We start from the raw sequence: 57,671 nt of genomic DNA, 5'->3' as shown, positions 1-57,671 counted from the left end.
AAAGGGTTATGCGATGAGTTCACTTCCTTGTGTGGCAGTACTGGGCCTGGGGGCGATGGGGCACGCGTTTGCTGCCAACCTGCTTAAAAAACATTTTACAACCTCTGGCTGGAACCGGACAAAGGCACGCGGTGAAGATCTGGAGGAGGCCGGGTTGCTACCTACCGCGTCACCGCAACAGGCGGTACAACAGGCTGATGTGGTGATCACCATGCTGGCAGATGCAAACAGCACGGAAAATGTAATGCATCAGATTCTGCCTGAACTTAAGCCGGGAGCAATCGTCGCGCAAATGGGTACCATTGGCGTCGATGCGACAGAAAGGCTTATTGCCAGTTTTGCAGCACAACGTTCAGATGTCATTTTTCTTGATGCCCCGGTTTCCGGGACCAAATCCCCGGCAGAAAATGCGCAGATCGTGGTGCTGGCAAGTGGTGAACGCCAGAATGCTCAAGCCGCTAAGCAGGTATTTTCAGCTATAGCAAGAGAAACCAAATGGTTGGGCGAAGCAGGTCGTGCATCACGGATGAAGCTGGTCGTTAACGCCTGGCTGATTTCAATGGTGCAGGGGCTGGCCGAGAGCCATCAGATCGCTCAGACGCTGGGTTTCAGCCCTGATGAGTTATGGAACACGCTTGAAGGCGGACCGCTGGCTGTGCCTTATGCGAAAAGCAAACTGGATATGATAAAGCAGGGGAGCTATGAGCCACAAATGCACCTCAGCTGGGCGCTTAAGGATGCCAGACTGGCGCTCGCTGCTGCATCTGAAAGTCGACTTCCGGGACTGGAAACGATCGCAGAAATCTGGCAGGAAGCGGTTAACGCAGGATATGGAGAGAAAGATCTTTCGGTAGTCAGCCAGTACCTGGCGGAGAAAAAGCGCTGATATTCGTTAAAGTTAACTAACATAATTGCCTGTATTTCAGCGTGATACGGCTAATAGCAGTAATCGCTTACTGACAATCTTCTAAATCGCAACAGTATTTGTTATATTATTTTGGTGTTTTTTATTTTCAACAATTTGATTTTAAAGGCTTTTAAAACCACTACTGTTACAGTGGTGCGCAATTGAAAGCAAGGACTAGAACATGCTTGATATTCGTTTTCCTACGGCCCTACAAATGGTGCTCTGTATAGCCCAGGCGGAGCGGGAAGGTAAACGCAGCACCAGCAAAATTCTGGCGATGGGGCTGGACGCTAATCCAAGCTTTGTTCGCAAAATGATGGTGCCGTTGACCCGTGACGGCATCATTGTTGCAACACTCGGGCGGGCAGGAACCATCAGACTGGGGCGCCCGGCTGAAGAGATAACGCTGTGTGATATTTACACCTCAGTGCTCGAAGATAAACCTTTGCTGGCAGGAAGACCAGAAGTGCCGGCCCGCTGTCTGGTCAGCGCGAATACCTGTTGGTTTTTTAAAGAGCTTGCGCGTGAAGCGGAGCAGGCCTCAATGAGCGTGCTGGCCAGACGTACGGTGGCGGATGCGTTAAAGGAGATCTATGAACGGGACCGCCGTCACCCGGAAGGGATTTGTAATACCAGTAAAGCCAGCGAGAAAGCTTGATAATATTATTTATCGAAGAAGGGACAGCATAATGTTGTCCTTTTTTTTTATTTCTCTGACCCATCTGAATATATACAGTCAGCCTGACCGATAAATTAACTCATCACAGTTAAATAAACCAATGAATGTTTTTTTATGATTGAATCACCTTCAAAAAATAATTCGATGTGCTTTTTATCAGGCTGCTAAATACGGCTGATTAATGTGCCATCAGTTATATGAATAATTGAAAAGTAAATATAGAGCAACATTCTAATAAAAATTAACTATCCAGCCTGTAATATAACCACCCGCTGAGGAGTCTACAAAGTATTTGCCAGAGTTTACTCATCTTATCGGGATTTTTTACTGTCGCGGCAGAGTGGCATCTTGCGGTGAGGCAGCAAAAACGCACTTAATGCAACAATTATACTTGCATTTAAAGCCAGGGTTCTTTAGGGTGGTTAAATGCATTTATGAAAGTTACTTTTACGTTAATTGCAGCAAGATATCAAGAGCAGTGTCAGGTTGGCATCAACAGAAGCAGAAAGGGGAAAAGCATGAGCCATGATGATTTTATTAGCGATCTTGTGCGGTGGATTGATACGCATATCGAAGGAAAAATGGATCTGGATACGGTAGCCCGGCGGGCGGGTTACTCTAAATGGCATCTGCAGAGGATGTTCAAGCACTACACCGGCCATCCATTGGGGGAATACATTCGCGCACGCCGCCTGAAAAAATCGGCTGAACGTCTCGCAAGGGGCGGTGAGCCGATTCTGGAGGTGGCGATTTCTTTTGGTTACGATTCTCAGCAATCGTTTAACCGAAGCTTTAAACGCCAGTTCGGTCAGTCGCCCGGAGCCTGGCGACGGCAGTCGCAGGTCAGTGCCTGCTCCTGATATCCCTCGTCGTCGTATTGCAGGGCTTTATGTCAAGCCCTGCAATACCCATCTGACTGGTGAAACAGCCTGATTTTCATGACGGGAAGGGGATATTTCGCAAATTATGCCCGCTCAGCTGCGTCAATACGTGTCAGGTGTCAAACTTGAGACGTCGCTTTTCATACTGAGAAGGCAGATCCACTTACAACCACTTCTACATCTCCCGTTTTCTGGACCCAGTCAGAGATTAAGTCAGACATAAACTGTGCTTTACCTACCGAATGGACGTAATGCACCGCCAGACACCAGGCAATTCCGCACCTTCTCATTCAGTTCTTACCTTAAGATTGCATCGCATTGTATACTCAGCGAATTGCAATCTTTTTCACTTTTCTGACAGGGAAGCGTAATGCGGAATTCATCACTGGATAAACAGGTTCTTTGCGAGTGGGTCAGCTATCTGCTGGTTGCCCTTGCGCTGTTTTCAATATTTCCACTCCGTTTATTGCCCTGTTTTCTGGCAGGTTTTATCGTTTACGAAACCATTCTGGCACTGACACCGTGGGTAGAAAAGTGGGTTAAGGGGCCAATGGCGCGCTGGATAATCATCTTCTTCCTCACCATGATGGTGGTACTGGCGCTGGCGCTCGGCATAACCAGGCTGATTGGATTTTTACTGAATGATTTTCAGAACCCTGCTGCTTTTCACTCGGCGGCCAGTAAACTTCTTGAAGACGCACAGCACACCCTGTCGCCTGTCATTACCCGCTATTTACCCGCCGATATCGACGAATTGCAGCATCAGGCGATGATCTGGTTGCGAGAACATCTGGTGGTAGTTCAAACCTTTGGCCGCAATGCCGCGCACACTTTTGCCACCATGTTGATAGGTATGCTTCTTGGTGCCATTATTTCGCTGCGCGTCAGCGGAAGCGACAAGCAAAGCGCGCCACTTAAGCATGCGCTGCTTGAACGGCTCAGCCGGCTGGCTGCCTCTTTTCACACGGTTGTCTTTGCACAAATTAAAGTCTCGCTGGTCAATACCATATTGACCTGTGGTTTCCTGTTTGGCTTGTTACCACTGTTTGGATTGCATTTCCCATTTGCCAAAACAGTGGTAGTGGTGACCTTTATAGCCGGATTGCTGCCGATCATTGGCAATCTCATTTCCAACACCGTCATTGTGCTGATTGGCCTGTCAATTTCACTCGAAGCAGCTTTAATCGCTCTGGTTTTTCTGATAGCTGTGCATAAGCTGGAATACTTCATTAACGCGCGGATTTTTGGTAGCCGTATCAATGCAAAAACATGGGAGATATTGCTGGCAATGCTGGTCTTTGAATCCGCTTTCGGCCTTGCCGGAGTGGTGGCTGCTCCGGTGTATTACGCCTATCTTAAAGTGGAACTGAGAGATGCAAGACTGATTTAGAGTAACTGGTATGGTTTCTTTAACTATAATCATGCCCGTCTGTAAGACGTTGGCATGTTTTTTTACAGAAAAAATATGAATATAAAAATGCCAAAATTGTTTCCCATAGGGAAAAAATGACTTCCTGCGTGTATCCTTCGAGTCACAAACAGCCTGTCTCACAGCCTGTTTTGCTACGTATGCTGGCTAAATCGATCGCATAGTTATCCCTTAAAAAGGATAATTTTTTACTCTAACTTCTCTGAGTGCTTTATTAATTATAAAAAATAAAAATCACACCGATTATCAGGTTATCAATAACACAATCTTTTCCACAAAAAATTATTCGATCACCAGCTTAAACTGAATATCAGGATTTCAGGTTGTTATTGACTATTATTAATTTTTTGTTTAAAAAAATATTCACTACTATTTTGTATGCTGTATATAAATAAATTTTTGGATGGCGATCTTCTTGATGAGTTGATTGATTTGAAAAGTGTCGAAGTCAACACACTTAAAAATCGCCTTAATAATTTTTATTTGAAAAATTAAGAATATAAGGAAAATAAAATGAAAATTGAAAGCGAAGTATTCTCCAGAAATGACATCCCTGCGGGAGTATACAAAATTGTAAACGCAAATGGTTTGGTATTACAGGAGCAAAACGGCTCAGCCATCTGGTCGATATGGTCAGCTCAGTCTACACAAAAATGGAACGTCAGATATTTCGGACCAAATTACGATGCATCTGAAGGATATTTGATTAGCCCGGTCAGTGATAGTAATAAAGTTTTATATTGGGATCGCGCCAATGGCAATAATATCAGGGTTGCAGCTAATTCAACACAAAACACATATACCAGACTTTGGGCAACATCCAGAAGCGGCACAAACAATTCTTTTATGCTTTCAAACAAACATCATCCCGGACCATTTATTCGGACACAAGGAAACAGCATAATCGTGAGTCAGGGTGGAGGGGATGCCCTGCAGTTTGATGCAAATCTTCAACCAGATACAAAAGCAAGCTGGTCATATGTGCTCACCTCTGATCCTCAATATCCATGGACCGATAAAACAGACAGAGGCGAATATGAAGCCGAAAGTGTGAAAAGAACCCGTTCTGAAGAGCTGATCCGCTCTCAGTATAACGATATCAATGATTATAATAACAGCCTCTCAGTCGGAAGCGTGATTATGATTAATGGCGATATTACGGCTTATGGTCATAATGATGAATGGATTAAGATGTATGACGGGCTGATGCCATTGTTAAACAGGCCTTACTATTTTGGTCTGGGAAATCACGATATTGAAAACAATCAGGGCAATACTTTTCTCGATGCTAACTTCAGCCGTTCGCTAAATTACATGCGAATTCAGTCTGAAAATAAGAATATCATCAGGCACGATATTGGCAAATTGGCCAGTCAGAATTTTTCCCTGGAATTACCCGGCAATCTTTTTGTTTTACAATTCAATAACGATCCTACAATGGAATACACTACGTGGGATAAAAAAGGAATCAGGCCAAATTTTGCCTGGATTGAAATGCAACTAAATTATGCAAGGCAAAAAGGATATGCAATTATTGTCAATGTCCATAAACCTGACAACTGGAGAAAAGGTGCAAACAGTTATTTATCTGGCTTGTTTTCTGTTTATGATGTAAAGGTTATTTTTGCCGGGCATTACCATACCTCATTAGGGCGTTATAACAGCTCATCATATTTTGGTGACATTCCTGTATTCCTTTCAGGAAGTGCATCACAAAGTACCTATCTGATTACCGAATATGACCTGGAAAAAATTGAAATATATGCTGTAAGAAACAATAACTGGAGGCAAAAAATACATTTATCTACTATCAGTCTGTTAAATAAACCATCCAGAAAAAATCCCGTGAAATTTTTTTCGAAATTATCCTCCAGAAAAGCCCTCTCCAGGATGAGAGAAAATTCTGATGTCGTAATCTGGGAAAGTGATAATGGAAATAATCAGAATTTTTTTCTGGAACAGGATGCCAGCAAGGGAGAAAACGTCTACCAAATCTGGGATTTCTCTTTAAATGAAATCATTGCATGGAATGAATCTGGTCACAGACAAGTTTTCATGCATAAAAATGAAAAGAAAGATGAGCATTTTTGGTGCTTCGAGTTTCAGCGAGATAACTCTCTGATTATTTCTAATTACAAAAACAGAAATTTAGTACTGGACGTTTCAAACAGTAATACCAACAACGGGACATTGGTACAGGTGTTTGAATGGAATAACACGAATGCACAATTATTCGAAATGTATACCGTTCTCGGATAATAATTAAGCTTGTGTAGTTTCGCCTCCCTTCAGACTGTTGCAGGGAGGCCGCCGATCACTGATGTTAAGATGGAGTCTGATTCAGGGGCTCGTACAATGAGTGCAGAAACAGGGCCGGTTGATAACGATGCCATATCCCAGTCACCACAAAATAGCTCACTGCATATTTCCTCAACTGAAACATCTCAAATTTAATCGGCTAAGTCGTCCTGTAACGCTTTCGTCAATCGCCAGGCCTTTGCTCCAGAACTGTTGATGGACTGATTGAGCAGGGTGAAGTTTCCAGGGGCCAGAAACCAGCCAGAAACAGATAATCAGCGATGGCCTCTGTCGCTATCTAATCAACGGAACCTAACTCTGCCGAAATTTGCCGGGCGGTAGCAACTACCGATGCAGTCAATTTCTTAATTCCTGTTTGCTGAAGTTTGGCCGTTGGCAGGGATATCGACACCGCATAAGGCACACGTTTTTGAATGTCGAAAACGGGAGCGGCGATGCAGGAGACACCGAGTTCATTTTCTTCCCGATCCATCGACGTCTTCAGCTGACGAATTGACTTCAGCTCTTCCATCATCTCCGGCAATGAGGTGATGGTGTTTTTTGTTAATTTCTGAATAGTATCCTGATGGCTGTCCCAGTACTCAGCGAGATAGTCTTCACTGCCCCAGGCCATGAAAATTTTACCCATCGCTGAACAATAGAGGTCCATATGCTGGCCAATATAAGCACGCGTGCGCATCATGCCTGTTGTGGGTTCGAGCTTATAAATCAGAATGACATGATCATCTTCACGGCTGGAGAAATTAACGGTTTCACCCACTTCCAGATTCAGTCTTTCCAGATGGGGGGCAGCGACATGAATAATATTCAGTGAGGAAAGTGTTTTTTGCCCGACGGATATAAATTTGGTTGTCAGGCGGTAGCTCCCTTGTGATGGGGCCTGAGTGACGTAGCCGCTGGTATGCAAACCCTGCAACAGGCGATGCACCGTACTTTTGTTCATGCCGGACAATTCAGCCAGATTGGCCAGCGGGCACCCGTTTGGATAATTACTCAGCAGTTCAATAAGCTGTAAGCCACGAAACAGACTCTGCGTACCAAGTGGTTTGTCGCCTTTCTCTTCTTTTACCTTTCCTGCTTTTTCTACCATCCCCACTTCCTCTTCGTTTTCACTCTCCGGCGTCAGCGCGGCCGACAAATCTTAACCCAGGCACTCCACGCAGGGAATAGTCAGCCAGATTGAATATGAATTCTGAGGGGAAAAAAACCGTCACGGGAAGTGAGTTATACATCACAAATTCGCAACATTTATTTCATGATATTGTTTTTATTGAAAATATTTCCTCGCCTCTTTTTTGCTTTTCGCCTCTTTGAGGAATAATATTTTTTGGAATCATGTTTCGTATGTTGAAATTTCGCGGTGTTGCAAATCAGACGCCGCTGTTGATGTTCACCAGGAACAAACCGGAGGCGCTAATGCAGCAAAGCCCCACAAAACCGATTCTTACTCTGAGCCATATCACCAAACGTTTTGGTGGCAACCCCGCAGTTAACGATGTCAGTCTGGACGTTTTTCCTGGTGAAGTTGTCGCCTTACTGGGAGAGAACGGGGCAGGTAAATCAACGCTGATAAAAGTTATGGCGGGTGTTCATAGCCGGGATGAGGGAGACATCCGTTTCCACGATACCAGCATTGCCTCCGCAGCCAGTCTGAAAACCGCGACACACCAGCCAGTCGCATTTATTCATCAGGACCTTGGCCTTATTGAGTGGATGTCGGTGGCAGAAAATATGGCACTGGTCATGGGATTTACCCGACGTTGCGGGCTTATCGACTGGCGGGCCGTACGTAAACGCGCGCGGATCGCGCTGGAGGAGGTGGGGATCATGCTGGATCCCGATGCCCGGGTTTTTGAATTATCCCGTACAGAAAAATCACTCCTTGCGATCGCCCGCGCGGTGGCTGTTAACGCAGAGGTTCTGGTGTTGGATGAACCAACGGCCTCGTTACCTGCTAATGACGTACGCCACCTTTTTGAAGTCATCAACCGCCTCAAAAGTCGTCAGGTCGGCATGATATATGTCACCCACCGGCTGGATGAGGTGATTGAAATTGCCGACAGAATTTGCGTGATGCGTGATGGTAAGCGGGTAGCCACGGGGAATACGGCGGACTATCAGCTGCGCGATCTGGTTGAAATGATTGTTGGCGAAGCGCTGGAAGGAAATCAACGCCAGCCGCTGCCGGAAGCAGCCAGGCCGGTGCTGGCGTTACAGCAACTCTGCATAGAAGACGTCGGCCCGGTGACGTTCAGCCTGCAACCGGGCGAAATGCTGGCCCTGGCGGGATTGCGGGGTGCCGGACAGGAGGAGATTGGACGCCTGCTGTTTGGTCTGGGGCGCGCGACTTCAGGCAGTGTGCAGTTCCGCGACCGCCCCTTCAGTCCGCACACGCCGCAGCAGGCGATGGCTGCGGGTGTCTCGTTGGTGGCGGGAGACAGAACGGGCGAAAGCCTGGTGATGTCAATGAGTGTGCGTGAAAACCTGTTTCTGAACCCCTGCGCCAGCGGTCATCGTCTCCTTTCCCGCTACGGGCGTCGTGCCGAAATGGGAGCAAGTTGGTGGAAAGTTCAGTTGTTCGACGTCCGTCCCAAAGACGTCAATCTGGATATCGCTGCGTTGTCCGGTGGCAATCAGCAAAAGGTAGTGATGGCTCGCTGGATGCATCTCAATGCCCCGCTGCTGATACTCGAAGACCCGACAGCGGGCGTTGACGTGGGGGCAAGAGAAGAGATTTATCATTTGCTCAATAAGGCGCTGGCCGAAGGTGTCGCAGTGCTGGTGATTTCAAATGATCTTGAGGAGATCGCCCACATTTGCAACCGGGCGCTGGTCTTTAACCGTGGCCAGGTCGTAGGTGAATTAAAGAATGAGCAAGTGACGTTTGCCGGTTTGCTGGAACTGGCTTCTGCCAGCAGTGTTGCCCCATTAACCCTCGTCTGAGAAGGAAGGCAGGAGAAAAGTCATGTCAAAAACATCCATAAAATCCACTGCGCTGGAGCAAAGAGTCAGCCTGGCACAACATGGTCTGCTACCCTGGGCCATGCAGATGATGACCCGCTACGGCCTGTTGTTGCTCTGCGTGTTACTGACCCTGTTATTTTCAGTCTTATCTCCGTCATTTGCTTCAATGCTGACTTTGCAGGCGATTCTGTCCAGCAAGGCAAAAATCGCGTTGCTGGCACTGGCCGCAACGCTTCCGATGATTGTCGGGAAAATCGATCTGAATGTGGGATTTGGCATTGTCCTCTGGCATATCCTCGCGATCACCCTACAGGTTGAATACGGGTTTTCATGGCAGATGGCGGTGCTGACGGTGCTGGTCGTCTCTGCACTTTATGGTTTGCTCAACGGTATTCTTGTTGCGCTGGCAGATATAGACAGCTTTGTCGCGACACTGGGGTCCGGTACCGTCCTGTATGCCGTGGCTTTGTGGCATTCAGGTGGCAGACAGATTGTTGGTGACCTGCCTGATGCGTTCAGTGCTCTGCATCATACCGAACTGTTTGGTATTCCGGTGGGGGCGTTCTATGTGTTGATCGTCGCGCTGGTGCTGTGGTTGATCACTGAGCACACACCGCTTGGCCGTTGTATGTATGCAGTGGGGGGCAATCCAACCGCAGCACGTTTGAACGGCATCGCGGTGAACAAATACATCATCGGAACGTTTATTGCTTCCAGCGTCCTGACGGGTTTCAGCGGGGTACTGATCGCAGCAGAACAGGGCGTCGGCCAGGCCAGTGTTGGTATGGATTATCTGTTACCCGCGCTGGTAGGCGCCTTTCTTGGCAGCACCACAATTCGCCCGGGACGCGTTAACGTCTGGGGGACCGTGGTGGGCATTGCCATCCTTGCTATCGGCATTGCCGGTATCCAACAGTTCGGAGGCGACTTTTGGGTGGAACCGTTATTTAACGGCGCGACCCTGCTGCTGTCGATCACGCTTGCCGGATACGCACAACGTCGAAGAATGTTGAACCAGAAAGCGGTGGTACGCAGCCAGAGCACACCGGCTTCTGACCCAGAACAAAAGACCATCATGCCAGGAAATCCATCATGAAAAATAAGGTATTAAGCCTCACATTTGCAGCCATCTGTGTAGCATCTGTTTCTGCGCGGGCAGACAGCTACCTTGATTCGGCAACTGCTGCGGTGGCAAAAGCCACCGCTCGCGCCAGTAGCTGGGATGGCCCGAAAACCGGCCCTGAACTGCAACCCGGCAAAAAAATCATCTTTATTGCCTCAGATATGAAAAATGGCGGTGTGCAGGGGGTGCAACAGGGCCTCAGTGAAGCCGCAAAAGTGGCTGGCTGGCAACTCGAAACCCTTGATGGCGGCGGTTCGGTTAAAGATCAACTTTCGGCGCTGAATCAGGCGATTGCGCAGCATCCGGATGGCATCGTTATTGGTGGCTGGAATCCGAATGTGGCAAAAATTCCGTTGAAAAAAGCCCGGCAGCAGAAAATCGTGCTGATGGCATGGCATGCGGAGCCGCAGCCGGGACCCGTTGAAAAATATGGCATCACCAACAACATCACCTCTGATTCGAATGATGTGGCTCGTCTGGCTGCGCAGTACGCCGTGGTGCGCTCCGGAGGGAAGGCGGAGGTGCTGATTTTCACCGACTCGCTTTATCAGATAGCACTCGATAAAGCCAACACCATGAAGCAGGAGATTGAGAAATGCAGTGGTTGTAAGGTCGTCGAATTCATTGATACGCCGCTGGCTGATACCTCAAACCGTATGCCTTCAATGACATTCAGTTTATTGCAAAAACACGGCGATCATTTCCAGTACGCTCTGGCGATAAACGATCTCTATTTTGATTTTATGGCCCCGGCGTTAAAAACGGCCGGTAAAGGTGGCAGCCATGCGCCTTTCAATATCTCCGCTGGTGACGGTTCAATTTCAGCCTTTCAGCGCATCCGGAACGGTGACAGCCAGATTGCCACCGTGGCGGAACCGCTAAAACTGCATGGGTGGCAGCTGCTTGATGAGTTTAACCGTGCTTTTGCCGGACAACCGTCTTCCGGATATGTCACTCCCGCACATTTAATCACCAAAGAAAATATCGCCAGTGATGGTGGTCCCCAAAATAATTACGACCCGGCTAACGACTATCAAGGTCACTACAAAGCTATCTGGGGCGTGAAATAAAGGAGGGCAGTCGTGATGGAAGTTGAAAAACTTTGTTCTCCCGCTATCTGGGCTGAAGGGCCGGTCTGGTTACCCGAACAGGATGCGGTGGTGTTCAGTGATGTAAAAGGCAACCGTATGTTCCGCTGGCAGCGTAACGGTGAGTTAAGCCTCTGGCGGGCCAATTCGAACTACGCTAATGGCAATGCCCGCGATGGTGAAGGCCGTGTAATCAGTTGTGAGCATGGCCGACGCGGCATCAGTCGCTCTGAACATGATGGCAGCGTGACACTGTTGGTGGACAGGGTGGAAGGCAAGCGCTTTAACTCCCCAAATGATGTGGTTGTGCACTCTGACGGCACCATTTGGTTTACCGATCCACCCTACGGAATCATCAATGATGAAGAGGGGTATGCTGCGCATAGCCAGGTGATAGGTTGTTATCTTTACTGCTTTGATCCCGATAGCGGGCAGCTTGCCATCGCCGCCAGCGACCTGCAACGCCCCAATGGATTAGCGTTCTCGCCGGATGAAAGCCTGCTGTATGTGGCCGATATGTCAGTGGTGGATTTTCCCGTTTCAGGACGCAGGGAGTTACGCGTCTATAACGTTGATGGTCATCAGCTGTCAGCAGGGCGTTTTTTGGTCGAGGTCTCGCCGGGTTTTCCTGACGGATTTTGTGTGGATGGTCGTGGCAATATCTATTGCAGCTGTGCTGATGGGGTGATCATTTTTGACAGCGGCGGCCGGAAGCACGGCAAAATTGCACTGCCAGAGCGGGTATCCAATTGCACTTTAGGCGGCCCTGATGGCAGCGAGCTGTATATCACCGCCACCACCTCGCTGTACCGGGTGCATCTTCACTAATCCGGCACGGTAATAACGCGCATTGAAAACCGGGGCAGGATGGCCTTCCCCGGCTTTGCCATGCCTCAATTCTGACCAATCTGCGTACGATCACAAAAGTCAACTAAAAAAATAACTACCTGATTTTAAACGAAATAATAAAGTCGCATTTCTTTGACTCGCTACTGCTTTCCTCATAGTATTTATTTGAAATCACATTCCAACATATGAAATTCAGGTGGGGTAATGAGAAGGATGCAGCCGTCATGAGAATCAGTCATCAGCAGTTATACCAGGAATTCCTTCGCGTCCTGTTAAGTCGAAATGTGTCAGAGGATAAGGCCACCGCCTGTGCCGCGATGTTTACCGAAACCAGTCTGAACGGCGTGTATTCACATGGCGTCAACCGTTTCGGCCGTTTCATCCAACAGCTGGATGCCGGACACATCCTCCCTGATGCTTCAGCGGAAAAAGTGCTGTCACTGGGTGCTATTGAACAGTGGGATGCCGGGCGTGCCATCGGCAATATCACCGCGCACAGCATGATGAACCGGGCTATGGAGCTGGCCAGCGCTCATGGCATTGGCCTGGTGGCATTACGCAATGCTAACCACTGGATGCGGGGCGGCAGTTATGGCTGGCAGGCCGCTGAAAAGGGCTATGTTGGCATTTGCTGGACAAACTCAATTGCAGTGATGCCGGCATGGGGAGCAAAAAACTGCACTATCGGCACCAACCCGCTGATTGTGGCCGTGCCGGGTGAGCCAATCACCATGGTTGATATGTCAATGTCGATGTTTTCTTACGGGATGCTGGAAGTGAACCGGCTCGCAGGAAAAACCTTACCGGTTGATGGTGGTTTTGATGATGACGGTTCATACACGCGCGATCCCGGAACTATCGAAAAAAACCGCCGCATTTTGCCCATGGGTTACTGGAAAGGGTCCGCGCTGTCGATCGTGCTTGACATGCTCGCAACCCTGCTCTCAAACGGCGCGTCGGTAACTGAGGTCACTGAAGACAACGGTGATGAGTTTGGTATCTCACAGGTATTTATGGCCATTGACGTTGATCGCCTGATTGACGGCGAAACGCGTGACCAAAAGTTACAGCGGATCCGCGCTTCTGTAACGGGTGCCGAGCGTGCCGAGAATCAGCAGGCAGTCCGTCTGCCGGGGGAGCGTTTTCCGAAGCTGCGTGCTGAGAACGAACGGCTGGGTATTCCGGTAGATGAAAGGGTGTGGACGCACATTCAGGCACTGTAACAGAGGATAACGTTATGATCTGCGGGCACATTGATAATACAGAAGCCATCCACTATCCGTCGGCTGTTGCACGGGCCATTGCCTGGCTGGCCAGTCAGGATCTGAAGGGCATGGAAGCAGGGCGGTATAAAGACAGCGAAACCGGCTGGCTGGTACAGGTTCTGGATCTTCAGACTGCGCCGGTGCAGGAAAACTATCCCGAAGCACATCGCCACCATATCGATGTGCAATACCTGGTCGCCGGTTCTGAGTTGATTGGGGTGGCGAGCCAGCCGGTAAATGCGGCTGTTCACCAGCCTTATGACGAAAATCGCGACATCATTTTTTATCAGCAGGTCCCTGATGAAACCTGGATCCGTATGGTGCCAGGCAGCTTTGCCGTGTTCTTCCCCCAGGATATTCATCGGCCTAACTGCGCGCCGGATTTGCCGGCGGCGATTCGTAAAGTTGTGGTGAAGATCCCGACTGCTGACCTGGTGAACTAAAAGGTAAATAACATGAGTCTGACTTCAACTGCGCCCGCTCATGCAGACGTACCTGCATTACGGTGGCTGTATATCATTCCGCCTGTTCTGATTACCTGCATCATCTCATACATGGACCGCGTCAATATTGCCTTTGCTATGCCGGGCGGCATGGACGCCGAACTGGGTATCAGTGCGTCTATGGCTGGACTTGCCGGCGGCATCTTCTTTATCGGCTACCTGTTTCTACAGGTTCCGGGGGGGAAACTGGCGGTACACGGAAACGGCAAGCGTTTTATCGGCTGGTCACTGGTGGCGTGGGCGGTGATTTCGATCCTGACCGGCCTTGCCACCAGTCAGTATCACTTACTGGTGCTGCGCTTTGCACTGGGTGTTGCAGAAGGTGGGATGCTGCCCGTGGTGCTGACCATGATAGGCAACTGGTTCCCGGATAAAGAGCGGGGACGTGCCAATGCCATTGTGATCATGTTTGTCCCCATTGCCGGCATCATTACGGCACCGTTATCGGGTTGGATAATTACCAACTGGGACTGGCGCATGCTGTTCTTCGTTGAGGGCGTGTTATCGGTTTTTGTCATGCTTCTCTGGGTTTTTACCATCAGCAATCGTCCTGAGGAAGCCAGCTGGATTTCTGCGGCTGAGAAGCAGTATCTGATCAAAACCCTTCATGACGAACAGTTGATGATCAAGGGTAAGAATATGCGCAAAGCCTCGTTGAGCCGGGTGATGCGTGAGCCCGTCATGTGGCGACTGATCCTCGTCAATTTCTTCTATCAGACCGGGATATATGGCTACACCCTGTGGCTGCCGACCATTCTGAAAGGGCTGACCAACGGCAATGCAGAGAAGGTGGGAATACTGGCCATTTTGCCTTACGTCGGTGCCATTTTGGGCATGTTCCTGTTCTCAATACTTTCCGACGCCAGCGGCCGTCGCAGAATCTTCGTTGCGCTGCCACTCGCTGGATTCGCCATCTGTATGGCGATGTCAGTGGTCCTGAAGGCACATATCTGGTGGTCCTATGCCGCCCTTGTGGGGTGTGGCGTGTTTATCCAGTCTGCTGCGGGTGTGTTCTGGAGTATTCCCCCGCGCCTCTTTCATGCCGAAGTCGCGGGTGGCGCACGCGGTCTGATAAATGCACTGGGTAACCTGGGGGGATTCTGCGGGCCGTATATGGTGGGGATATTGATCGCGGAATACAGCAAAGATGTGGGGATTTACAGTCTGGCCATCTCGCTGGCCATGGCTTCTGTGCTGGCGTTGACGCTGCCCAGGCACTGTGATTCGCCTGAACGGGAGGCGGCATGAAAAGCTGGTTAGGGCTGGATTGCGGCGGAACCTTTATCAAAGCCGGACTCTATGACGCGCAGGGGCGCGAACTGGCGGTAGCACGGCAGAACCTGCCGGTGCTGGTGCCTGAACCTGGTCGTGCCGAGCGCGATATGTCGCTGTTGTGGCAGCAGGCTGCGGTTGTGATACGCGATGTGCTGCAACAAAGCAAACTGAATGCCTCTGAGGTTGCAGGGGTAGGGATTTCTGCTCAGGGTAAGGGCCTGTTCTTACTGGACAAACAACATCAGCCGTTGGGTAATGGCATCCTTTCATCCGATCGCCGGGCGCTGACGATTGTGCAGCAATGGCAAAGAGAAGGGATACCGCAGCAGTTGTACCCTGAAACGCGCCAGACCCTGTGGACCGGACATCCGGTATCGTTGCTGCGTTGGATCAAAGAGCATGAACCCGAGCGCTATGCCGCCATCGGCAGTGTGCTGATGGCGCATGATTATCTGCGGTTCTGCCTGACGGGCAAACTGGCTTGCGAAGAAACAAACATTTCTGAATCCAACCTGTACAGCATGCAGAGCGGCGGCTGGTCCGCTGCACTGGCGGATACGCTGGATATCGGGGAAATCGTCTCCTCACTGCCTCCCATCATCGGCCCAACCGAAATCGCCGGTTATGTTACTGAACAGGCGACGCAACTGTGTGGATTACCCGCGGGCATCCCTGTTGTAGGTGGCCTGTTTGATGTGGTTTCCACGGCAATCTGTGCGGGACTTCATGACGATACCCGGCTTAACGCCGTGATGGGCACCTGGTCGGTGACCAGTGGCATAACCGACTGCATCAGTAACGAGACGGACTACCCCTATGTCTATGGCCGCTACGCTATCGACAATCAGTTCATCATTCATGATGCCAGCCCAACGTCGGCAGCTAATCTGGAGTGGTTTTGCCAGCAGTGGGGGATTAATGACTATCAGCAGTTGAATAACTGGGTTGCTGAGTTGCCCGCAGCCAGTAGTTCACTGTTTTTCATGCCTTTTTTGTACGGCTGCAATGCCGGTGCAGAAGTGCATGGAACTTTTCTGGGGATGCAGGCTGGCCACACGCGCGGTCACCTGGTTCAGGCCATCTACGAAGGGGTGGTGTTCTCGCATCTTACTCATCTCAATCGCATTCGACAGCGTTTTCCACACGCCACGGCACTGCGACTCAGTGGTGGTCCCACACGTTCCGCGCCCTGGATGCAAATGTTTGCTGATGCGAGCGGTCTGCCCGTAGAAGTACCGCAGATTGCTGAAAGCGGATGCCTTGGCGCGGCTCTGGTCGCGCTCACCGGCACGGGGGTATATGCCTCATTACAACGGGCGCAGCAGGCGCTTAATCCACAGATTGTCACCTGGCAGCCTGATTTGAACCGGCATGAACGCTATCAGAAAAAATACCAAAGCTATCAGAAGTTGGTCGATGCACTGAAAGCGGTACAAGGAGTTTATTTATGAGTCTTCCTTTACTCCAGCTGGCGCTGGACCACACCGACCTGGATGCTGCGCTGCGCACGGCAGAGTTGCTTCATCACGATGTCGACATCATCGAAGCGGGTACGATTTTATGCTTCAGCGCGGGTATTGAAGCGATATCCCGCCTCCGCAGCCAGCATCCGAACAAAACCCTGGTGGCCGACTTCAAAGTTGCTGACGCCGGCGCGACGCTGGCGGAAATGGCGTTCAAAGCAGGGGCCAACTGGATGACGGTTATCTGTGCTGCGCCGCTGGCTACTTTTGCCACCGCGCTGGAGGTGGCGGGGCGCTATCAGGGCGACATTCAGATTGAGTTGTTTGGTCACTGGACAACAGAGGATGCGCGCCAGTGGCGCAACCTTGGTCTGACGCAGGCGATTTATCACCGAGGCCGTGATGCGCAGGCTGGCGGCCAGCAATGGAGCCAGCACGATCTTGACGCTATGCAGACGTTGTCGGATATGGGGTTTGCACTCTCTGTCACCGGCGGCATCACCCCCGAAGAATTACCGCTGTTTCGCAATATCGATGTAAAGGCATTCATTGCCGGGCGGGCGCTGAGTGACAGCACCAGTGGCTTAGCCACTGCAAATCAGTTTCATCAGGCAATTGCCAATATCTGGGGAAAGCAATGAGACGACAGCATCCACTGGGGATCTACGAAAAAGCACTACCTGCACATCTTACCTGGCCTGAGCGACTGGCACTGGCTAAAGCATGTGGCTTCAACTTTGTCGAGATGTCGATTGATGAGACTGATGAAAGACTGGCAAGGCTGGACTGGAGTAAGGAGCAGCGCCTTTCACTGGTCAACGCCATGATTGAAACCGGCGTCAGCATCCCGTCTTTATGCCTGTCCGGGCATCGGCGTTTTCCCTTTGGCAGCCGGGATGCAGCAACGCGCCAGCGGGCAGATGAACTGATGGAACGCGCCATTCAGCTTGCCAGAGATGTCGGGATCCGCACCATCCAGCTGGCGGGATATGACGTCTACTACGAACCCCATGATGAAGGCACCGAGGCTCGCTTTGCAGAGGGTTTGTCACGCGCGGTAGAGCGCGCCGCTGCTGCTCAGGTCATGCTGGCGGTGGAAATTATGGACACTGAATTTATCAACGCCATCAGCAAATGGAAAAAGTGGGAAAAACAGCAGGCATCACCCTGGTTTTCTGTTTATCCCGACGTCGGCAACCTCAGCGCGTGGGGTAATGATGTCACGGCTGAACTCACTCTGGGAATTGATCGCATCGCTGCGATTCACCTTAAAGACACCCAGCCGGTGACCGCCAGTTCACCAGGCCAGTTTCGTGATGTTCCTTTTGGAGAGGGCTGTGTCGATTTTGTCAGCGTTTTCCGCACCTTAAAGCAGCTTAACTACCGCGGCTCATTTCTTATTGAGATGTGGACAGAGAAAGCAGAGGAACCGGTGGCAGAAATCGTGCAGGCACGGCGCTGGATTGAACAAAAAATGCAGGAAGGGGGATTACAATGAGTTTACAGATGCTGAAACAACAGGTGCTTGAAGCGAATTTAGCCTTACCTCGCCATCAACTCGTCACCTTTACCTGGGGTAACGTCAGTGCTATCGACCGCGACAGCAATCAGGTCGCCATCAAGCCATCCGGCGTTGAGTACGACAACATGACGGTGGAGGATATCGTGGTGCTTGATTTGGAGAGTGGCCGCGTTATTGAGGGTAAGAAAAAGCCATCATCTGATACGGCAACCCATCTGGCGCTTTACCGTGCTTTTAATGATATTGGCGGCATTGTTCATACCCATTCCCGTCATGCCACCATCTGGTCCCAGGCGGGGCAGGATCTGCCAGCGCTGGGAACCACGCATGCAGACTATTTCTACGGCACCATCCCCTGTACGCGTTTAATGACTGAACAGGAAATTGTGAATGATTACGAACACAATACCGGGCAGGTTATTATTGAGACATTCCAGTCACGAGGTATCAGCCCCACGGATATTCCCGGCGTGTTAATTAATGCCCACGGACCTTTTGCCTGGGGGAAAGATGCATCTGCTGCCGTACACAATGCCGTGGTGCTGGAAGAGGTGGCCTACATGGGGATTTTCTCTCGTCAGTTGAAGCCGGCAATTGACAGCATGCAAAAACAATTACTGGATAAACACTTTCTGAGGAAACACGGTAAAAATGCTTATTACGGACAATGAGTGTCATTTTCAAACCGGGCATAAAACATTAGCACTTTGTTTTGTGGAACATCGGAAGTAACAGGTATTTAATTATTACCACTCTTCGATATTACTCTGCGGATTAGAAGAATAATCCGCAGAGTAACTGCCGTTGTATTTTCCTCCGCAATCGCATAGCCAGACCCATCAAGTTTAGGGGGAGGGTATCTGATTGTCTTCTTGAACAATTCATGAAACCTGGTAACTTATCAGAGAAGCAACAGCAGGAACTGTGTCGTATGCAGAGCAGAGGGTAACATTCTATCAGTGTTCTGGAAGAACTGTTTTCAGTGTCGCGACCGACAGTTTACCGGACGCTCATACGAGGCAGAGAAAAGCAGTAAACATTCTGTTCATACAAGGACGAGTTATGGCTCAGGATATTTTTATAAAAATTGATGGTATCGAAGGTGAATCTCAGGATTCAACCTTTAAAGGAGAGATTGAGGTACTTAACTGGGACTGGTCTGTTAGCCAGACATCAAATATGCATTCTGGTAGAGGTGGAGGTGCGGGGAAATGTACTGTTGAGGACCTCAATTTTGAGCACTATATCGATAAATCCAGTCCCAGTCTTCTTCAGTATTGCCTGACCGGGAAACATATTCCTGAAGTCATTTTGACGGTCAGAAAAGCTGGCGGTTCACCGCTGGAGTATCTGCGCATTACCCTTCAGAAAATTATTATCACCGCCGTACATCCTGTTTATTATAACACAATGCGCGCACCACGCGAGGCGGTAAGACTGGCGTTCTCCAGAGTAGTAATTGACTATGTCTTACAGAATGCACAGGGAAGTACAGCAGGTACGGTTTCCATGGGATATGACATTAAATCCAATACAACTATTTAAGTACCAGTGATATAAAGGAATATAACTATGTTATTTATCGATAAAAATGGTTTAGTCGATGCTGAACGTATTATTGTTAAGAGATTCAGTTCAATAGAGCGTGGTAAGCTGGATAAAGTAAACGGGATTGTTGTACATCAGACAGACAGTACAACAGCCAACAGTATTTTTAACAGTTATCAGAATAGTGGGGCTAATGGTGCTCACTTCCTGATAGCTAAAGATGGCAAGATTTATCAGACTGCTTCATTACAAAAAATAACTAACTATGTGGGGTTTTTGCAATCGCGTTGTTTAATGAAAAAAATATGTAGCCCACAGGAGTTAAAAAAAGTAACAGGTATGGATAAGATTAAAAATATCAGGGAAAGATCAAAAACAGTACACCGCTATAAAGCCAGTAAGAGTTTTCCAGACAGATATCCTTATAATGCCGATTCCATTGGAATAGAGATTGTTGGTAAGGCAAGAAGAATAAACAATGAGGATATATATGAACCTGTTAATGACAGACAAAATGAGTCATTAAAATGGTTGGTGAAAGAATTATCAGAAACACTTAGAGTCTCTCTTAATGAAGTTTATCGTCATCCTGATGTTGGAAGGAAAAATCTAACGGAAGCGAGTACTGCAACATGGTAAATATAAAAAAATATTTATTGCCGCTATTACTCGTTTTTTTAACAGCTGCATGTAGCCAGAAGGGCAAAGTGAAAACACTGACTGATATTGACAAGGGCCAGACAGTTTCATGGTCATTGAAAGATGAAAATATAAAAAAGGAATGTAAAAAATTCCAACCCACGCGTAAACAGATACTGGATTTTTTCAACAAAGCCCAGCCTGTTGAGGGGTTCGTGGTTAACGAAGACCGTTATACTCCCTGCTTTTCTACAGGTAAGTTAATCTGGAATGATGGCACTAGTGCAGAATGGAGTTTGTATTCCAGTGGAACAGCCAGTCTTTTGCTGGATAATGGTGAAACAATACACCTGTATCAGCGGGATTATCGCTGGTTTGACCCAACGGAGTGTACTTATGGTCTGGGTGATGAAGGTGAATGTTAAAACGACCAGCTAAGAGTAAAGCCAGTCAGTAACTGGCTGGTTCACTGATCATATTAAAGCGAAGAAAGGTCTACCAGACCGCTTCCTTATTTAAAGTGACCTGGCATGTTGGATTAATGCAGTCCAGATGCTATCTGAAAAAAGTGTGTAAACCGACAGTTAGTCTGGCATCGAGTTGGCAGCATTTGGCGCTGAAGATTGTCACTATGATTCCGTGAAAGAGTACAAAAATGGACATAGTCAGGACAGGGGATTAGCTTCCTTACAGAAAGAGATCTTGCGTCTGATGAATTCGTCGCGGCTGACCCTGGATACAGAAATGACCTACAAATTCATTTTTGTGGGTTTCAGCTCTGTTATAGATTCCCTGAAGGGCCGGGCCGCTGATCCCAATAGCTGATCCCAATAACAGAGGGAGGAACATGTTGATTTGCTGGGAATCGATGCTGGAATATGAAGTTATTTATCATCATAGTTAATTTAACATAATATACATTATGCGCACCATGGTGGCGCTACGTGAAAACGATGACTTATTCGCGGTTCATTCCGCTGTTCTCTGATGGCATCTGAAAGCGCTTTCTGAAGTGATGAAACGTAGATGATTGAAATCAGTTCTCTGTTTTACGGGTTTTAAGGCCGCGTACCTGAAAAGGTAAACGGCCCATCGCTGACCAGAACATCACTACTGATGCCGTATCAGCCTCCAAATTCCAGCTCATTCTTTTTAGCCAGCTTAAAAGCTAGCTCAGAAGTGTGCTTTCAGGATCACAGGGTAACTTGCTTTATCCATATGGACATGCTCCAGTGCATCTTGCACCTCAACCCGCAACAACGACCCTCTTCGCTCTGATGAAAGTGTTTTTGTTTATCTGATTGTTTATCTCTGGCTTGTCGTCAGGAACATCCGGTAAGTGGATAGTATCAATTTGTGATGCATTTTTGGGGCTATTTAAAGAAGCACTGCCTGAGATCACGGCATCTTTTACTGCTGATATTTTTTTATTTTCAAGTATTGTCTGAGTCACGGAATCAGCCATTCTGTCTTGCTGATCTTTAGTGTTCTTTAACAGCAGGTTATTTTCTTTAATCAATTCAGCAGTGACCATCATATCCTTAAGATGCTCTAATTTTTCAGCGTAATCCTCGACACTCTTTTTATTTTCTGCAAGAATTTTTATGTTTTTTTCTATTTTTTCAATTATGCCGAAAGATGATTGATAATCACTTACCATTAAATCATATTTTTCCAGGCTGCGCTGACTCTCTTTTGGTAATTCATTTTTATACCTTCTGGTCACATCAATAATCACCCTGGCTATGTTTTTTTTATTTTCAAGAATAAGACCATATCCTCTTGAAATTTTATTTTCTAAATCCGAAATTTTTTTTTACTCGTTTCTTCACTATTTACGAATTTTTCTCTGACCATATTTTCGACTAACTTTTTATCACCGCATCTTTCACTTAGTTCTGAGGTATATTTATTTTTTTTACCTGAAATTGTGAGTAAATTTATTTTTTCTTTTTCCAGTTTATATTCCAGGCCTCTTATTTTATCGTATATTTTTCCATTTGTTGCGAAATTGATTTTATATTTTTCTTGCAACTCAATGCCGGTTTTCGCTTTAACAATCCAGTTATTATTTAAACGACTTAACTCATTTGCCAGTTTCCCAACATTTTCAAAATGATTCTCCTTTATATGAGCCTGCTTTTCTAATAATAACTCCTGAGTTCTGATACCATTACCCAACTCTGCCTTTGCTTTACCTACATAAGCGATAGCCTGTTCAACATTTAAATGTAACTCAGGGTGTTTTGCGTTTTTTTTATTCAGTGCCTTAACAATACTCTCCGGGACGTTTTTTACATTTTTAATTTCATTTATTAAATTTGATGCTGTTTTAGCAGAAATATTACCACCTGTAATGGCAGCGAAAATTACTGCGCAACGATCTTTGATGCTGATACCCATAGATACCTCAAAATTAGAAATATATTGAGAGTATATCAGCGTGTTTTTTTCAATCTTTCAAAAAACAACTTTATGTCTCTTAATTAAACGAGGAAAATAGTGATAAATGATTATAAACGATGCGTTAATAAGATTTTTCAGGATGGATGATATTTCCGTTTTGCTTAAAACATAGCCTATGATATGCCCGGCATTAACCGCCGGACATGATCACTATTTCAAATATTAACCCTGAATGATATTCAGAAGTCCGCTTTCAGAACCACACGGTAATTAGCTTTACCCGCACGGACATGCTCCAGAGCATCATTGATGCGGGACATCGGGAAATATTCCACCCGGGGTGCAATATCTGCGCGAGATGCCAGTTTCAGCAGTGTGCGCAGTTGCCCCGGCGAGCCGGTTGATGACCCCGTGACGGCTTTGTCACCCATAATCAGGTCAAAGGCGGACACCTGGAATGGCTTCATGACTGCACCGACGGTGTGAAACTTGCCCTTCGGCGCCAGTGCGTCGAAATAAGGTTTCCAGTCAAGATCAACGGCGACGGTGCTCAGGATCAAATCAAAGCGCCCTGCCAGCTTTTTCAATGCTTCCGGGTCGCGGCTGTTGACGACTTCATCAGCGCCCATATCAAGAATGGATTGCTTTTTATCAGGCGTGGAGCTGAATGCCACGACCTCAGCACCCATTGCGCGCAATACTTTTATCGCAATATGACCAAGGCCGCCGATGCCAATAACGCCAACACGGCTGGTCGCGGTAATGTTACTCATCAGCAGGGGTTTAAATACCGTAATGCCGCCACACAGCAGCGGACCGGCCGTCGCAGCATCCAGTTTTTCCGGGAGTGGGATCACCCATTGCCAGTCGGCACGCAGTTTCTGCGCGAAACCGCCATGGTTAAGAATGGTGGGAATAGCGCCGTTTTCACAGTTGACCTGTTCACCGTTGATGCAGGGATCACAGTGTTGGCAGCTTTTTGCCATCCAGCCGATACCCACGCGTTGGCCTACTGACAGCCCTTTGTTTTGCGCCGCTGAACCCAGTGAAGCAACGCGACCAATCACCTCATGTCCGGCAATGGTGGGATACTGAGAAATTCCCCACTCGTTATCAATCATCGACAGGTCAGAATGGCAGACGCCGCAATACTCAACTTCAACCTCAACTTCTTCTGCTGCCAGCTCTGCGGCTTCATATTCATACAGTTCCAGAGCCTGACCTGGTTGCATAGCGGCGTAGCTTTTAATTTTCATCCTTTACCTCATTCTGTTTAACAGTCCTGAAAGAGTGTAGCAAACTCCCCTCTTCCCCCTGTTAACCTGACGAGGCATCGATCGGTTGAAATGTTGCAAAGTGTAATTAAGCGAGTGTCCTGGTCGGAATAATATTCTCAGCCACCAGATGCTCAGTCACATGACCAATAGCCTCCACCACCTGCGCGGAGTTATTCTGAATATCCATGATCACACTTCCAGCTTCCCGAACCAGCGACACGCCCTGATCTGCACGTGAAAGATTGGCAGAGATATTTTTCTGTGCCAGCGCAGCCAGTTGCTGGTTATGCTCAACCACTTCAGAGATCTCCTGCGAGGCCGTATTGATATTCGCCGCCAGACTTCTTACTTCATTAGCCACAACCGCAAAGCTGCGGCCATGCGTACCGGCGCGTGCCGCTTCTACCGCAGCGTTTAACGCCAGCAAATTCGTCTGATTAGCGATCCTTTTAATCGTTTCAACTATCTGACCAATCTGCGCCGATTGTGAACTGAGGTCATTAATTCCGGCAGAGACATTACGCAGCTCAACGGCGATTTCATTCATCTTGCTGACGCTGTTCCCTATCACGCCCACACCCACCCGGGTATTCTGGCTGGTCTCAAGCGCGGCTTTATAGGCATGTTCTGCCGCCTCGCGCTCCTGCCGGTTCTTAACCACCTGGGTGGTCACATCGGTGGCAAATTTCACCACTTCATACAGCTGGCCGTTCTCATCAAAGACCGGATTGTAGGTTGCCCGCAGCCAGATGGTGTTGCCCCTGCTGTCAACACGCTCAAACTGACCGGAAACAAAGTCTCCGTGCCGCAGCTTTTGCCAGAACTGATGATACTCAGTGCTGTTGTAAACTTCCGGCGAACAAAACATACGATGATGTTTTCCCAGCACTTCTTCAATCCGGTAGCCGGTGGTTTTCAGAAAATTATCATTAACACGTAATACTTCGCCATTGAGATTAAATGCTATCACCGCCATGGAACGGTCAATGGCATTGGTCATCCCTTTCTGTTGCTGTGCGGCAAGCGTGCGCGCGGTGATATCAGAAGCCAGTCCAACGATCTTAATGACTTTGCCATTGTGATTGCGTATCGGGACATAATTCGCTTCAAACCAGATTTTTTTACCTTCTTTGGTCAGACGTAAAAATTTATCACTGAAACTTTCACCACGGGCCAGACGCTGCCAGAATCGGGTATATTCGGGCGAGGCAAGCACCTGCTCCGGACAGAAGATACGATGATGCTGCCCGACAATCTCATCCAGCTGATAACCCATTTTTTGCAAAAAAAGGGCATTGGCATTGAGCACGACGCCCTCAGGCGTCAGTTCCATTATTGCCATGGCACTGTGAATAGAACTCTGTGTGGTACGACAGAGTGTGTTGGATCTGAAAAATCTCTTGAAGAAACCTGACCGATTGAAAATGCGCATATCGTAACCTTACTGTTATGTTTTTATGTTCGCACGATGCAGATTATCGGCAGGCATGGAGAAAAAATTATGATTATTTTTTCACTAAAACCACGGGATACCGCCCTTTGCAGCCAGTAATCTGCTGCGTAATGAGGGTGAAAAAAACTTTTATTTCATAAGATTAAGTTATTTCAGGCAATCCGGCGTTAATCCGTTCAGAGTAATCAGAGCTGAAGCAGGCGGGCGGGTAGCTGTCAGCCGCCTTCTGTTGATATTACAGGAGATTTTTTGTCATCCGATTGCGAAAGCAATCACCAGTTTAGCCCCTTATTTCGTCATTTGATTTAAGTCCACTGGACTACAGTATAAATAAATTCGCTTCAGATCGTTTTAAGCACCCCTGACATCTGACAAAAGGTCCTTTTTGCGTGGCTAAATTATTTTTACGCAGCGGAAGTCTGGATGCGGTTCTGCCCCTTGGAGAAAACGGGCAGCCTATTTACCTGTCGGCCCTGCAATTGCGCGAGACACTGCGCCTGAGGAAACAGCAACATATTGCTGACTGCCTTGCTATCCCTCAACCTGATGACGCCGGAAACCGCCTGGACTGGTATGCGCCCATTGGCGGTAAAGTTACTTCCTGGGCTGCGGCCAGCGACAGTGCCCGCAACCATGCCCTCAATCAGCTGGTCGCCTGCCAGCAGGTGGTGGCAGAGATGTGTCAGCGGGCACAGCAGTCGGAAAAAAGTAATCAGAAGTTATTTGGAGCCCTGCTGGCAAAAGCCTTGCAGTTTCCGGACCAGAACTTTGTTTATCTGGTGGACGGCAAGCCGGTTTTAACCTTCTGGGGCTTCGTCAGCCTGGATAAAAAATCCCGCCAGGACTCGCTGGATTGTCTGCGTAAAGTGGAAGAAGACCATCCACCGTTGAGCCTCTCTAAACTGGCCGTTGCGGTCCCGCCTCCGCCTGCTGTGGCGCCGCCGCTCCCCGAACCTGTTACGGTGACCGTGGTGGAGGAGACGCAACCCCAGCCTGAAGCTGAGCAGGCGATGCCGGCACCAGAAACCGCTCCGGTTGTACAAAAAGTCGTGATGCCAGCAACATCCCGTCCGCTGCTTCGCTATGGCTGGATGTTACCGGCCGCCGCACTATTGATTGCCTTTGGCGTCCAGCTGAAGGGGTATTTCTCTGCCCCGGCTGAGGTCAGCTCACCGTCTCAGGCGCACGCTGATAAAACATCGGCGCAGCCTCAAACGCTGGCAGCCCCGACAGCACCGGCCGTCGTCGCCAGTCAGCCAGCCCAACCGGCAGTGCCTGACACCACGAAGCACATCGCGTTACCGGTCACCCCTGCCAGTGTGGCAGCCACTGCACAGCAGAGCCCTGACAATACAGCGCCACAGCCGGTACAACCGGCCGCCAGTGCGGGTGAGGAAACCGCTGCTGCTGCACCGGCAAAAGATGATCTGATATTACCCGGTGACGCAGTGAAACTGGGATCCACCCGTTTCCTGAACGGTAACTGGCGGGTGGTGGTTGGCGGTAAAAATCCACTGACCGGTAAGCCACCCAGCCTGCGCTATCAGCTGAAGAACGGCAAAGGTATCGCCAGGATGACTCAGGGTGACGGCATAATCTGCAAAGTTGACGTTTATGCCGGGCTGATGAAGTCAGGCAATCTGGTCATTAACAGTCGCACCAAAGCGAAATGCAGCGATGGATCGCGTTATCAGATGCCCGATCTGACCTGTAAACAAGGGGCCAACGGCGCAGCCGAATGTAGCGGCCAGTATGACGCTGGTACGGTATTACCGATGACGATGAAGCGCGAGAGTAAATGATGATGCTGGCGACAATCGCTGATATTAAACCGAATATGACGCTTGTTCAGAACAGTGGTATTCAGTTTCTGGACTTTGCCCTGACGCCGCAGCTGGATGCCGACCTGCCGGGGAAGTTTGTCCGTAAAACCGCCAATGGCCCGCTGCTGCGTCTGAATTTTAACGCCCTGAGTGGTAAATACATGCTGCCGGTTGCCACCGGTGGCACTCCTGAAGTGGTTAAGCCTGAATCCAGCTTTTCTCTGGAACAGTCGCTGACCCTGCTGAACGGTATCTGGTTACCGCTGCCCTTCTTTCGTTTTAATCCGCCGCGTACTTTTATCGGCGGACCGGATAACTGGGCCAGGGTGCAGGTCGTTGCGCTGGATAAACCTGATGCCAACGGTCACAGTCACCGCGTCTGCCTGGCATTCGAAACCCGCGTCTGGCCGGAAGGTGAAGATGAGTCACTGGCGCTGAACAGCAGCGATGCCCAATCCGGCGTCAGCTTTGCGCTGGCTCACCACAGTGACGAGCTGGGTGAATTTCTCGACCATACGTGGGTTGATGGCTGGCTGCGTGAAGTCTTCAGTCAGCAGGCGTCGGAGATTGAACAGCGTCCTCAGGTCAATATTCGTACCGCTCTTCGCGAATTTGAATATCAGGCTCACTATCTGAACATTCTGCATATGCTGGGGCATCAGCTGTCGCTGCCCGAGCTGAAAATCAGCGCCGCTAACCCTTCCTCCCCGGCCATTCCGGTTGATTTGATTCTTGATGTCGGTAATTCGCACACCTGCGGCATTATGGTTGAAGACCATGTCGATGATCATCATGGTCTCAGGCACACCTATGAGCTGCACCTGCGTAACCTGAGTGCTCCCCACCTCGTCTATAACGAACTGTTTGAAAGCCGGGTTGAGTTTGCCCAGGCAAGCTTTGGCAAACAAAACTTTTCAGTGGAAAGTGGTCGTGACGATGCCTTTATCTGGCCTTCCATCACCCGTGTAGGTCGCGAAGCCAGCCAGCTGGCGCTGCAACGTCTGGGAACCGAAGGCGCTACCGGGATCTCCAGTCCGCGCCGCTATCTGTGGGATGAAGAGAGCTTCACCCCCGGCTGGCGCTTCAGCCGGACGCCCGGTAATGCAGCTGATGAACCCATTGCCACCGCCATGCCGCTGACCAACCTGGTCGATGATGAAGGCCAGCCGCTGTATAACCAGCCGCTGGAAGAGAGGCTGCCGGTTTTTTCTGCCCACTACAGTCGCAGCGCGGTGATGAGCTTTATGCTCTCGGAACTGCTGGCCCAGGCGCTGATGCAGATGAACAGCCCCGCTCAACGGCAAAAGATGCTGCACAGCAGCGCCCCGCGCCAGCTGCGTAACATTATTCTGATCTTGCCGTCGGCGATGCCAAAACCTGAACGGGAGATTTTCCGGCGACGGATGCAGGAAGCCATTGCACTGGTGTGGAAAGCGATGGGCTGGCACCCGGCTGATGATGATTTCACCAGCGACCAGGACAAAGCCAAAAGCCTGATGCCCGTCCCAGACGTGCAGATGGAGTGGGATGAAGCGACCTGTGGCCAGATGGTCTATTTGTACAATGAAACGCAGGTTAATTTTGGCGGACGCGCAGAAGCCTTCTTCAGCAGTATGGCGCGTCCCGATCGCCCGCGCGCCGCAGATGAACCGGCGGGGAAAACGCTGCGTATTGCCTCAATCGATATTGGCGGCGGCACCACCGATCTGGCCATTACCCAGTACCGGCTGGACGATGGTCAGGGCAACAACGTAAAAATCATGCCCCGGCTGCTGTTTCGTGAAGGCTTCAAACTGGCCGGTGACGACATTCTGCTCGATGTTATCCAGCTGTATGTGTTGCCGGCGTTGCAGGCTGCCCTTAAGCAGGCGGGCGCGGGCAATGCGGAAGCGGTAATGACCCGGCTGTTCGGCGCTGAGGGTCGCCTCGGCGGTCAGTCCACCCTGCGTCAGCAGGCGACACTGCAACTCTTTATTCCACTGGGGCAGGCTATTCTTGAAGCCTATGAGCGCTTTGACCCGCTGGATCTGAATGCCGAAGTTGAAGCGCTGTTTGCTGAACTACTGCCGCAGGCACCGACGCCGAAGCTGCTTGATTATCTCAACCGCGAGATCCAGCGGGAGCTGCCGAATGACGCTGAATCCTTTGATATTCTGCGCGTGCCGTTGATCGTCAGCCTGAGCAAGCTGCACAGCGCTTTTCTCTCACCACAGATGAACATTACGCAAAGTCTGCGCTCCATGTCCGAGGTGGTCGCCGTCTATGACTGTGACGTGCTGTTACTGACCGGTCGCCCTTCACGCTTTCCCGGTATCCAGGCGTTGTTCCGCCATTTACAACCGTTGCCGGTCAGTCGGATTTTATCGCTGGACGGTTATCACACCAATGACTGGTATCCTTTTAATAAGCAGGGCCGTATTGAAAATCCGAAATCCACTGCGGCCGTCGGCGCTATGCTCTGTCTTCTGTCGCTGGATCTGCGACTGGCCAACTTCTGGTTTAAAGCCGGTGATTTCCAACCCTATTCCACTATCCGCTATCTGGGGATGCTCGACGGTAACGGCTCGCTCAGCAGTGAGAACGTCTGGTACAGCGATATCGATCTTGACGACAACCAGTTCAGCCTGGATTCCCGCCAGCGGTTCCAGGTTCGGGGAGCGCTGACGCTGGGATTCAGACAACTGGATAACGACCGCTGGCCTGCCTCACCACTCTACAGCCTGTCGATTGCCGATCCGCAGCTGGCACGCCGCGTGGCAGGCGATAAGGTGCTGAAAATCAGGCTGGCAATAGTCAGCACCGCCGCCAGCGGTGCGGAACGATTTGAAATTGCCGAGGCCAGCCTTGATGATGGTACGCTGGTTCCTTTACAACACCTGCGGCTCAGGCTGAATACGTTAGCCAGCGGTGGATCAGGATTAACCCATTACTGGATTGACAGTGGGAGCGTATACAAGAAATGAAAGCGTTGACGCCTAAGCAGTTATCAGGCCAGTTCGGCAAAAAACTGGATACGCTGGCAAAAAGTATTGGCGGGGCGATCGACTGGCTGGAGAGCGCACGCCACAGCGCCCCCCGTCTGGAGATGGAGGCCGACCGTCTGCGTATACGTCTGATGCGTCAGCGTAACCACGCGGGCAATCTGGCGAGTGCGGCGGCAAAAGAGTGTGCGATAGGATTTTTTGGACTGTCACAGGCGGGAAAGTCGTACCTGATCTCCGCGCTGGCCGCCAGTGATAAAGGCCGGATGGAGATTGCCCTTGGCAACGCCACGCTGGATTTCCGCCAGCTCAACCCTCAGCAACACACCGGTAGCATGGTGCTGCGTATCAGCGGTCAACAGACGCGCGTTGATAATGAATGGCCGGTCAGGCTGACCTTGCTGAAAGAGAGTGAACTGGTGGCGATTATCGCCGCGGTTTACGCCCGCCGTGACCCTAAGCAGACGTTGCAGAGCGACGAGCCGCAGATTACCGAACGACTGAAAACCCTCGCCATGTACCGTCAGTCTCAGCCAACCGGCGGCCTCAACGAGGATGATGTGGTGGCGCTGTGGGACAGTATGACCACCGCGCAAATTTGCGACAATACAGCACTTGAAAGCCATTTCTGGCCGCAGGCGATTGAGATGGCATCGCTGCTGGGTGTGGACGACCGCGCCCGACTGTTTTCATTGCTGTGGGGAGACGATCGCCAGCTGAGCAGTCTCTATCGGCAACTGGCACATGTGCTGCATCATATTTCTGCTGCTTCGGCGGTGCTGGCCCCGCTGTCGGTGGTGGATGACAGCGCACTCAGCGTGCTGAACAGTAACAGCCTGCGCTACTTTAATGCGGCGGCCGACCGGGTTATTCAGGTTCTCCCGCAACATAATAATCGCAGCCTGAAACCGGTGAATCTGGCGCTGGCAGAACTGACGCTGCTCAGCCGCGAAGTGCTGCTACCTCTTTACAGCTCGCCGAAAGAGAGCCTGTTTGAGCAGGTGGATTTGCTGGATTTTCCCGGTTTTGAACAACCTGCCGTGGTGCCGGATGACGCTCAACACCAGCTGGCGCTGAGCTTCCTGAGCGCCAAACGCCCTTTCCTGCTGGCGCGCGCCGCCGACCATCATGATGTGGATTTATTGATGGTGTGCAGCGCGTCCGGCCAGCGCGCCGACACCCCGCTGGTTGGCCGCATGCTCGACCACTGGGTGAAAAAAAATCAGGGAGCAAACAGTCAGCCGCGCAGTGAACGTAAACCCGGACTGATTTGGGCGTTAACCCCTTTCGATCAGCGTATCACCCACGGCCAGAATCATGACGCTGCGGTTCAGCGCTACGTTGGCAATCCCGGCGATGCCTGGGGTTCGATGCTGGCAACGGACGACAAGGGCGTGAAGCGGATGGCGGGCTGGCTGACTAATGAAGTCCGCCGCGAAGTCAGGCTGGAACGTCTGCAACAGCAGGGAAGCGAAATTCGTCGTGAACTGGCCGATAATTTGCTGGGCCGCTGGTATCAGGCCTCCGGCAAAGAAGAACCCCAATTTCGCATGCGTACGGCGACGGCGCTGCTTAAAGCCTTACAGACCCGAACCGGCGTTCACGGCGAACTGCTGGAGCGTCTGCTACCGGGCAGAGAGACGCTGAGGCAGCTTTTTCTGCAACGCCAGCAGCCGGTTTCACGCCCGCAGAGCGGCGAACATCCTCTGACCGCAGACGATCCTTTTGGCATTGGTATCAGCATCGACCTGCTCAGCAATGACCCGATCCCCGGACTGATTATTACTGGCGATGACAGCCCGGAAGAGTCGCCTCCGGCGGAGTTCCCCCGCCAGGTTTACCAGCTGTGGATCAATATGTTACGTCAGCTGCCCGACCAGTCTTCTCTGCTGACCCTGCTTGGCGTCAACAAACCCACGCTGGAGCTGCTGACCGAAGAACTGATCACCGCAAGCATTCGTCTCAATATTGAAGCCGCGCTGGTCACCATGCTGACCGATCAGGAGGCCCCCGGAACGCCAGCAGAGATGATCGCCGACCGCCAGGTGACCCGCGCGCTGAGCGTACTGGGTGATTTTATCGCCTGGCTCGGCTTCCAGCATCTGCGGGAGGATCAGCGTCCTGAGAGTAAAATCAACCGGGGGCAGCCGGTGTTTGCCCGACCGGAAACCCAGAGCGCCAGCCTGGGGCCGGGCCAGCGCCTGACCCGACTCTCTCTGAAGCCCAATAACCATGCAGCCTGTTATATTTTTGACTGGCTGGTCGCGCTGAATGAGATGATTTTACTTAATGCCGGGTATTCTGCTGCCGGTGAAATCGACAGCGACCATCGTGAACAGCTGGCCGCATTGCTGAAACAGATCGGACGCTGATGCCAGGGCCGTAACGCCCTTCAGCGTTACGGCTCTCACCCGCTGTTTAACTCTCGTCAGACGATTTTTTGGCTGAAGAACCCGTCAGCGGATCCCACAGGGAAAGCCGATGCCCCGACCCAATACCAAAACTGCTGGCCGCGCTGACTTTTTTTGCCGGTAACTGATTCTTTTCGGTATAGATATCCACTGCCCGCTGGAGAAGCGAGGATGCCCCGGTATTACAGTTGCCGACCTTGTCCGTTTTGTGCGGCGGCAGTCGCTGGAATTTAGGGGTGGCATCCTGTAACTGCTGGCGCTTCTCCTCGTCGGCTTTCGGCTTCAGGTGTTCAGAGGGAATGGCTGATCCGTCGCGGCCCATCAGTTCATCCTGATAAAGCTGATGCAGCGTAAACTGCTGCCTGGCTTCCAGCAGGTCAAGGCTGTCCACATCTGTTATCTTCTTCAGCGTGACTTTTCGCCCGATGTCTTTGGGAAAGTTTTCGAATGCGCGAAGATCCCGCTCTGGTGCCGGCGGCTTTGCCACCCGGTAATCACCGGCTTTCTTCGGCCACATTTCCATCATCGTCATTGGCAGATGGCGATATACCGAAGAAATTTCATTGTGCAGTTCCTGTGGATCGACACCCTCCCCCCTGGCGGTACGATACGCATTATAAAAGTCTTCACGCGTGGCGAATGACTTCCCGGCAAGTTGCGAAATCACTTTACGAACAGGTGCGGCTAACCTGAACGGCGCTTTTGAATCAGCGCTGTCGATAAGCTTGGCAAGCAGTTTGTCATTGATATTCACCGGGCCACGCTTGGGATCGCCCCCTACGCCATACAAAACTGCGCCGCTTTTACGTCCCTGGTTGGGATGTCCGGCAACCACATAGCCATGCGTGGGAATGAGGTAACCGCGCGTATTGCGGTTAACGTAGTAGACAGGCACTTTGGATAACGCCTCTGCGCCTGTCGATTTCAGTTCATGAAGCACCGTATCGAAGGCTTCGCGCTCACTTCCTTCAGGCAGCGAGGGGAATTTACCGGGATGCCGGGCGTCCAGCACCTTGCCATCGCTGTCACACTGCACATCAATCAGCGCCGTTTCACCTTTTATCTGACGCGATACCCTCATCCACCCATCACCCAGATCGAGCATCGTGGCGTCCGGCTTTCCTTTTGCATCGGCCATAAAGGAAACGAATGCCTGCACACGGGATTCCACATCGCGTTTTCCCAACAGCGATTGAATTTTGTGGCTGACCTTACCGGCAACGCCGGTGCTTTTGGTCCAGTTTGTCCTCTTTTTTTCTGCATAAAGGCCCGCTGTTTTTTCTGCATCGCTGGTCATTCTGCTGCTCCTCGCCGGTTCGGAGCGGAAAGATCCAAAGGCGCTGGAAGAGACATCTGAAGACATCTGGCTCAGCCCCCCGAAATGACGGTGCGCATTGCCGTCGTCACTGCGCACTGACATTTCGCCAGGCTCGCCTGATGCCTGCGTCGATGGTGGCAGAAGGCCGTGTTGACGCAGCTGCGCGGTCAACTCGCCGGCGGCATTTGCCAGGGCGCGCAGGTCATGCTGAACAGGCGTATCGCGACAACTCTCCGTCCATGCCGCCAGGGCTTCCGGCAACTTTTCCAGATGCAAAAGCGTATCGACATGGGACTGGAGCAAAGGCGTCACGTCGGCGGAGTGGTTGCGAAGCGTTTCGCTCAGCTCAGCAGTGCGGTCTCTGGCGGTGCAGAGAAAAGCGCTGAATTTCGCACCGGACGGCATTCCGGCTGAATTCCCGGCCAGGCCAGTAGGATCCGTATGGATCAACGCCAGAAGGTCCGGTACGCCCTGCACCTTCTGGTGTGATTGATCAACCATCTGGCTGACTGATTGCTGCATCCGTGCCGTGGTCAGATCGGTGCAGGCCTGAGACAGGGGTTTATATGAAGCATGTGACCTCGGGGTATGCGCCAGCTGGCTGGTACAGCGGTCAATCATCTCTTTCAGCGTCTGTTGCTGCTCGTTGCCCAGCCAGTGTCCGTTCTGCTCACCGAGCGCCGCCTCTGACAGCTGACCTGCCAGTTCGGCAATGGCGGGAAATGACTGGGGCGATTTCTCCAGCTCCCGCTGAAAGGTATGCAGCAGGCTGGTGCAATCCTGCGCCGACGCCGTGGTGGAGCGACCAAACGCCGTACTCAGTTTGCCAGATGCGACAAAAGCCCTTGTGCGTGCCTGCCGCGAAGATTGCGCATCACTTTTATCAATTACGCCGGAACTGCCGGACCCACCGGACACCATCGGCATACAGGAGTGAGAGGCGCGCGCGATCTGAGCTGGATTCATTAGTTTTTCCTATAGTTTGCCTGAAAGAGAGGGCTGAGTGGTCAGGTGCCTGGCGAGGTTCCCTTTGGCAGGTGAAATGCCGAAGGATTCAGACAGATTGAATGTTAAGGTAATCTGTTACCACAAAACCCTGCTTTGATTGTGACTATCTGCGGGCCTGTCATTTATGGAGGAATACTGATGGCTTTGATAAAAGAGAAAACAGGAAAATCGCTTATCCCGTCACTGACCCTCGTGGTGATGTTGCTTATCCCCGTACCTGATGGTATGCCACCCCAGGCCTGGCACTATTTTGCCGTGTTTGTGGCGATGATTGTCGGCATGATTCTGGAGCCCATTCCGGCTACGGCAATCAGTTTCATAGCGGTCACCCTTTGCGTTATCGGCGGCAGATTTCTGCTGTTTGATGCCGACGAACTGGCAAATCCGGATTTTGATGCCAGCAGCCAGGCACTGAAATGGGGGCTGGCCGGTTTTTCCAGCCCGACGGTATGGCTGGTGTTTGGCGCGTTTATCTTCGCGCTGGGCTATGAGGTGAGCGGGCTGGGGCGTCGTATCGCGCTCTTTCTGGTCAAATTTATGGGTAAGCGCACGCTGACCCTCGGCTATGCCATTGTGATTATCGATATCCTGCTGGCCCCCTTTACGCCCTCCAACACCGCCCGCACCGGCGGTACTGTCTTTCCGGTGATTAAAAATCTGCCGCCGCTGTTTAACTCTTATCCCAACGATCCCTCTTCCCGCCGCATTGGCGGTTACCTGATGTGGATGATGGTAATTGGCACCAGCATCAGCTCCTCGATGTTTGTCACCGGCGCGGCACCCAATGTGCTCGGCCTGGAGTTTGCCAGCAAAGTGGCCGGTGTCCATATCAGCTGGCTGCACTGGTTTCTGGCTTTTCTGCCTGTGGGGATCATTTTACTGCTCGTCTCGCCCGCACTGGTCTGGCTGTTGTATAAACCGGGGATCACACAGAGTACGGAAGTCGCGGCCTGGGCTGCTGAGGAACTGAAAAGCCTTGGACGGCTCACCCACAAAGAGATAACCCTGATTGGTCTGGTGCTGCTCAGCCTGGCGCTGTGGGTGCTGGGCGGCAAGCTTATCAGTGCCACCGCCGTTGCCCTGCTGGCCGTGGCATTAATGCTGGCCCTGCGCGTGGTGCCCTGGAAAGAGGTAACCCGCTACAGCAGCGCCTGGAATACGCTGGTCAACCTGGCCACGCTGGTGGTGATGGCAAATGGCCTGACCCGTTCCGGATTTATTGACTGGTTTTCTGCCACCATGAGCCGACATCTGGAAGGTTTTTCCCCCCAGGGAACCGTCATCGTGCTGGTACTGGTGTTCTACTTTTCCCATTACCTGTTTGCCAGCCTCTCTGCCCATACTGCCACCCTGTTGCCGGTTATTCTGGCGCTGGGCAAAAGTATCCCCGGCGTGCCAGTGGAACATCTCAGCCTGTTGCTGGTGTTATCGATTGGCATTATGGGTTGCCTGACGCCTTACGCAACCGGCCCCGGGGTGATTATTTATGGCTGTGGCTATGTAAAATCAAAGGATTACTGGCGACTGGGGGCCATCTTTGGAGTGATTTTCATCAGCATCCTGTTGCTGGTTGGCTGGCCTGTGCTGGCTGTCTGGTCTTGAGATACGCTGAGCGGCCTGTTTACCGCCGCTCCGCTGTCATTTCCCCACAATGAATCACTTTTTGTGCCTTATTAATAACCAGCTATTTCAGTGTGGACGAGATCTTTGGTTATTTACCCAGCAACACATTGATTACTATCATAAAAATATAAGATTTTCTGAACAAAATTAATCATTGAGATGCAGAGTGAAAAGCCATATATTGGGCGCGCTTTTTTACATGGGCAGTTCTACTAATTCATTTATTCAACTGCGGCGTTAGTGACAACCCGCGGTTGTAGGAGAGATATGATGACGGATAAAGTCCGTATTGATACTTTAGGTGCGATTTCCTCAAATGGTAACAACGAATCCTATTTAGCCAGACAGGCTGAATTCGAGTCGAATGTCAGAAGCTATCCACGTAAATTGCCGTTAGCAATTGCCAAAGCTCAGGGCGTCTGGATCACCGACGTTGAGAATAATCAATATCTTGATTGCCTGGCCGGTGCGGGAACGCTGGCGCTTGGACATAACCATCCTGATGTACTGCAAAGCATCCAGAGTGTCATTACCAGCGGCTTGCCGTTACATACTCTTGACCTGACCACGCCTTTGAAAGATCGCTTCTCTGAGTACCTGCTCTCTTTATTACCCGGCCAGGGCAAGGAGTATTGCCTGCAATTCACCGGGCCTTCCGGAGCCGATGCGGTGGAAGCCGCGCTGAAGCTGGCTAAAAAATATACCGGCCGCTCTGGCGTCATCAGCTTCTCCGGCGGCTACCACGGTATGACCCACGGTGCGCTGGCGGTAACCGGTAATCTGGGGCCTAAAGAAGCCGTCGACGGCATGATGCCTGAAGTGCAGTTTATGCCTTATCCGCATCAGTACCGTTGCCCGCTGGGTATCGGTGGCGACGCGGGGGTGAAAGCCCTGGCTTACTATTTCGAAAATCTGATCAACGATGTGGAGAGCGGCGTACGTAAGCCTGCGGCGGTGATCCTTGAAGCGCTACAGGGTGAAGGCGGAGCCAACCCGGCCCCGGCGGAATGGCTGCAACGGATTCGTAAAGTCACCCGTGAGCACGGTATCGTGCTGATCCTTGATGAGGTACAGGCGGGCTTCTGCCGGACTGGTAAACAGTTCGCCTTTGAACACGCCGGTATCGAACCAGACATTATTGTGATGTCCAAAGCCGTGGGTGGCAGCCTGCCACTGGCCGTACTGGGGATCAAAAAAGAGATCGACGTCTGGTCTCCGGGTCATCACACCGGCACCTTCCGCGGCAATCAGCTGGCGATGGCTACCGGCCTGACCACTCTGAAGTACCTGAAGGACAATAACATTGCCGATAAAGTGGCTGCTCAGGGCGAATGGCTGAAAGGCAGACTTAATGAGATGCAGAAACGCTTCCCGGTGCTGGGCCACGTACGTGGTCTGGGGCTGATGATCGGCATTGAAATTGTCAAACCTCATGAAGCCGCCGATCACCTGGGAAGCTATCCTGGCGATCCGGAACTTTCTGCGCTGTTGCAGAAAAAATGCTTTGAAGCCGGGCTGATCCTTGAGCGTGGCGGCCGCAACGGTAACGTACTGCGCCTGCTGCCCTCTCTGCTGATCACCGATGAAGAGCTGGGGATCTTTATGGATAAACTGGAACAGGCCCTGATTGCCGCCGGCATTAAGCCCGTCTGAGTGGAGTAAGTTGATGTCCCGGTCTAACCCGATTCTGGCGGCTTCTGCACAAAGCACTGAAGCCTACCAGCAAGCCATTGCCCAGACCAGCGAAGCGGTGGTGCAGTGGTTGCAACAACCTGAGATGTATCAGGGCAAATCCGTTGCTGAACTGCGTGAGCGTATCCGGCTTGATTTCACCCCGCAGGGCCTGGGCAACCAGGCCGCCATCGGGCGCGCCGTCGAATATTTTTTAAAAGACAGCCTGTCAGTACACCATCCGCAGTGCGTGGCGCACCTGCACTGCCCAAGCCTGGTGATCAGCCAGGCGGCGGAAGTACTGATTAATGCCACCAACCAGAGCATGGACTCCTGGGATCAAAGCCCGTCTGCGACCATTATTGAAATGAAGCTGATTGAATGGCTGCGTACCCAGGTGGGTTATCAGGCGGGTGACGCCGGAGTGTTCACCAGCGGTGGCACTCAGAGTAACCTGATGGGCCTGATGCTGGCGCGTGATGCCTTCTTTGCCCGTCAGGGGCACTCCGTTCAGCAGGATGGATTGCCAGGCGACCTGAAAAAAATCCGCGTGATGTGCTCTGAAAATGCCCACTTCTCAGTGCAAAAAAATATGGCGCTGATGGGCCTCGGCTATCAGTCAGTGACGCTGGTGAAAACGGACAGCTGTGCCCGCATGGATGTCAACGATCTGGCGGAGAAAGTGGCTCAGGCGCAGGCGCGTGGCGAACAGATCCTCGCCATCGTTGCGACCGCCGGGACCACCGACGCGGGCGCTATCGATCCGCTGCGCGACATTGCGGCACTGGCTGCAAAACACCATATCTGGCTGCACGTTGACGCCGCCTGGGGCGGCGCACTGTTGCTGTCAGAGCAGTACCGCCACTATCTGGACGGTATTGAGCTGGTGGACTCCATTACGCTGGACTTCCATAAGCAGTTCTTTCAGACCATCAGCTGCGGTGCTTTTCTGTTAAAAGAAGCCCGTCACTATGAGCTGATGCGCTATCAGGCTGCCTATCTGAATTCAGAATTTGATGAAGCGCATGGCGTGCCTAATCTGGTGTCCAAATCGCTGCAAACCACCCGCCGTTTCGACGCACTGAAACTGTGGATGGGACTGGAGGCGCTGGGCCAGAAACAGTATGCAGAGATTATCGATCACGGTGTCAGCCTGGCACAACAGGTTGCCGGGTATGTCTCTGACCACTCTGCCCTGCAACTGGTGATGCAGCCGCAGCTGGCCAGCGTATTGTTCCGCTATGCTCCGGCGCAGCTGACCGACAGCGGTGAGGCTGCCGTTGCCATGCTGAATCAGAGAATCGGTGATGCGCTGTTGGATTCCGGCAAGGCGAACGTCGGCGTGACCGAGCACAACGGCGTTACCTGCCTTAAGCTGACCCTGCTGAACCCCACGGTCACCCTGGACGACATTAAAGTGTTGCTTTCACTGGTTGAAAGTACCGCCGCACAGCTTCCGCAAGCGTGATATCTCTGCCCCATTGTTAACAGAAATGCCGGTTCTCAACCGGCATTTCTGCTTCAGCCTCTCAGACAGTGCTCCTTTCCGCTGCCGTATCATTTTCATCCTCGCTGACCACAAACCAGGGGGTGAATAACGTCCTGCGCAGCCAGCCTTTGGCCGTTACCACCTGCCTTTCACGTCCGATCGGATCATAATAATGCGTGTCAGCAAATAAATCGCGACGGGCACTGTCGTCACTGATGTACTTCCAGTCATTGAGGAAATAAGGCTGATAGGTTCGGACAACCTGGCCCTTATTGTCATACTCGGTACGCCCGGAGACCGCCCAGCGAAACGACGTATGGCTGATGACCGGCACCCCATCCGGCCCGACGGCCAGTGAGCCACTGGCTGTTCGCTGCCACGCTTCGCCATTCGACTGCCGGGCAGCTGTCTGAAGCACACGACCAAAACCGTCGCTGAACACCACCTGCTGACGGATCTGCTGCTGCGGATCGCTGTCATAACGATCGGTAGAGAGCGTCACCACATGAGGGGGTTGCTTCTCAGCACCTTGTTGCATCCAACTGTCCAGCACATACGCCTGGTATTGTGCCACCGGCAGTGGCGATTTCAGCGCAAGCGCTTCTTCAGCCGTAGCCGGCATCGCCATCGTCGCATTACTGTAGCCTGTCAGGTGCCCTCCTTCCGTGCCGCTGAAACGCAGACTGGTGACCCGACCATGCGCATCCAGGGTAATCAAATGCACGTTGTCATTAACATCCGTTACCCTGACCGGAGTCAGAAATCGCCAGTCATACTCAGCTGTGGTGGTCAGCCCGGCAGCATCCTGCATGCGGATTATCACACAGTTATGCACATCGCGCGTCACGGTTACCGCACCCGTCAGCAGGGTATCCCTCTGGCTTACAGGCAGGTAAAAGTGTTCGGCGGCGGCATAGGTTGTATAGCTTCGTCGGGCCGTCTGAAGCCTTGCGGTTGCTTCCCCCCTGCGCGGGAAAAGATACGCCGCAGCGCTATAGCCCGCCTTTGCCAGGGTATCGTCAGTCAGCGTGGCTGACAGGGCGCTGACCATTTTTTCGTCCAGTACCGCCGTTTCGATAAAGGCCACCCGGGGCGGAAAAGCGGGAGTGTCGGTCGTCGCTTCGCCCCTGCCATCCAGATACCAGATTTGCTGCTGGCCGGTGAAGGTATATGGCTGCCCTTCAGCAACAAGGCTGTCATTGCTCAGCAGGTATTCAAGGGTCAGGCCGCGGCCAGCAACGCCGGCAGTATGGACGAACGTATCGCTACGTGTGGCGTCAGCCACACCTGGCAACCAGATTCCCTCTTCCGGCAAGGTCAGATTGTGCCAGCGGTTCTGCTCAAGCGAGAGATAAAGCACCTGTTGCTGCGGGTCATAGCTGCTGGCGAACAGGGTATCAGGCAGTGTGTCCGGATAAGGATTGCTCTGCGGCTTACTGCGACGCGGATAGTTGATGTTTATCCTGCGCAAAGGCTGGCCGTATTCATCACTGGTTAAAAGCACCTGCTGACTACACTGTGGATCGCTGCTGATCCGTTCGTATGTCCAACTGCGGCTTTCCACCACGGAAGTCCAGACCACAGGGTAATCCCCTGCTGCCTCCACCAGACGCACCCGGGGGCGCATTTCATTAATCAGATAAGGTACTTCCGCCTGCTGGCTGCCATCAGCACCATATAATTCACTGCGCAGCAGCTGACCTTTAACGCCACGGTTCAGCCAGAAAATGGTGCTTTCATCTGGCACGTACACCCGCTCATCATCGCTGTGACCGGTGGTAAAGCGCGGAGTAAAGTCGGGAAAGGCGGCTACATCGCCACGCCAGTATTCATCCGACAGATGTTGATCAACTGCGGGCAAACCGGTGGCATACCAGTTACGGCTGATGGCAGGCAGGGTGATCTCTTCAGCCGTCCCCTGACTGGCAACCGTGTCCGTATCAATGACGACCACCGAACCAAACCCGCGAAACTCACCCTCCAGACCATCCCATACGCCGTGCCGGTAGCTGACCCTGCTGACCAGACGGTTTCCGGTTATTTCATCCTCAGTGGTGGTTCGGCACAGTGTATGCAATACCAGCGGCAGGTAGCTGACAGGCGTCGGTTTTCCGGCCGCTGCGGCATCCGCCTTTTGATCAAGCCAGAACTGTGCCGAGCTGCGGTAATCCAGGCTTTGCCTGGCACCCATGTTATTGTTCTGCTGATTCAGCAACCATGGTTTCCTGTCCGACAGGTGACATATCCAGTGGCGCGGAACCGGATGCGGAACGGTCAGTAACAGGCTTGAGATGCCCAGACCCTGTACATCTGCCAGCTGAAGGCTACAGGTGCGGTCATAGCGCACACCTGCCGGCAGACGGACGGTAAAGGGTTCGGCAAAGTGATTACCACTCTGGTTGCGGTACAGCAGAAGATGATCGCTGAAGGTGTAAATCAAATCGGTGGTGCCCGAACCGTCTGTATCCGCCATGTATAACTGGTCCGGATTGAAACTGGCTACAGGCTGACTGAAACCAGCCATGCAGACAGGCGCGCCAAAACGGCCATGCCCCAGATTCGGCCAGTAGCGAACGCCTTCTGCACGTATCTCCGTCAGTTGTTGCTGCCCGCTGCCAGCCATATCACTGAAGGCCACCATCACACGGGCGTTCGAGTCTGGCACCGGCAGCGTAATGTCAGGCGACAGTATGATCGTCTGCGCTTTTTCCCAGCCGTTGCCATTTCCGGTATAAAGTTTCAGGCTTTTGGGTCCGATAAGTACCAGATCCGCAAGGCCATTACCGGTAATATCTGCCAGTTGTATCTGCGGATGAGCATATTCCACTGGCAATGCTGAAAGTGGAGCAAAGTGTTGCCAGTCCCGCTCTGGCGTGCGGTGATAACTTCCCGCAAAGCCCGGTGACGTTACCATCCACTCCAGATAACCATCACCGTTCAGGTCGGCCAGAATGCCATCTCCCCGCAGGGAGGGAGTGGTGGGCAGCTTCCGCGCCTTATCCCAGGTGACCGCATCAGCTTCAGCATCAGGTTTGCGTATTGGAGCGCGATACCACCAGGCACCATTATCCTGATAGAGGATACCCGCCACGCCTTCGCCATCCAGATCAACCATCTGATACGGTTGCAACAGATTCATTTTTGCCAGGTCATCACGTTGCTGCCACTCTACCCTACCCGCCAGCGGGGGGGTGAAGCGTTGCCAGTCGAACGTCAGTGGCGGCATCTCACACTGCCTGCTGTCCACTTCATACGCAATCTGACGCACGTTTTTGAGGGTGGTAACCGACGGTGACTGGTCATAATCCAGCAAGAGACGGGTAACAAGTTGGGGTTCATCGCCGGTTTTTTCCATTCCATCCAACGCTGTTACCGCGTGATACATCAGTACCTGACGGCACAGGCGACGGGTACGCAGATCGAATCCGTATTGATAGCCAGAAAATCGATCCTGGCGACAATGCCAGTTGCCCTTGCCGGGAGCGATCCAGTCTGTCGCTACCGCAGAGTCTGCTTCGCGTTCGCCATAATCCAGTACCACCACAAACAGCCAGTCTCCGGCTACAGGTTCCTCGCCAGTACCCGGTAAGAAACGCCCGGCCTTGCGGTTTCCGTACCAGGCCGCCACCAGATAACGCTGTGCAGTGGCGTGCGGGTGTGCCGTATTTTCGTCCTCTTCGCAGCCGATATTATCCTCAGCACGATACTGATAATAAATCTGCTCGCCGGTCATCGACACGGAGGACGCCAACAGCCAGACCGCAGTCCGAACGGTATTTTCAGGGTCATACAAGCGCGTCTGCGGGCTGTACCCCATCAGATGGACCTGACCATCCGGGCTGTAGATCACCCAAAAGTCAGCGCCAGTACTCTCTTCTGGCAGCCAGTGTTCAAGCCGGCTGAAGTCACTTTCCAGGCGTGACCGATACGTATCCACCCGGTGGATACCGGGCAGGTCAATGCCGGATAGTGATCTCGCTGTGCGGGTTTTGGCGGTCCCTTTCGCCGTCAGCTCTGGCACCAGTACCTCACCATCAGGGCCGGTAAATTGATCTGATTCATCATACTCCGGCACGCCATTATGGATACGACGACGTATGGCAGGCAGGCTGATATTCCAGCCGATACCAAAGGGGCCATTACCGTTTCTGCTGTGATAACTGAGCGTCAGCGAAGGTGCATAACCCCTTCCGGCAGAGATCGGCAGCGCCAGGCTTAGCGTGGCTGCACCGTCAGGTCCTGCGGGGGCAATATCGCCTTTCAGGCCAGTTATCGCACCGCCCCCCTTTGGTAGCGATGGTGCTTCCAGCTTTAAGCTGTCTGAATTTTGCATAATGAGCTCCCACAGGCTCCCTTGCAGGAGCCTGATAAAACAAAAATGGTGTCAACTGACGATGGTGTAACGAATGTGCAGGATGATATCCGTCAGCGTAAGTAACAGCGCTTTTTGCTTATCGTCTGCCATCGGGAAGCTCAGGGTAAGGACGCCGGAATTATCTACCGGAATCCCCTCGAACGGCAGCCAGCGACCATCACTGAAGTCCAACTGAAACTGGCCGCTGTCATTAATGCCGTGCGACACGGCTAAAGCCTCACATCCACGCGGCATCACGACATCGCCGCCGTAGCTCAGGACCGCCTGCACATCCTGATAAGGTCCGGTCAGTGCTGGCAAGGTGACGCTGATTTGTTTAATGCGCCTTGTGGCACCCAGCGAGGCCGGATAGTCATTGCCAATCTTGAGGTCTGAGAGCGTCAGTGTTGCCTGTAGCTGCTTATCTGTAGTGGCGGTCAGTCCGTTCCCCGTCACACCTGCGTGGCTCTTACTGGTTGTAACCAGAGATGTCAGTTCATCAGCGAGAACAAAGGCATTTGAGGAGAGCGCAGCATAGACTTCCGACAGACAGACTGTCCGCGTAACCTCTTTCTGTCGTTCGTCTCTCTGCAGATAAGCCTGCTCCATCTGAGCCAGATTGAGCATCAGGTTTTCTCCGGCCATCAGTCCTCCCCAGGCTCCCTGCCATGCCCCGGGACGAATGAAGGCCGCCGCGTGATTAAACGTCCACTTGTACGCTTCTTCAGCCATCAGACAGCGCGAAACCGTCAGGTCATAAAACTGGTAGTAAATGGCTGCCAGCTTGCCGCGCAACCAGTTGTAAAGTGCCGTACTGGTAAAACGATTCTGAAGGAAGATCATCTGCGCCTGCATCTGGCTCTGTTGCGTGGTCAGATATGTTTTTTGCAACACGGCTGCTTCGTGACGTATCGCCAGCGCCTCCAGTTGAGCATCAATCTGCTTCACATCAGACTCTGCCTCATTGCGCTGCATTTCCCACTCCTGGCGGCGGCGGCGGTAAACTTCTGACTGACTGATACGCTCAGCAGTAATATTTGAGGCATCGCCGCTTATCTGAAGACCGAGGGCTGCTGCGTTGATCAGCGCACCATAGCGCGCGCCCCCCACCGCCATACCATAAATATTGGGAACCATTTCCAGCGCAGCGCCAGCCATATGCATTGCTGTCGCGCTGGCGGTGATGACGGAAGAGCTCAGATACAGATCCATCGCCCGCTTCTCGCCGGTGTTGATGTTTTCGTCATACAGCCTGGAGTAGCTGTCAAGGCGCGACTGTGCGCTTCTCAGACTCTCCTGCAACGTGGCCCGGTCGGCATCAATTTCAGCGATATGTTGACTCTGCATGGCAATACTTTGCAGGATTAATTCACTGCCCTGATTTTGTAATAATTCAGAGAGCGCCTCGGCATCCTGACGTTCGGTAATAGCAAGCAGTGTGGTGCCGAACTGGCTCAGCTGGCTCACCATTGCCCGCGAGCTTTCCAGAATGACCGGGAATCGGTACGCAGGCATCACAGAGGCTGGCAGGCTGGTGCCACCCTGCGAGGCTCTCACCGCAGCGCTGAGTAACGCCGCCGGGTCGGCAGGTGTCGCATAGATGGAAAGCGACAGAGGATTACCGTCGATGGACAGATTATGGCGCAGGTTGTAGAGCCGCTGTGCCAGGGTCTGCCAGTATTCTGCCAGTCTTTCATTCTGCTGTGGCAGAAAAAGACTGGTCAGCGAGTTGGCGCTAAACAGTTGACCAGAAACAACCTGCTGGCGCACGCTCAACAACCGCTGCTGGACCAGCGTCTGGATGGTTTCATCAGCCGCATCGCGCAACGTGGGGCTGCTCCAGCTTACTGCCGACGGCAGATGAGGCTTCTCGCCAAGAAGCTCCAGCGCCTGGACGTACCACATTTTGGCTTCATTAAGCGTGTCTCGTTCAAGCTGGCGGTAGGCACTGTCACCACGAGCAATCAGCAGGTCGAGCCAGGACATAAAGGTAGCAACCTTATAGTGCATCGGGTCGGCCTGAGCCACAGCATCAGGGTCGAGTGAGTCCAGTGGGTTAGTATGCCAGGTCGTCTCTTCCTGAAGCGGGCGCACGTTCCACTGATAGAGTGCGGGAACGTCATTGTGCAGGTAACCCTCCGGACTCCAGATGTATTTAATCCATTGCGTTGCTTCAGTAAATTTCCCTTCGCTGAGATAACGTCTGAAGACCATCATGGGTACGTAATAAAACATTTCCCAGAAGTAAAGCGCATTGGCTCCGCTAAAATCCATCGGTTCGCTGGTGTCACTCAGTATGGTGACGCTGTTAAACATGCTGATATCTGACGACGGATTAATTCTGACAGCCGTCTGACTGTTGTCAGTATATTGAAAGTGGGGACCTTTCCAGCTACCGTCGCCTGCTGTCCTGGTTCTGAGAAAAACTTTGGCGCAATAATTTACGTTGAGCGGCTTTTCATCTAAAGGGACAAACAACCTGACACTGTATTCTGATTCGGTCAGCTGACCGGAATACACCACGTGAGCATTGTTATCCACGACATGCTTGAGATTAAGGGTAAAATCAGGGCTGTTGCCATGAACCTTTGCATCATACGGCGGCAGCACAAAATCTACGTAGAAACCCTTGCCGAGTTTTGGCTCCAGCAGTTGTTGAGTCTCCATTGAGAGAATGGCATTAAGGCCAGAATTTGCCCGAGCAACCAGCTGTTTTGCAAATAAGGTATTTACCCTGATACGGTGAACGCCATACTGTAAATATTGGGCATAGGTACTGGTACGATTCAGTGTAATTAGTGGCACTGATGTTCTTGTCATCCGGGTCAAAGTCAGACTAAGAACTTCTCTACCAAGTGGTTGTTTATCTCCCGAAGGTGCATTCGCCTCTACGGTGAAATCAATCCGGGCTGAGTTACCATTGAATATATTCAGAGGGACATAGACTGTATGGTTACTGAAATTAAATAATGTTTCTTCAAAAGAAAATTTTGGACGTGTAACGGCCGTAATAGTTTGACCTGCAACAGAAAGCTTCACATTCTCCTGACGCACATTGGTATCAAGATAAACAAAATCAGAGAATTTAAAGTCATACCCGGCCTGCGGAAAAGGATTGCTTCGGCATACCAGGATATTTTGCGTTAAATTACTGAGCCTGCTGTCTGAACCACTCCAGAGTCCTGAAGCCTCCAGCGTAGCAAGATTACTTGCAGCAGGATTTTGATTGCTGATTGCATAGTAAATGCTGTGTTGTGGTCGGGGGTTCGGTCCCAGAATGGTTAAACCCAAATAATCATTGCCAGGCAGAAAAAAGACTTTATTTGCGGATCTGTTTACGACACATTCTGTTGTAAACCTGTATGAGCTGGCATAGGCTCCGACATCAACCGAAGTGGGTAGATAATAACCCCCTCCAATACGGCCACTCAATTTCATCATATCTACCTGGGTCTGCGAACGACTTCCCGGGAATCCATTAAAAACAATACGGACGGTGGCATCAAATTTAATGGCAACATGTCCTGCTGACACAGTCGCTGTGACATTCGACAACGAACTTCCAGACATATTTGTGTATTGCTGGTATCCCCAGCCACCGCCATCGGAAGTTACGCCTGATACACTAATCCGTGTTTCGCCGCCCGTATAAGGTGTGTTCAGCCTTACGTCTGTGGTGGTATCCAGTTGTTGATATATATAGCCGGCCGTTTCTATTGACACATTTGACGTGATATTTTCACTGCTGCCGTCAGCAGAAATACTTAATCCGACAATGTTCCTGGGTATATCGCTGTAACTACGCTCTTTTTTGTAAAAGTAGATATATAACTTCTCCAGCTCTGCATCCTGTGCGCAGTAGATGCCTGTGTCAGTAATAGCAACATTCGCTGGTGGTAGAATATCCTGACCGGGCGTGATGGTTACCGGAGCACTCCACGTACTGTCATGCTGAATGTGGGCATATTTCAATAAATATTCAACAGACTTTAATGTTGTATTTCCCGACGTAGTCGCCACCTCACGGCTTTCAACCCAGACAACATATAACCTTGACTGGAATACAACCGGACGGACCAGGTTTGTAACCGGAGAAATACCGGCAGCGATCTTTTTCCACTCACTCCATGCATTAGCGGGTAACTTACCGTCAGACATTTTATTGATATCAGCCGAACGCCAGTAATAATCGCCTGTCGGAGAACATCCGATAATATATGTTGTGCCACTGTGATCGCTGACGCTGTCATGATAGCCACTAACAATATCAAGGTTGGCAATCTCTTCAAAACGGGTCATATAAGTTTTGAAGGCTGCCTCTACCGTATCGCTGGTCAGCTGACTCTGGCTGAGCGACTGTAGCATTTCATCCATCATGCCGGTCTGACCAAGGCGCATCGTCGGGTCAATGTAATTTTCCGGATAATAGACCAGTTCTGACATCCCGGCCCAGGTGCTGTAGCGCTTGTTACAGACGTCCCAGTCAGTAAAGAACTGGCGCGACCTGGTCCTGTAATCCACTTCATCTTCCTGCCCTGCCAGCGCACGATTGACATAAAGCTGTATGGCAGCAATGGCTTCTGCCACACGGGTGGTGATGACCTGTGCTGAGACCTGATTGTCAATCAACAGCCAGCTGTAAAGCTTTTCACGATCGGTTACCCATGATGGCGCAATTTTTTGGATCACGTATCCACTGGCGGCAGTACTGAGCGCTTCATCAAGCACCTGCTGCTGCTGCGCCATCTGTTGGGTGCTGAGTCCGGCCTGAATAATTTCACTTGCGGCTAGCCAATCGGCATAACCAGAGCGCTGAGTCAACGCGGTATGCATCAGATTTAACAATCTGGCGAGTGAGCCTGGCGAGATACTCAGCCTCGTGGCGGCATCCACCCACTGTAACGCATCACGCAAATGTATCCAGCTGTAAAAAAACCTGTAACTGGAACATTGTCGCAGCGCCTGGCTCAGCGCCTGCTCATCCAGGTTAAGCGCCGATGCTACCGTTCGCACTGCAAGATTATTTTTTTCATTATCGGCTTTGCCACTTAGCGAGGTGATGATTTCAGAGGCACTCGCACCGCAGCGGGAGAGAACATCATGCAATAAGGTCAGGTCACGTAGCATGGCAATATCATGCGCCACGACGGTCGCTTTTTCCGTCATGATGGTGGGATGATCGACAACCCATGAGAGTTCACTCGCACGAAGTGCAGCCTTGCGGACAAAAAGCGTTAACTGTCCCAGTTTCTGGCAGTAAGAAACCAGTTGAACGGTTTCAGCCTCACTCCGTTTGTCTTTAACTACCAGAGTCAGAAATGCCCCTGAAGAGAGCCCCTGCGGTTTAAGCTGTCTTAGCCACGTCAGGATGGCTGTAGCAATTTGAGCGGAGTCAAGCTGCATGGCGGCAGCAATAAACGGCGCGGCGGCGCTGATAAGCCCGGCTTCATTCATCCCGCTGAGTTCCCGGTTGGCCAGGCCATTTTTCAGCGTCGTCAACAGATTTTCAATGTCTGGCGACAGCGTGGTGCTGTAACGATCGGTGGTCATCAGGTACAGGTCGCTGACGCTCCAGTTCATCTGCTTCAGCCAGCGTGTGTACTGATCAACAAAACTTATCAGTCTGGCTACATCAGCAGCAGAGAGCATATCGATAGCCTGGGTGGCATAAGGTGAAACAGAGAGCAACGCAGCCAGTTCAGTTACGCTTAAGCCATGCAGTTCAGCCAGCAGGCTTACGCGAAAGAGGCTGGACAGGTTGTTAATGTTGCAGGTGAAATTCGATGCATTTTGCTCACCGCCAGCTAACAGCCATAACGTGTATAATTCCGTATCATTGACTTTGAAGGCTCGCTTGAGCACCCCCGTGCGGTAGGTATCTCTTACCTGGTCAGGCTTGAGATTGACGGTGGTGCCATTAGCAGAGAACATCTGATTATTTAGCGGCGGATTATTAAAAAGACGGGTGAAAAGGCTGGCGTGGCTTTCCCTGGTGGTCTGGGTAATCAACGAACCGGAAAGCACCAGCGCTTTGGCTGCGTCAATACCATAATTTTGCATACTGGCATTGACCCTGAACAGCTGGCTGAGTACCTCCGCATTAATATTAAGCTCATTGTTGTTGCTTGCAACAACGGTGTGGATATCATTTAAAGCAATGCCAGTTGCTTTGTAGAGGCGAATAAGCTTGTTTAATTTAAGCAGGAAAACACTAAAGGGATAACTACTGATATCGTAGTTAACACTGGCATAATACCCTCCGCCCAGACGGGTAACATTGATAGTCACCGTTTTTTTTGTCTGCTCATCGGATAAATTAACCGGCAGGCTGATTGGTACGCCTCTTTGAACATCGTAATATGTACTGTTAAAAATATCCCTTGAGCCTTTTCCATGAGTCCCAACCTGCATGGAACCCGCTCTGGCGTTATCTACAATACTAAAGTTAAAAATATATTTATTCAGATCAATCGGCACCAGTTCTGCAAAGCCAAATTGATAGGCATTGTGTCCATTAGTCCGTCTGATCAGGATGGCACTTAGCTCTCCGTCATCGTTATTCAACAGTGACACCAGTTTGTTTGATTTATATAGCTGTGCGTCTGGATCGACATCCACGCCTGCAATTACCAGTCCCAGTAGCGATCTCGTCTCATCATCTGTCAGGCCATAGTAGCGTGCAAGATATCGGACATTTTGAAATAACATTACATCCTTATCTTCACCGAAGTTTTTAATTATCAGGCTGTCTGCATTCTCTTCGGTGATTTCTTCGGTGAGGATATCAAGCAGCTCCGGTGAAATATCGGCCTGGATGCTCAGCAATGAGGCAGTATCAATTTTTGCCGCTACGGCCGGATTTTTACTAAAGACCGTAAAATCAGGATCCTGTAACAAGATAGCCTGCCGGGTGGCTTCATAAGCCTGATTGTAAGGCGTGCTCCCTGTCTGACGCCATGTGGCAAGTAGCTCTGTTACCTCGTTGTAATCTTTATTTTCATTCGTTTTGATATTGTTGAGCAACAGTTCGTTCGACAGGGAAAGAGTGGACAGCTCGTCGTCCATATTTTTCTGTGACAGTGACAATGAGGCCAGGTCCGGGCGACGCACATCCAGATGATACGCTGAGGTGTCAGGGTGAAGGTTTCTGGACTCACGATAAAGTTCGGTCAGATAGCCAGCCGGTGAAAACATTGAGGCTACACTTCCAGGCATTACGAAGTTGCTGGCACGTGCGGGGAACAGGTGGTCGTAGCCGCCCAGCATTGATGACTGGCGGATACCAAGCTTAATGGCATGTGATAACTGTGGGTTGGCGCGGCTAAGAATGCGGGATTCTGCCATTTTATTTTTTTTTAGTTCCTGCTGCGCCTGCTGATAAATAAAGTTTTTTTCTCCCCATGTCAGGCTGTCGCCAGCCAGTTCTTTAACATCAGAAAAAGAGCGCATCATAATATCAGGAAGGGTAATCCCACTCTCAGGGGTGAATTTAATGCCGCTCTCCCCCTCTTTCTTTTTGTTGATTTTATTCAGAATTTCACTTGCGGAATACATATCGTCCACCTGTTAATTGGATATATGTCAGTTGCCCATGAAAATTAACAACATGGACTCATATCTGTCAGCTGCGTTTGCTGTCAAACTTCAAAATATCAAAAAAAAGAAATTTAACAGTTGCTATTATTGAAATGTAAATTTCAAAATTGGCAACGAGCGTAAATTAAATTATTTTAAATATCATTTGGATTTTATGATTTTTCAGCATGAGGTGGCATGGTAATAAAAATCTGTGGGAGTATTTTTAAATCAGGCCTTGTAAAACTGTGGTGCAGTTACCACAAATGCGAACAGCTTCGGGGTTTTGTAAAATATGATTATCTGATTGGTGATGTGATTTAAATTTTTCGTTATAAGATAATGCTGACCGGTTATGCACTGGCCAGTTTTGAATATATTTATTTTAATAATCTGGCCCGACAGTTTTTACCTTTAATTTTAACCCGCTGTAAGTGTTTTATTGCCTGACTGGCGCTGCCGGCATCAACAGCCACGAAAGCATGCGCTGCTGTAACAGAAATTTTCCCGATCGATTCGGCGTTTAATCCTGCCTCACCGGTCAGAGCACCAAGAATATCGCCAGGCCGAATTTTTGCTTTCTTACCACCATCGATCATCAACGTTATCATTTCCGCTAACAGCGACTGAGGTCTGATGGATTTCAGGGAGCCGGTATCATTCCATACCACTTTTTGTTGCAGAAAATCTTCCAGCGCAACAGCACGAACCATTTCATCAGGTGCGACGAAGCTGACTGCCACCCCTTTTTCCCCCGCGCGTGCGGTTCTGCCGATGCGGTGCAGGTGCACTTCCGGATCGAATGAGAGTTGATAATTCACCACCATCGCCAACATTTTCACATCCAGTCCACGGGCAGCGACATCCGTGGCCACCAGAACGCGACAACTGCCGTTGGCAAAACGAACCAATACCTGATCACGTTCACGCTGTTCAAGGTCGCCATGCAGCGCAAGTGCGCTTATCTGCCGACTTTCGAGGGCACGCGCAATATCGTCACATTCGCGTCTGGTATTGCAGAAAACCACGCAGGATGAGGGTTGTCTTAAACTTAACAAGCCTGTAAGGGCGCTGAGCTTCTCTGTCGCATTGACTTCGTAGAACAGCTGCTCAATATCTGATAAATCCGGTGCCACATCGATTTCTACAATCTGAGGATCACGCTGAATACGTTGACTGATTTGCTTAATATCATGAGGCCAGGTGGCAGAAAACAACAGCGTCTGGCGGTTAACAGGACAGTACTCGATCAGCGTATCGATTTCCTCGCGAAAGCCCATTTCAAGCATCCGGTCGGCTTCGTCCAGTACCAGCGTTTTCATTTGCGTCAGTTTCAGTGTTGAACGCTTAAGGTGATCAACGATACGTCCTGGCGTGCCCACCACAATGTGCGGAGCGTGTAACAGAGAGTCACGCTGTGCCGCCGCGGGTTGACCGCCACAAAGAGTAAGAATTTTTATATTGGCAGTGAAACGAGCCAGACGACGCAATGATTCCGCAACCTGCTCAGCCAGCTCCCTGGTCGGGCAGATGACCAGCGCCTGTGTTGAATAGTTTGTCGCGTCAATTTGTTGCATCACCCCCAGGCCAAAAGCTACCGTTTTGCCACTGCCGGTTTTGGCCTGGGCACGGACATCCTCCCCTGCCAGTATTGCGGGTAAGGACGCGGCCTGAACAGGGGTCATAAGGTGGTAACCCAGTTCATTCAGGTTGGCGATTTGACTGGCGGGAAGTGAAGTGAGGTTGGCGAATGCGGTCACAAATTACTCTCTGATAGAACCGAAAATGATTCCCGCGATTTTAGCAGATAATCTTTGCAGGTCGCTATCACAGGATCACTGTGATATGGCGGAACCAGACGACATCGTCAGGGGTTAACAGATATACGTTTTATTTATCACCCTTTCCATTGACAATTTATGTCACTCCTTATTGCAACGGTATCGCAATTTAACAGCGCCGGGTATATCTTCTTGAGTTTCAGTTTCCATGCGTTACCCATGATGAACACCAGCGGTCAATAGTAGTGTAGTCATTTTTCAGATCCTCCCATCCTGCAAATCACCTGTTGGCTATCTGAAATCAGCAGGATGGGTAATAGTAGTATGACGCCAGTTTTTTTATCATCAGGCGATTAATAAATCCCCCGAACAACGTCTGGCCAACGTTGTTCAATAATCATATAAATAAATCCATGGTTGTCCCCAGGGGGCGGAATGCAGATCGGGTGGCATATTAACGGAGTAGAAATTCTGCCGATAAACTTTACGCTTCCAGCTAACCTGCTCGCCATGAGTTGAATAAATTTTTTGACTCTCCCAAGCAGGAAAAGGTGCATCCGGCACGACAGGATCCACATCCGGAACAGGATGGATGGGATCCGGAGTCAAATCCGGAATGTTGTAATCATATAAGTAGATCCAGGGTTGGCCCCAGGGGGCAGAATTTACATCGGGCGGCATGTTTACTGAATAAAAGTTCTGTCGATAGACCTTTCCTTTATATAAAACCAGCTCTCCATGCGTTGAATAGACCTTCTGACTGTTCCACGCAGGGACCGATGCCTCATCCGGTACATCCGGGATTTCGGGTTCGTCTGGCACATCCGGAATTTCAGGTTCATCCGGTACATCCGGAATTTCAGGTTCATCCGGTACATCCGGAATTTCGGGGTCAACTGCCTGCCTGATATAGTCCGGAAGACACATAAAATATTTAGCCCAGTACAGACTGACCTGCCTGTCAGGCAATGACGTAATGGCCAACAAGATGGCATCACGAACTGAGGCATACTGTGATTCCTGCTGCGCAGGGTTTTGCAACAATGCTCCCGCCGTTTTGTCTATCCAGGCAATAAGTGTGGTTTGAGGAATATTACTCAGTTGGCTATTTTTAAGACCACTGGCAGTGATGCTTAAAGTAATATGTTTGTTTTCATCACTGATCAGATCGCCAAATTCCGGTGTAATATTCAGCCGACCTGGCTGTTGATGAAATATCTCAATACGACTATCTGTAGTAAAAGGTATTTCATCATAACTCAACGCTGTTTTCGAGCCAGGTATTACTTTACGAAAAACTTCACTACCAGAGGAATTAAAAATGGATATTTCCGCATAGGTTTGCCCCGAAAAAAGAGAATGTGGTTCCTGATCGGTTATCTCGATACAAATCAGCATCTTTTTGAAATCAATAGTGACAGAGGAGAATATTTTGTCCTCACTCCCTCTCAGGAAAAATATCTAATTATATAACGGAAAATGCGTACTGGCGGTCTGGCCAGTATGATGTGGCGTAACGCGTTTTTTGTTCATTAAAATATCCCACTGTGATGGTCAGAAATATAAATTCATCCGTAAAAAATAACACTTAACATTGTCTGAGTTAATTTTAATTATTGCCTGCTGGTGATTAAAAATTAGAGCCTGACTATTTTTAACTCATTTGATATTAAATAGTAACACCTGCATGAAAGAATATAATCATCCTCCTGCGGACATATCTCAGTAAACTCAATGCATTAAAGAACGATATCGTTTTTTTCCACTGACTGATATGTGCCAGTGATTTTAATTAGAGCATGTTGCTGCACTGATTCCATTCATGATGCCTCTTTACGAAATATGAAAAAGATGGCTAAATTTAAATATCACCCAGTTCCTTCTCATCGTAATGTCAGTTCAAAAGATTAACCTATTAAGGAAAAAGTATGAGCGATAAAATTTTTACAATTTATGGCTTTGGAAAAGTTGCCAATTACACCGCCAAAGATAAGCGAACCAGGCAACGCAGTGCACATCAGTTGACACCCTATTATATATTGCAGGGACAAACCGTTCGTATCACACTTTCAGGTGACGATCATGGTCTGGTAGAAGCAGCAACCGGTTTACCCGGAATGGACAGCCGTCAGTATTACACACTTAACCGCGGCGTTAACACTTTTCAGTCTCGCGGCAATGGCATTTTGAGCTTTCTGAATAAAAACGATTATGGCCAGGTCACGGTGGAAATTAATTCCTCGCCACAAAGGATTCCATACTTCAAACTTCACCACAGCACGGAAAACAGCTGGAAACAGGAAATTAACACAAATCTCAGTGCCCCTGTCGCTCTGTTATCAAGTGAGCTGGCTGATGTGGTGGTGAGTACTAAAAGCGCGCGAGATAACGTGGTGAGTGCCAGTGAATTAATGCGTGATTTTGATAGTTTTTTGAAAGTACAGGATGACACTTTAGGTGTAAGTAAAAATGGCAAGGCTGATTTCAGAATCGATCCAAACAGAAACCTCCATGTCGAAGCATCAAGTGGTTATATGTTTGCAGCAAATGAATATACCGGCTATGTTGGCACGGCAGCGATGCAACGTTTACTTCGCACCAATAACCGTTGGGGGATATGGCACGAAAATGGCCATCAGCGTCAGCAACACGCCTGGCAATGGAATGGCGGGACAGGAATGACCGAAGTGACGGTCAATATTTTTTCATTGATGTCACAGGAGAAGATGGTTGGTCAGGTTACTGCCCTTACTAATTATTACCCTGCTATCAGAGAATTTCTTTCGCAGGATAAAAAAGATTTTGACGCAGCACCTGTCGATATGAAATTGGGTCTGTTCTGGCAACTTCGCCTGGCATTCGGCGAGGGGTTTTATCCTCAGCTTCATCAGCGTTACCGTTTAATGAGTACTACCCCAGCAACAAGTGCGGCAGCTCAACAAAAGAGCCTGCTGATACGCACCGTATCAGAAGTTGTCAATATTAATATGATCCCGTTTTTTGAAAAGTGGGGAATCGAGCACGATAATGCCACATCAAAATATCTTGAGCATTACCCTGCTCTGGAGAAACCGCTTTGGGAGAACACCGATCAACACTATTACACGCTGGATATGCCTGAAAAAAAATATGTCCCGGAACTTATCCATTTAAGAAAAAATATTACTAATATTGTACTAAACAGTAATGAGGTCAGATTTACCCTTGACGATGAATGGTGTGTGCCCTTTCATTACGTTATCAAAAAAAATGGCAATTTCCTTGCGAAAATTGAAGCGGGGAAAGCTTACTATTGCTCAATTCAGATCGTCAGAAATAAATGTAACGTAAGCTTTATTTTTAACAGCAATGACAGATTACAGGATAATGATATATTTGAAATAGAAGCCCATCTCAACGGAGAAAAGCATTCTCTTTTACAAACATCTGTCAATATGATGAACCTTCAGTCAGAAATTGACGCATTGTTCAGTAATGCTGATCAGACAGAACTGCATCTGAATGTCACACAGGAATATCTTGATGCTTTATGGCATCAAACAGAGAAACTGTCAGCCCGTTATGATGTCGTTATTATGCTGATCAAAGCGCAACAAATACTGCTGGAAAGGACATTATCCAATGCAGCTTTTGCAAATTCATTTTATGAGGTGGTTTTCTCATCTTCTGATTTCAAAAAATATACCTATCAGGTGTATTAGCTCAGACCTGATCTGACAGTTACCGGTTATTTATACAGGTGTCTGTCAGATTACATCTGGCTTAAGTTTTTCTCAGCCCAGATGTGTTTTCCATCAAGTAACGTTTCCATTGGCGTCCGGCCACAGCACATTTTCCCCTGATGGGTTCGTTCATTATTATAGTGAACCAGCCATTCATCAAGATCCGACTGTAATGTATCGAGTTCGCCATACAGTTTTTTGCGGAATGCTACCTGATAAAACTCCTGCAATATCGTCCTGTGGAACCGTTCGCAGATGCCGTTCGTCTGCGGCGACATCGCTTTGGTCTTCGTGTGGTCGATATCATTTATTGCCAGATAAAGCT

Annotated in this window: 37 protein-coding genes and 1 pseudogene; 27 read left to right on the top strand and 11 right to left on the bottom strand. The window is 50.5% G+C overall.

The features are described from left to right. Nucleotides 1–13 precede the first annotated feature (13 nt). The 5 genes from BG55_RS02605 to BG55_RS02585 all read left to right on the top strand — a co-directional run bounded on the left by BG55_RS02605 (nucleotide 14) and on the right by BG55_RS02585 (nucleotide 6,155). Nucleotides 14–886 (top strand): NAD(P)-dependent oxidoreductase, encoded by an 873-nt coding sequence (locus BG55_RS02605; protein WP_034934066.1) that lies wholly within the window; start codon nucleotides 14–16, stop codon nucleotides 884–886. A gap of 202 nt (nucleotides 887–1,088) precedes the next feature. Beyond that, complete coding sequence (locus BG55_RS02600) at nucleotides 1,089–1,565, top strand: RrF2 family transcriptional regulator (RefSeq protein ID WP_034934064.1); 477 nt, start codon at nucleotides 1,089–1,091, stop codon at nucleotides 1,563–1,565. A 539-nt stretch (nucleotides 1,566–2,104) separates the two neighbouring features. Next, nucleotides 2,105–2,446 (top strand): helix-turn-helix domain-containing protein, encoded by a 342-nt coding sequence (locus BG55_RS02595; protein WP_034934062.1) that lies wholly within the window; start codon nucleotides 2,105–2,107, stop codon nucleotides 2,444–2,446. 391 nt (nucleotides 2,447–2,837) lie between these two features. Continuing rightward, nucleotides 2,838–3,857, top strand: a complete 1,020-nt coding sequence (locus BG55_RS02590) for an AI-2E family transporter (protein WP_034934060.1) — start codon at nucleotides 2,838–2,840, stop codon at nucleotides 3,855–3,857. 552 nt (nucleotides 3,858–4,409) lie between these two features. Beyond that, a complete protein-coding gene (locus BG55_RS02585) occupies nucleotides 4,410–6,155 on the top strand; it encodes a metallophosphoesterase (RefSeq protein WP_084276166.1) in 1,746 nt (581 codons plus the stop codon). A gap of 337 nt (nucleotides 6,156–6,492) precedes the next feature. Here the strand turns inward: BG55_RS02585 and BG55_RS02580 are convergent, their stop codons facing one another. Next, nucleotides 6,493–7,305: an IclR family transcriptional regulator gene (locus BG55_RS02580; RefSeq protein ID WP_034934122.1), complete on the bottom strand. Its 813-nt coding sequence runs from the start codon at nucleotides 7,303–7,305 to the stop codon at nucleotides 6,493–6,495. Between the two features lie 326 nt (nucleotides 7,306–7,631). On the opposite strand from BG55_RS02580, the gene BG55_RS02575 reads away from it, so the two are divergent. The 15 genes and pseudogenes from BG55_RS02575 (at nucleotide 7,632) to BG55_RS02510 (ending at nucleotide 20,879) form a co-directional block, all read left to right on the top strand. Continuing rightward, nucleotides 7,632–9,158 (top strand): sugar ABC transporter ATP-binding protein, encoded by a 1,527-nt coding sequence (locus tag BG55_RS02575; RefSeq protein ID WP_034934120.1) that lies wholly within the window; start codon nucleotides 7,632–7,634, stop codon nucleotides 9,156–9,158. 22 nt (nucleotides 9,159–9,180) lie between these two features. Next, on the top strand, nucleotides 9,181–10,275 hold the full coding sequence (locus tag BG55_RS02570) for an ABC transporter permease (protein ID WP_034934056.1): 1,095 nt from the start codon (nucleotides 9,181–9,183) through the stop codon (nucleotides 10,273–10,275). Next, the gene (locus BG55_RS02565; protein ID WP_034934054.1) at nucleotides 10,272–11,372 is read left to right on the top strand and encodes an ABC transporter substrate-binding protein; all 1,101 of its coding nucleotides are present in this window, start codon (nucleotides 10,272–10,274) and stop codon (nucleotides 11,370–11,372) included. The genes BG55_RS02570 and BG55_RS02565 overlap by 4 nt, the downstream gene beginning before the upstream one ends. 15 nt (nucleotides 11,373–11,387) lie before the next feature. Continuing rightward, nucleotides 11,388–12,218: an SMP-30/gluconolactonase/LRE family protein gene (locus BG55_RS02560; RefSeq protein WP_034934052.1), complete on the top strand. Its 831-nt coding sequence runs from the start codon at nucleotides 11,388–11,390 to the stop codon at nucleotides 12,216–12,218. A 245-nt stretch (nucleotides 12,219–12,463) separates the two neighbouring features. Further along, nucleotides 12,464–13,462 carry a 3-dehydro-L-gulonate 2-dehydrogenase gene (gene yiaK, locus BG55_RS02555; RefSeq protein WP_034934050.1) on the top strand — a complete coding sequence of 333 codons (999 nt, stop codon included), beginning with the start codon at nucleotides 12,464–12,466 and terminating at the stop codon, nucleotides 13,460–13,462. A gap of 14 nt (nucleotides 13,463–13,476) precedes the next feature. After that, on the top strand, nucleotides 13,477–13,947 hold the full coding sequence (locus tag BG55_RS02550; protein ID WP_034934048.1) for a NanQ anomerase/TabA/YiaL family protein: 471 nt from the start codon (nucleotides 13,477–13,479) through the stop codon (nucleotides 13,945–13,947). Between the two features lie 12 nt (nucleotides 13,948–13,959). After that, complete coding sequence (locus tag BG55_RS02545) at nucleotides 13,960–15,255, top strand: MFS transporter (protein ID WP_034934045.1); 1,296 nt, start codon at nucleotides 13,960–13,962, stop codon at nucleotides 15,253–15,255. Next, on the top strand, nucleotides 15,252–16,733 hold the full coding sequence (locus BG55_RS02540) for an FGGY-family carbohydrate kinase (RefSeq protein ID WP_034934043.1): 1,482 nt from the start codon (nucleotides 15,252–15,254) through the stop codon (nucleotides 16,731–16,733). The genes BG55_RS02545 and BG55_RS02540 overlap by 4 nt, the downstream gene beginning before the upstream one ends. Then, complete coding sequence (ulaD, locus tag BG55_RS02535) at nucleotides 16,730–17,386, top strand: 3-keto-L-gulonate-6-phosphate decarboxylase UlaD (protein WP_034934041.1); 657 nt, start codon at nucleotides 16,730–16,732, stop codon at nucleotides 17,384–17,386. Before BG55_RS02540 ends, ulaD begins: the two co-directional genes overlap by 4 nt. Next, nucleotides 17,383–18,243, top strand: a complete 861-nt coding sequence (locus tag BG55_RS02530) for an L-ribulose-5-phosphate 3-epimerase (RefSeq protein ID WP_034934039.1) — start codon at nucleotides 17,383–17,385, stop codon at nucleotides 18,241–18,243. Before ulaD ends, BG55_RS02530 begins: the two co-directional genes overlap by 4 nt. Continuing rightward, nucleotides 18,240–18,938: an L-ribulose-5-phosphate 4-epimerase gene (gene araD / locus BG55_RS02525; protein WP_034934037.1), complete on the top strand. Its 699-nt coding sequence runs from the start codon at nucleotides 18,240–18,242 to the stop codon at nucleotides 18,936–18,938. Before BG55_RS02530 ends, araD begins: the two co-directional genes overlap by 4 nt. A gap of 215 nt (nucleotides 18,939–19,153) precedes the next feature. Next, nucleotides 19,154–19,303: pseudogene (locus tag BG55_RS23125) on the top strand (helix-turn-helix domain-containing protein); the annotation flags it as partial. 26 nt (nucleotides 19,304–19,329) lie between these two features. Further along, a complete protein-coding gene (locus BG55_RS02520) occupies nucleotides 19,330–19,812 on the top strand; it encodes an Hcp family type VI secretion system effector (RefSeq protein ID WP_034934036.1) in 483 nt (160 codons plus the stop codon). Nucleotides 19,813–19,839: 27 nt separating this feature from the next. Then, nucleotides 19,840–20,454, top strand: coding sequence for a peptidoglycan recognition protein family protein (locus BG55_RS02515; protein WP_052018656.1), 615 nt, complete (start codon nucleotides 19,840–19,842; stop codon nucleotides 20,452–20,454). A 68-nt stretch (nucleotides 20,455–20,522) separates the two neighbouring features. Further along, nucleotides 20,523–20,879: a hypothetical protein gene (locus BG55_RS02510; RefSeq protein WP_034934032.1), complete on the top strand. Its 357-nt coding sequence runs from the start codon at nucleotides 20,523–20,525 to the stop codon at nucleotides 20,877–20,879. Nucleotides 20,880–21,700: 821 nt separating this feature from the next. On the opposite strand, the gene BG55_RS02505 is transcribed toward BG55_RS02510, so the two are convergent. The 4 genes from BG55_RS02505 to BG55_RS02490 all read right to left on the bottom strand — a co-directional run bounded on the left by BG55_RS02505 (nucleotide 21,701) and on the right by BG55_RS02490 (nucleotide 25,569). Continuing rightward, nucleotides 21,701–22,180, bottom strand: a complete 480-nt coding sequence (locus BG55_RS02505) for a hypothetical protein (RefSeq protein WP_152542592.1) — start codon at nucleotides 22,178–22,180, stop codon at nucleotides 21,701–21,703. A gap of 71 nt (nucleotides 22,181–22,251) precedes the next feature. After that, a complete protein-coding gene (locus BG55_RS02500; protein WP_034934028.1) occupies nucleotides 22,252–22,857 on the bottom strand; it encodes a hypothetical protein in 606 nt (201 codons plus the stop codon). 242 nt (nucleotides 22,858–23,099) lie between these two features. Further along, nucleotides 23,100–24,116: an NADPH-dependent aldehyde reductase Ahr gene (gene ahr, locus BG55_RS02495; protein ID WP_034934026.1), complete on the bottom strand. Its 1,017-nt coding sequence runs from the start codon at nucleotides 24,114–24,116 to the stop codon at nucleotides 23,100–23,102. Nucleotides 24,117–24,222: 106 nt separating this feature from the next. Continuing rightward, nucleotides 24,223–25,569 (bottom strand): methyl-accepting chemotaxis protein, encoded by a 1,347-nt coding sequence (locus BG55_RS02490; protein ID WP_052018655.1) that lies wholly within the window; start codon nucleotides 25,567–25,569, stop codon nucleotides 24,223–24,225. A 410-nt stretch (nucleotides 25,570–25,979) separates the two neighbouring features. Here BG55_RS02490 and BG55_RS02485 point away from each other — a divergent pair, with 410 nt between their 5' ends. Genes BG55_RS02485 through BG55_RS02475 form a run of 3 tightly spaced genes read left to right on the top strand, consistent with a single transcriptional unit; the run spans nucleotide 25,980 to nucleotide 32,766 of the window. Next, entirely contained in the window at nucleotides 25,980–27,392 is a 1,413-nt protein-coding gene (locus BG55_RS02485) for an SrfA family protein (protein ID WP_034934024.1), read from the top strand. Nucleotides 27,393–27,394: 2 nt separating this feature from the next. Beyond that, a complete protein-coding gene (locus BG55_RS02480) occupies nucleotides 27,395–30,376 on the top strand; it encodes a virulence factor SrfB (protein ID WP_034934116.1) in 2,982 nt (993 codons plus the stop codon). Continuing rightward, nucleotides 30,373–32,766 (top strand): virulence factor SrfC family protein, encoded by a 2,394-nt coding sequence (locus BG55_RS02475; RefSeq protein WP_034934022.1) that lies wholly within the window; start codon nucleotides 30,373–30,375, stop codon nucleotides 32,764–32,766. Before BG55_RS02480 ends, BG55_RS02475 begins: the two co-directional genes overlap by 4 nt. A 46-nt stretch (nucleotides 32,767–32,812) precedes the next feature. Here BG55_RS02475 and BG55_RS02470 read toward each other — a convergent pair whose 3' ends face one another. Beyond that, entirely contained in the window at nucleotides 32,813–35,089 is a 2,277-nt protein-coding gene (locus BG55_RS02470; protein WP_034934021.1) for a HopW family type III effector protein, read from the bottom strand. A 180-nt stretch (nucleotides 35,090–35,269) separates the two neighbouring features. Between BG55_RS02470 and BG55_RS02465 the strand changes: the two genes are divergently transcribed. From BG55_RS02465 to BG55_RS02455, 3 genes are all read left to right on the top strand, one after another. Further along, on the top strand, nucleotides 35,270–36,733 hold the full coding sequence (locus tag BG55_RS02465; protein ID WP_034934019.1) for an anion permease: 1,464 nt from the start codon (nucleotides 35,270–35,272) through the stop codon (nucleotides 36,731–36,733). 288 nt (nucleotides 36,734–37,021) lie between these two features. Beyond that, the gene (locus tag BG55_RS02460; RefSeq protein ID WP_034934017.1) at nucleotides 37,022–38,407 is read left to right on the top strand and encodes a diaminobutyrate--2-oxoglutarate transaminase; all 1,386 of its coding nucleotides are present in this window, start codon (nucleotides 37,022–37,024) and stop codon (nucleotides 38,405–38,407) included. A gap of 13 nt (nucleotides 38,408–38,420) precedes the next feature. Then, complete coding sequence (locus tag BG55_RS02455; RefSeq protein WP_034934015.1) at nucleotides 38,421–39,893, top strand: pyridoxal phosphate-dependent decarboxylase family protein; 1,473 nt, start codon at nucleotides 38,421–38,423, stop codon at nucleotides 39,891–39,893. A 61-nt stretch (nucleotides 39,894–39,954) separates the two neighbouring features. On the opposite strand, the gene BG55_RS02450 is transcribed toward BG55_RS02455, so the two are convergent. The 4 genes from BG55_RS02450 to BG55_RS23120 all read right to left on the bottom strand — a co-directional run bounded on the left by BG55_RS02450 (nucleotide 39,955) and on the right by BG55_RS23120 (nucleotide 55,076). Further along, entirely contained in the window at nucleotides 39,955–44,247 is a 4,293-nt protein-coding gene (locus BG55_RS02450) for a SpvB/TcaC N-terminal domain-containing protein (RefSeq protein ID WP_034934013.1), read from the bottom strand. 51 nt (nucleotides 44,248–44,298) lie between these two features. After that, entirely contained in the window at nucleotides 44,299–51,822 is a 7,524-nt protein-coding gene (locus tag BG55_RS02445; RefSeq protein ID WP_034934011.1) for a Tc toxin subunit A-related protein, read from the bottom strand. 401 nt (nucleotides 51,823–52,223) lie between these two features. After that, nucleotides 52,224–53,603: an ATP-dependent RNA helicase DbpA gene (dbpA, locus tag BG55_RS02440; protein ID WP_034934010.1), complete on the bottom strand. Its 1,380-nt coding sequence runs from the start codon at nucleotides 53,601–53,603 to the stop codon at nucleotides 52,224–52,226. A gap of 411 nt (nucleotides 53,604–54,014) precedes the next feature. Beyond that, nucleotides 54,015–55,076 carry a putative mucin/carbohydrate-binding domain-containing protein gene (locus tag BG55_RS23120; RefSeq protein WP_268745045.1) on the bottom strand — a complete coding sequence of 354 codons (1,062 nt, stop codon included), beginning with the start codon at nucleotides 55,074–55,076 and terminating at the stop codon, nucleotides 54,015–54,017. 476 nt (nucleotides 55,077–55,552) lie between these two features. On the opposite strand from BG55_RS23120, the gene BG55_RS02430 reads away from it, so the two are divergent. After that, the gene (locus BG55_RS02430; RefSeq protein WP_034934007.1) at nucleotides 55,553–57,325 is read left to right on the top strand and encodes a M60 family metallopeptidase; all 1,773 of its coding nucleotides are present in this window, start codon (nucleotides 55,553–55,555) and stop codon (nucleotides 57,323–57,325) included. Between the two features lie 50 nt (nucleotides 57,326–57,375). Here the strand turns inward: BG55_RS02430 and BG55_RS02425 are convergent. Next, nucleotides 57,376–57,671, bottom strand: a 296-nt coding sequence (locus tag BG55_RS02425) for an IS481 family transposase (RefSeq protein ID WP_034933296.1), incomplete at its 5' end; no start/stop codon positions are given.

It is taken from the genome of Erwinia mallotivora, from assembly GCF_000590885.1.
In the GTDB taxonomy this organism is placed as follows: domain Bacteria; phylum Pseudomonadota; class Gammaproteobacteria; order Enterobacterales; family Enterobacteriaceae; genus Erwinia; species Erwinia mallotivora.
The sequence above is the reverse complement of the archived record's forward strand: the minus strand, read 5'-3'. Positions and strand labels throughout refer to the sequence as shown.

What these genes read in the sequence shown, in the direction of transcription:
- BG55_RS02465 (WP_034934019.1), top strand. Translation starts at nt 35,270, where the DNA reads ATGGCTTTGATAAAAGAGAAAACAGGAAAATCGCTTATCCCGTCACTG.
- BG55_RS02545 (WP_034934045.1), top strand. Translation starts at nt 13,960, where the DNA reads ATGAGTCTGACTTCAACTGCGCCCGCTCATGCAGACGTACCTGCATTA.
- ulaD (WP_034934041.1), top strand. Translation starts at nt 16,730, where the DNA reads ATGAGTCTTCCTTTACTCCAGCTGGCGCTGGACCACACCGACCTGGAT.
- BG55_RS02500 (WP_034934028.1), bottom strand. Translation starts at nt 22,857, where the DNA reads ATGGGTATCAGCATCAAAGATCGTTGCGCAGTAATTTTCGCTGCCATT.
- BG55_RS02540 (WP_034934043.1), top strand. Translation starts at nt 15,252, where the DNA reads ATGAAAAGCTGGTTAGGGCTGGATTGCGGCGGAACCTTTATCAAAGCC.
- BG55_RS02605 (WP_034934066.1), top strand. Translation starts at nt 14, where the DNA reads ATGAGTTCACTTCCTTGTGTGGCAGTACTGGGCCTGGGGGCGATGGGG.
- BG55_RS02455 (WP_034934015.1), top strand. Translation starts at nt 38,421, where the DNA reads ATGTCCCGGTCTAACCCGATTCTGGCGGCTTCTGCACAAAGCACTGAA.
- BG55_RS02565 (WP_034934054.1), top strand. Translation starts at nt 10,272, where the DNA reads ATGAAAAATAAGGTATTAAGCCTCACATTTGCAGCCATCTGTGTAGCA.
- ahr (WP_034934026.1), bottom strand. Translation starts at nt 24,116, where the DNA reads ATGAAAATTAAAAGCTACGCCGCTATGCAACCAGGTCAGGCTCTGGAA.
- BG55_RS02575 (WP_034934120.1), top strand. Translation starts at nt 7,632, where the DNA reads ATGCAGCAAAGCCCCACAAAACCGATTCTTACTCTGAGCCATATCACC.
- BG55_RS02595 (WP_034934062.1), top strand. Translation starts at nt 2,105, where the DNA reads ATGAGCCATGATGATTTTATTAGCGATCTTGTGCGGTGGATTGATACG.
- BG55_RS02475 (WP_034934022.1), top strand. Translation starts at nt 30,373, where the DNA reads ATGAAAGCGTTGACGCCTAAGCAGTTATCAGGCCAGTTCGGCAAAAAA.
- BG55_RS02520 (WP_034934036.1), top strand. Translation starts at nt 19,330, where the DNA reads ATGGCTCAGGATATTTTTATAAAAATTGATGGTATCGAAGGTGAATCT.
- BG55_RS02460 (WP_034934017.1), top strand. Translation starts at nt 37,022, where the DNA reads ATGATGACGGATAAAGTCCGTATTGATACTTTAGGTGCGATTTCCTCA.
- BG55_RS02490 (WP_052018655.1), bottom strand. Translation starts at nt 25,569, where the DNA reads ATGCGCATTTTCAATCGGTCAGGTTTCTTCAAGAGATTTTTCAGATCC.
- BG55_RS02580 (WP_034934122.1), bottom strand. Translation starts at nt 7,305, where the DNA reads ATGGTAGAAAAAGCAGGAAAGGTAAAAGAAGAGAAAGGCGACAAACCA.
- BG55_RS02430 (WP_034934007.1), top strand. Translation starts at nt 55,553, where the DNA reads ATGAGCGATAAAATTTTTACAATTTATGGCTTTGGAAAAGTTGCCAAT.
- BG55_RS02445 (WP_034934011.1), bottom strand. Translation starts at nt 51,822, where the DNA reads ATGTATTCCGCAAGTGAAATTCTGAATAAAATCAACAAAAAGAAAGAG.
- yiaK (WP_034934050.1), top strand. Translation starts at nt 12,464, where the DNA reads ATGAGAATCAGTCATCAGCAGTTATACCAGGAATTCCTTCGCGTCCTG.
- BG55_RS02600 (WP_034934064.1), top strand. Translation starts at nt 1,089, where the DNA reads ATGCTTGATATTCGTTTTCCTACGGCCCTACAAATGGTGCTCTGTATA.
- BG55_RS02530 (WP_034934039.1), top strand. Translation starts at nt 17,383, where the DNA reads ATGAGACGACAGCATCCACTGGGGATCTACGAAAAAGCACTACCTGCA.
- araD (WP_034934037.1), top strand. Translation starts at nt 18,240, where the DNA reads ATGAGTTTACAGATGCTGAAACAACAGGTGCTTGAAGCGAATTTAGCC.
- BG55_RS02470 (WP_034934021.1), bottom strand. Translation starts at nt 35,089, where the DNA reads ATGAATCCAGCTCAGATCGCGCGCGCCTCTCACTCCTGTATGCCGATG.
- BG55_RS02450 (WP_034934013.1), bottom strand. Translation starts at nt 44,247, where the DNA reads ATGCAAAATTCAGACAGCTTAAAGCTGGAAGCACCATCGCTACCAAAG.
- BG55_RS02550 (WP_034934048.1), top strand. Translation starts at nt 13,477, where the DNA reads ATGATCTGCGGGCACATTGATAATACAGAAGCCATCCACTATCCGTCG.
- BG55_RS02585 (WP_084276166.1), top strand. Translation starts at nt 4,410, where the DNA reads ATGAAAATTGAAAGCGAAGTATTCTCCAGAAATGACATCCCTGCGGGA.
- BG55_RS02515 (WP_052018656.1), top strand. Translation starts at nt 19,840, where the DNA reads ATGTTATTTATCGATAAAAATGGTTTAGTCGATGCTGAACGTATTATT.
- BG55_RS02560 (WP_034934052.1), top strand. Translation starts at nt 11,388, where the DNA reads ATGGAAGTTGAAAAACTTTGTTCTCCCGCTATCTGGGCTGAAGGGCCG.
- BG55_RS02590 (WP_034934060.1), top strand. Translation starts at nt 2,838, where the DNA reads ATGCGGAATTCATCACTGGATAAACAGGTTCTTTGCGAGTGGGTCAGC.
- BG55_RS02480 (WP_034934116.1), top strand. Translation starts at nt 27,395, where the DNA reads ATGCTGGCGACAATCGCTGATATTAAACCGAATATGACGCTTGTTCAG.
- BG55_RS02570 (WP_034934056.1), top strand. Translation starts at nt 9,181, where the DNA reads ATGTCAAAAACATCCATAAAATCCACTGCGCTGGAGCAAAGAGTCAGC.